This is a genomic window from Azospirillum sp. TSO35-2, assembly GCF_003116095.1.
Lineage (GTDB): Bacteria > Pseudomonadota > Alphaproteobacteria > Azospirillales > Azospirillaceae > Azospirillum.
Map to the genome: position 1 here is coordinate 2760688 of NZ_LGRA01000021.1, position 55723 is coordinate 2816410.

56 protein-coding genes (2 of these 56 running past the window's edge) are annotated in these 55723 nt (G+C 69.6%); 31 read left to right on the forward strand and 25 right to left on the reverse strand.

The features are described 5' to 3' along the window. Window positions 1-88, forward strand: partial view of an AAA family ATPase gene (locus TSO352_RS28485; RefSeq protein WP_158284638.1) — the 3' portion only. The gene continues 1079 nt to the left of window position 1, outside the view; the window shows 88 of its 1167 coding nt (coding positions 1080-1167); the start codon falls outside the window, past its left edge; its stop codon occupies window positions 86-88. Window positions 89-150: 62 nt separating this feature from the next. Here TSO352_RS28485 and TSO352_RS28490 read toward each other — a convergent pair whose 3' ends face one another. Next, window positions 151-1344 (reverse strand): phosphoglycerate kinase, encoded by a 1194-nt coding sequence (locus TSO352_RS28490; RefSeq protein WP_109110423.1) that lies wholly within the window; start codon window positions 1342-1344, stop codon window positions 151-153. A gap of 321 nt (window positions 1345-1665) precedes the next feature. On the opposite strand from TSO352_RS28490, the gene TSO352_RS28495 reads away from it, so the two are divergent. Beyond that, entirely contained in the window at window positions 1666-3270 is a 1605-nt protein-coding gene (locus TSO352_RS28495) for a CYTH and CHAD domain-containing protein (RefSeq protein WP_109110924.1), read from the forward strand. 10 nt (window positions 3271-3280) lie between these two features. Beyond that, window positions 3281-3904, forward strand: a complete 624-nt coding sequence (locus TSO352_RS28500) for a ParA family protein (protein WP_109110424.1) — start codon at window positions 3281-3283, stop codon at window positions 3902-3904. A 25-nt stretch (window positions 3905-3929) separates the two neighbouring features. On the opposite strand, the gene TSO352_RS28505 is transcribed toward TSO352_RS28500, so the two are convergent. From TSO352_RS28505 to TSO352_RS28525, 5 genes are all read right to left on the reverse strand, one after another. Then, the gene (locus TSO352_RS28505; RefSeq protein ID WP_109110425.1) at window positions 3930-4196 is read right to left on the reverse strand and encodes a Txe/YoeB family addiction module toxin; all 267 of its coding nucleotides are present in this window, start codon (window positions 4194-4196) and stop codon (window positions 3930-3932) included. Continuing rightward, on the reverse strand, window positions 4177-4443 hold the full coding sequence (locus TSO352_RS28510) for a type II toxin-antitoxin system prevent-host-death family antitoxin (protein WP_109110426.1): 267 nt from the start codon (window positions 4441-4443) through the stop codon (window positions 4177-4179). Before TSO352_RS28510 ends, TSO352_RS28505 begins: the two co-directional genes overlap by 20 nt. Before the next feature lie 91 nt (window positions 4444-4534). Next, window positions 4535-5308 (reverse strand): methyltransferase domain-containing protein, encoded by a 774-nt coding sequence (locus TSO352_RS28515; RefSeq protein ID WP_109110427.1) that lies wholly within the window; start codon window positions 5306-5308, stop codon window positions 4535-4537. A gap of 134 nt (window positions 5309-5442) precedes the next feature. Further along, the gene (locus tag TSO352_RS28520; RefSeq protein ID WP_109110428.1) at window positions 5443-5631 is read right to left on the reverse strand and encodes a hypothetical protein; all 189 of its coding nucleotides are present in this window, start codon (window positions 5629-5631) and stop codon (window positions 5443-5445) included. A 135-nt stretch (window positions 5632-5766) separates the two neighbouring features. Beyond that, on the reverse strand, window positions 5767-7245 hold the full coding sequence (locus TSO352_RS28525; RefSeq protein ID WP_109110429.1) for a HAMP domain-containing sensor histidine kinase: 1479 nt from the start codon (window positions 7243-7245) through the stop codon (window positions 5767-5769). A gap of 127 nt (window positions 7246-7372) precedes the next feature. Between TSO352_RS28525 and rfaE1 the strand changes: the two genes are divergently transcribed. Then, complete coding sequence (gene rfaE1 / locus TSO352_RS28530; protein ID WP_109110430.1) at window positions 7373-8824, forward strand: D-glycero-beta-D-manno-heptose-7-phosphate kinase; 1452 nt, start codon at window positions 7373-7375, stop codon at window positions 8822-8824. A 56-nt stretch (window positions 8825-8880) separates the two neighbouring features. On the opposite strand, the gene TSO352_RS28535 is transcribed toward rfaE1, so the two are convergent. Beyond that, window positions 8881-9039 (reverse strand): entericidin A/B family lipoprotein, encoded by a 159-nt coding sequence (locus tag TSO352_RS28535; RefSeq protein WP_109110431.1) that lies wholly within the window; start codon window positions 9037-9039, stop codon window positions 8881-8883. Between the two features lie 321 nt (window positions 9040-9360). On the opposite strand from TSO352_RS28535, the gene lpdA reads away from it, so the two are divergent. Next, a complete protein-coding gene (gene lpdA, locus TSO352_RS28540) occupies window positions 9361-10758 on the forward strand; it encodes a dihydrolipoyl dehydrogenase (protein WP_109110432.1) in 1398 nt (465 codons plus the stop codon). An 82-nt stretch (window positions 10759-10840) separates the two neighbouring features. Here lpdA and TSO352_RS28545 read toward each other — a convergent pair whose 3' ends face one another. The 4 genes from TSO352_RS28545 to fsa form a co-directional block, all read right to left on the reverse strand. Beyond that, a complete protein-coding gene (locus TSO352_RS28545; RefSeq protein ID WP_109110433.1) occupies window positions 10841-13021 on the reverse strand; it encodes a methyl-accepting chemotaxis protein in 2181 nt (726 codons plus the stop codon). A 314-nt stretch (window positions 13022-13335) separates the two neighbouring features. Next, a complete protein-coding gene (locus TSO352_RS28550) occupies window positions 13336-14316 on the reverse strand; it encodes a tyrosine recombinase XerC (RefSeq protein WP_247872483.1) in 981 nt (326 codons plus the stop codon). Then, on the reverse strand, window positions 14313-15026 hold the full coding sequence (locus tag TSO352_RS28555; RefSeq protein ID WP_109110434.1) for a DUF484 family protein: 714 nt from the start codon (window positions 15024-15026) through the stop codon (window positions 14313-14315). Before TSO352_RS28555 ends, TSO352_RS28550 begins: the two co-directional genes overlap by 4 nt. Window positions 15027-15044: 18 nt before the next feature. Continuing rightward, on the reverse strand, window positions 15045-15701 hold the full coding sequence (gene fsa / locus TSO352_RS28560) for a fructose-6-phosphate aldolase (protein WP_109110435.1): 657 nt from the start codon (window positions 15699-15701) through the stop codon (window positions 15045-15047). 106 nt (window positions 15702-15807) lie between these two features. On the opposite strand from fsa, the gene TSO352_RS28565 reads away from it, so the two are divergent. Beyond that, complete coding sequence (locus tag TSO352_RS28565; protein ID WP_247872484.1) at window positions 15808-18135, forward strand: primosomal protein N'; 2328 nt, start codon at window positions 15808-15810, stop codon at window positions 18133-18135. Between the two features lie 235 nt (window positions 18136-18370). Next, window positions 18371-18874, forward strand: coding sequence for a cache domain-containing protein (locus TSO352_RS28570; RefSeq protein ID WP_247872485.1), 504 nt, complete (start codon window positions 18371-18373; stop codon window positions 18872-18874). A gap of 156 nt (window positions 18875-19030) precedes the next feature. Here the strand turns inward: TSO352_RS28570 and TSO352_RS28575 are convergent, their stop codons facing one another. Next, window positions 19031-19417 (reverse strand): hypothetical protein, encoded by a 387-nt coding sequence (locus TSO352_RS28575; RefSeq protein ID WP_109110438.1) that lies wholly within the window; start codon window positions 19415-19417, stop codon window positions 19031-19033. 423 nt (window positions 19418-19840) lie between these two features. Between TSO352_RS28575 and TSO352_RS28580 the strand changes: the two genes are divergently transcribed. The 7 genes from TSO352_RS28580 (at window position 19841) to gstA (ending at window position 26802) form a co-directional block, all read left to right on the forward strand. Next, complete coding sequence (locus tag TSO352_RS28580; RefSeq protein WP_109110439.1) at window positions 19841-20410, forward strand: F0F1 ATP synthase subunit delta; 570 nt, start codon at window positions 19841-19843, stop codon at window positions 20408-20410. Further along, on the forward strand, window positions 20410-21939 hold the full coding sequence (gene atpA, locus TSO352_RS28585; protein WP_109110440.1) for a F0F1 ATP synthase subunit alpha: 1530 nt from the start codon (window positions 20410-20412) through the stop codon (window positions 21937-21939). The genes TSO352_RS28580 and atpA overlap by 1 nt, the downstream gene beginning before the upstream one ends. An 85-nt stretch (window positions 21940-22024) precedes the next feature. Beyond that, complete coding sequence (locus tag TSO352_RS28590) at window positions 22025-22912, forward strand: F0F1 ATP synthase subunit gamma (protein ID WP_109110441.1); 888 nt, start codon at window positions 22025-22027, stop codon at window positions 22910-22912. A gap of 85 nt (window positions 22913-22997) precedes the next feature. Next, on the forward strand, window positions 22998-24419 hold the full coding sequence (atpD, locus tag TSO352_RS28595) for a F0F1 ATP synthase subunit beta (RefSeq protein ID WP_109110442.1): 1422 nt from the start codon (window positions 22998-23000) through the stop codon (window positions 24417-24419). 144 nt (window positions 24420-24563) lie between these two features. Next, complete coding sequence (locus TSO352_RS28600) at window positions 24564-24980, forward strand: F0F1 ATP synthase subunit epsilon (protein ID WP_109110443.1); 417 nt, start codon at window positions 24564-24566, stop codon at window positions 24978-24980. Between the two features lie 271 nt (window positions 24981-25251). Continuing rightward, complete coding sequence (locus TSO352_RS28605; protein ID WP_109110444.1) at window positions 25252-26076, forward strand: acyl-ACP desaturase; 825 nt, start codon at window positions 25252-25254, stop codon at window positions 26074-26076. A 111-nt stretch (window positions 26077-26187) separates the two neighbouring features. Beyond that, window positions 26188-26802 carry a glutathione transferase GstA gene (gstA, locus tag TSO352_RS28610; protein ID WP_109110926.1) on the forward strand — a complete coding sequence of 205 codons (615 nt, stop codon included), beginning with the start codon at window positions 26188-26190 and terminating at the stop codon, window positions 26800-26802. A gap of 77 nt (window positions 26803-26879) precedes the next feature. On the opposite strand, the gene TSO352_RS28615 is transcribed toward gstA, so the two are convergent. Both TSO352_RS28615 and TSO352_RS28620 read right to left on the reverse strand, forming a co-directional pair. After that, window positions 26880-28388 (reverse strand): DEAD/DEAH box helicase, encoded by a 1509-nt coding sequence (locus tag TSO352_RS28615; protein ID WP_199231740.1) that lies wholly within the window; start codon window positions 28386-28388, stop codon window positions 26880-26882. A gap of 310 nt (window positions 28389-28698) precedes the next feature. Next, complete coding sequence (locus TSO352_RS28620) at window positions 28699-29259, reverse strand: superoxide dismutase family protein (RefSeq protein ID WP_109110445.1); 561 nt, start codon at window positions 29257-29259, stop codon at window positions 28699-28701. A 124-nt stretch (window positions 29260-29383) separates the two neighbouring features. On the opposite strand from TSO352_RS28620, the gene TSO352_RS28625 reads away from it, so the two are divergent. The 10 genes from TSO352_RS28625 to TSO352_RS28670 all read left to right on the forward strand — a co-directional run bounded on the left by TSO352_RS28625 (window position 29384) and on the right by TSO352_RS28670 (window position 38827). After that, a complete protein-coding gene (locus tag TSO352_RS28625) occupies window positions 29384-29806 on the forward strand; it encodes a Fur family transcriptional regulator (RefSeq protein ID WP_109110446.1) in 423 nt (140 codons plus the stop codon). Further along, a complete protein-coding gene (locus tag TSO352_RS28630) occupies window positions 29803-30027 on the forward strand; it encodes a hypothetical protein (protein WP_109110447.1) in 225 nt (74 codons plus the stop codon). Before TSO352_RS28625 ends, TSO352_RS28630 begins: the two co-directional genes overlap by 4 nt. A gap of 322 nt (window positions 30028-30349) precedes the next feature. Next, the gene (locus TSO352_RS28635; RefSeq protein ID WP_109110448.1) at window positions 30350-31168 is read left to right on the forward strand and encodes a phage capsid protein; all 819 of its coding nucleotides are present in this window, start codon (window positions 30350-30352) and stop codon (window positions 31166-31168) included. Between the two features lie 84 nt (window positions 31169-31252). Beyond that, window positions 31253-31525, forward strand: a complete 273-nt coding sequence (locus TSO352_RS28640) for a hypothetical protein (RefSeq protein WP_109110449.1) — start codon at window positions 31253-31255, stop codon at window positions 31523-31525. 79 nt (window positions 31526-31604) lie between these two features. After that, window positions 31605-32186, forward strand: a complete 582-nt coding sequence (locus TSO352_RS28645; RefSeq protein WP_109110450.1) for a hypothetical protein — start codon at window positions 31605-31607, stop codon at window positions 32184-32186. Then, on the forward strand, window positions 32186-34081 hold the full coding sequence (locus TSO352_RS28650; RefSeq protein WP_109110927.1) for a hypothetical protein: 1896 nt from the start codon (window positions 32186-32188) through the stop codon (window positions 34079-34081). Before TSO352_RS28645 ends, TSO352_RS28650 begins: the two co-directional genes overlap by 1 nt. Beyond that, window positions 34081-34905 carry a hypothetical protein gene (locus TSO352_RS28655; protein WP_146210804.1) on the forward strand — a complete coding sequence of 275 codons (825 nt, stop codon included), beginning with the start codon at window positions 34081-34083 and terminating at the stop codon, window positions 34903-34905. Before TSO352_RS28650 ends, TSO352_RS28655 begins: the two co-directional genes overlap by 1 nt. 28 nt (window positions 34906-34933) lie before the next feature. Then, the gene (locus TSO352_RS28660; RefSeq protein WP_109110452.1) at window positions 34934-36964 is read left to right on the forward strand and encodes a glycosyl hydrolase family 28-related protein; all 2031 of its coding nucleotides are present in this window, start codon (window positions 34934-34936) and stop codon (window positions 36962-36964) included. Then, on the forward strand, window positions 36961-38487 hold the full coding sequence (gene terL, locus TSO352_RS28665; RefSeq protein ID WP_109110453.1) for a phage terminase large subunit: 1527 nt from the start codon (window positions 36961-36963) through the stop codon (window positions 38485-38487). The genes TSO352_RS28660 and terL overlap by 4 nt, the downstream gene beginning before the upstream one ends. Before the next feature lie 49 nt (window positions 38488-38536). After that, a complete protein-coding gene (locus TSO352_RS28670) occupies window positions 38537-38827 on the forward strand; it encodes a hypothetical protein (RefSeq protein ID WP_109110454.1) in 291 nt (96 codons plus the stop codon). Between the two features lie 16 nt (window positions 38828-38843). Here TSO352_RS28670 and TSO352_RS28675 read toward each other — a convergent pair whose 3' ends face one another. Next, entirely contained in the window at window positions 38844-39062 is a 219-nt protein-coding gene (locus TSO352_RS28675) for a hypothetical protein (RefSeq protein WP_146210805.1), read from the reverse strand. A 340-nt stretch (window positions 39063-39402) separates the two neighbouring features. Between TSO352_RS28675 and TSO352_RS28680 the strand changes: the two genes are divergently transcribed. From TSO352_RS28680 to infC, 5 genes are all read left to right on the forward strand, one after another. Next, entirely contained in the window at window positions 39403-39777 is a 375-nt protein-coding gene (locus TSO352_RS28680) for a DUF952 domain-containing protein (RefSeq protein WP_109110456.1), read from the forward strand. Further along, window positions 39774-40847, forward strand: a complete 1074-nt coding sequence (locus tag TSO352_RS28685) for a quinone-dependent dihydroorotate dehydrogenase (RefSeq protein WP_109110457.1) — start codon at window positions 39774-39776, stop codon at window positions 40845-40847. The genes TSO352_RS28680 and TSO352_RS28685 overlap by 4 nt, the downstream gene beginning before the upstream one ends. Before the next feature lie 238 nt (window positions 40848-41085). Continuing rightward, the gene (locus tag TSO352_RS28690; protein WP_109110458.1) at window positions 41086-42300 is read left to right on the forward strand and encodes an EAL domain-containing protein; all 1215 of its coding nucleotides are present in this window, start codon (window positions 41086-41088) and stop codon (window positions 42298-42300) included. A gap of 483 nt (window positions 42301-42783) precedes the next feature. Then, a complete protein-coding gene (thrS, locus tag TSO352_RS28695; protein WP_109110459.1) occupies window positions 42784-44748 on the forward strand; it encodes a threonine--tRNA ligase in 1965 nt (654 codons plus the stop codon). Window positions 44749-44821: 73 nt separating this feature from the next. Continuing rightward, the gene (gene infC / locus TSO352_RS28700) at window positions 44822-45358 is read left to right on the forward strand and encodes a translation initiation factor IF-3 (RefSeq protein ID WP_109110460.1); all 537 of its coding nucleotides are present in this window, start codon (window positions 44822-44824) and stop codon (window positions 45356-45358) included. Window positions 45359-45426: 68 nt separating this feature from the next. On the opposite strand, the gene TSO352_RS28705 is transcribed toward infC, so the two are convergent. The 3 genes from TSO352_RS28705 to TSO352_RS28715 all read right to left on the reverse strand — a co-directional run bounded on the left by TSO352_RS28705 (window position 45427) and on the right by TSO352_RS28715 (window position 48822). After that, complete coding sequence (locus tag TSO352_RS28705; protein ID WP_109110461.1) at window positions 45427-46821, reverse strand: CocE/NonD family hydrolase; 1395 nt, start codon at window positions 46819-46821, stop codon at window positions 45427-45429. A 107-nt stretch (window positions 46822-46928) separates the two neighbouring features. After that, complete coding sequence (locus TSO352_RS28710) at window positions 46929-47126, reverse strand: DUF2783 domain-containing protein (RefSeq protein WP_109110462.1); 198 nt, start codon at window positions 47124-47126, stop codon at window positions 46929-46931. A 25-nt stretch (window positions 47127-47151) separates the two neighbouring features. Beyond that, window positions 47152-48822, reverse strand: a complete 1671-nt coding sequence (locus TSO352_RS28715; protein WP_109110463.1) for an FAD-dependent oxidoreductase — start codon at window positions 48820-48822, stop codon at window positions 47152-47154. Window positions 48823-49075: 253 nt separating this feature from the next. On the opposite strand from TSO352_RS28715, the gene TSO352_RS28720 reads away from it, so the two are divergent. Next, window positions 49076-49711, forward strand: coding sequence for a transferase hexapeptide repeat family protein (locus TSO352_RS28720; RefSeq protein ID WP_109110464.1), 636 nt, complete (start codon window positions 49076-49078; stop codon window positions 49709-49711). A 13-nt stretch (window positions 49712-49724) separates the two neighbouring features. On the opposite strand, the gene TSO352_RS28725 is transcribed toward TSO352_RS28720, so the two are convergent. Then, a complete protein-coding gene (locus tag TSO352_RS28725; RefSeq protein ID WP_247872486.1) occupies window positions 49725-50297 on the reverse strand; it encodes a MarR family winged helix-turn-helix transcriptional regulator in 573 nt (190 codons plus the stop codon). Between the two features lie 131 nt (window positions 50298-50428). Here TSO352_RS28725 and TSO352_RS28730 point away from each other — a divergent pair, with 131 nt between their 5' ends. Continuing rightward, entirely contained in the window at window positions 50429-51445 is a 1017-nt protein-coding gene (locus TSO352_RS28730; protein ID WP_109110466.1) for a fumarylacetoacetate hydrolase family protein, read from the forward strand. Window positions 51446-51447: 2 nt separating this feature from the next. On the opposite strand, the gene TSO352_RS28735 is transcribed toward TSO352_RS28730, so the two are convergent. The 6 genes from TSO352_RS28735 to paaX form a co-directional block, all read right to left on the reverse strand. After that, entirely contained in the window at window positions 51448-51843 is a 396-nt protein-coding gene (locus TSO352_RS28735; protein ID WP_109110467.1) for an XRE family transcriptional regulator, read from the reverse strand. 2 nt (window positions 51844-51845) lie between these two features. Further along, entirely contained in the window at window positions 51846-52142 is a 297-nt protein-coding gene (locus TSO352_RS28740; protein WP_109110468.1) for a type II toxin-antitoxin system HigB family toxin, read from the reverse strand. Between the two features lie 102 nt (window positions 52143-52244). Continuing rightward, a complete protein-coding gene (locus TSO352_RS28745; RefSeq protein WP_109110469.1) occupies window positions 52245-53303 on the reverse strand; it encodes a 2Fe-2S iron-sulfur cluster-binding protein in 1059 nt (352 codons plus the stop codon). 168 nt (window positions 53304-53471) lie between these two features. Then, complete coding sequence (locus TSO352_RS28750; RefSeq protein ID WP_109110470.1) at window positions 53472-54500, reverse strand: hypothetical protein; 1029 nt, start codon at window positions 54498-54500, stop codon at window positions 53472-53474. Between the two features lie 241 nt (window positions 54501-54741). Then, the gene (locus TSO352_RS28755) at window positions 54742-55227 is read right to left on the reverse strand and encodes a BLUF domain-containing protein (RefSeq protein ID WP_109110471.1); all 486 of its coding nucleotides are present in this window, start codon (window positions 55225-55227) and stop codon (window positions 54742-54744) included. 126 nt (window positions 55228-55353) lie between these two features. Further along, window positions 55354-55723, reverse strand: the 3' portion of a protein-coding gene (gene paaX / locus TSO352_RS28760; protein ID WP_109110472.1) for a phenylacetic acid degradation operon negative regulatory protein PaaX. The gene runs 575 nt beyond the window's last position; 370 of the gene's 945 nt are visible here — the last part of the coding sequence; its start codon lies beyond the right edge, outside the window — the gene reads right to left on this strand; it ends in the stop codon at window positions 55354-55356.

Below are 55723 nucleotides of genomic sequence, written 5' to 3' on the forward strand. Positions count from 1 at the left end.
GCGGTCGGCGCGCGGACAATACGCGCTCGACGACCAGGGGATGGCGGAGTGGCTGAAGGCACGGGGAGACAGAACCGGGCGGGAGTGACCATGCAAAAAGGCCCCGGGCGTGAGCCCGGAGCCTTTCGCAGTGCGACGATTTGGAGCCGCTTACTTCTTCAGCGCCGCGACGCCCGGCAGTTCCTTGCCTTCCAGCCATTCCAGGAAGGCGCCGCCGGCGGCGGACACGTAGGTGAACTTGTCCTCGACCCCGGCGTGGGCCATCGCGGCGACGGTGTCGCCGCCGCCGGCGACCGACAGCAGGCCGCCGGCCTCGGTGCGGGCGGCGACCAGGCCGGCGACGGCGTTGGTGCCGGCGTCGAAGGGCTGGATCTCGAAGGCGCCGAGCGGGCCGTTCCACACCACGGTCTTGGCGCCCTGCAGCTTCACGCCGAGGAACTCGACGGTCGCCGGGCCGACGTCCAGCGCCATCTCGTCCGAACCGATGGCGTCGAAGGCGACGACGCGGTTGGCGGCGCCGGCCTTGAACTCCTTGGCGACGACGAAGTCCTTCGGCAGCAGGATCTCGCAGTTCGATTCCTTGGCGGTCGCCATGATGGCGCGGGCTTGGTCGGCCATGTCCTTCTCGCACAGCGAGGCGCCGACGTCGGTGCCCTGGGCGAACAGGAAGGTGTTGGCCATGCCGCCGCCCAGCACCAGCAGGTCCACCTTGCGGACCATGTTGCCCAGCAGTTCCAGCTTGGTGGAGATCTTGGCGCCGCCGACGACGGCGGCGACCGGGCGCTCCGGCTTCTCCAGCGCCAGCGTCAGCGCCTTCAGCTCGGCCTCCATCAGGCGGCCGGCGGCGTTCGGCAGCAGGCGGGCGACGCCCTCGGTCGAGGCGTGGGCGCGGTGCGCGGCGGAGAAGGCGTCGTTGACGTAGAGGTCACCCAGCGCCGCCATCTGCTTGGCGAAGGCCTGGTCGTTCTTCTCTTCCTCGGCGTGGAAGCGGGTGTTCTCCAGCAGGACGATGGCACCCGCGTGGACCTTGTCGATGGCCTCCTTGGCCTTGGGACCGACGCAATCCTCACCGAAGGCGACCTTCTGGCCGACGGCGGCGCTGAGCGCGTCCAGCACGTTGCGCAGCGAGTTCTTGGCGTCCGGGCCGTTCTTCGGCCGGCCGAAATGCGACAGGACCACGACCTTGGCGCCCTTGGCGGACAGCTCCTTCAGGGTGGGAGCGAGGCGGTCGATGCGGGTGGTGTCGGACACCTTGCCGTCCTGCATCGGAACGTTCAGGTCGGCGCGGACCAGCACCGTCTTGCCGTTCACATCAAGGTCGTCAATCGTGTTGAACTCGGTCATCGTCGCGCATCCCATTCATCAATGGCCCACCGTTGGCGAGCCGTGGCGGTTTTGCCGAACCCAAGCACAGCCCCGCATGCTTTGCAACGCCTCAGGGGTGGGGAGAAAAGGGGCATTTTGCCCCGCCAGCCCCCAAATCGGCCGCAAGCCGCCCCCCTTCCGCCGCAAACCGGAGCTTGGCCGGAGGGCGGATGCGACCCGCTGCCGCAGCGCGGCCGGCGATCGCTGTCATTTTTCCGTAACTTGACCCTATCCGTGGCCTGTGCAAACACCCAATTGTAGGCCCATCGGGCCGCGGAACGGGGGTTGAAGGCGCAGGCGATGGCTGAGGCGGACATCAACCGCGAGACGGAACTGAAGCTGGCCGCGCGGCCGGAAGATTTGGAAACGCTGCGCGCCGCTCCCGCCATCGCCGACCGGGCCCTGGGGCCGGCGGCGACGCGCACGCTGGAAAGCACCTATTTCGACACCGACGACCGGCGGCTGGCTGGACGGAAGGTGACGTTGCGGGTGCGCAAGACCGGCGACGGCTTCGTCCAGACCGTGAAGTCGGCGCCGGAGGCCGACGGGCTGGGGCGCGGCGAATGGGAATGCACGGTGCCCTCGGCGGCGCCCGACCTGACGCTGATCACCGACGGTGAGGCGCTGGACCTGCTCGGTCCGCTCAGCGAATCGGAGCTGCAGCCGGTCTTCACCTCGGTCGTCGAACGGACCGCGCTGGACGTGACGGTCGGCGACGGCGAGGACGCCGCCCGCGTCGAGGTCGCCTTCGACCGCGGCGAGATCGTCCTGCCCAACGGCACCGCGACGCCGCTGTGCGAGGTGGAGCTGGAGCTGAAGGACGGCCCGCCCGCCGCGCTCTACGATCTGGCCCATGAGCTGATCAAGGTCGCGCCGCTGCGGCTGGAGGTGCGGACCAAGGCGGAACGCGGCCACGCGCTGGCCGTCGGCGCCACCGACAAGGCGCTGAAGGCGGAAAAGCTGCTGCTCGACGCCGACACCACGGTGGAGGGGGCGGTCGCCCGCATCGTCCGCGCCTGCCTCGCCCACATGGTCGCGAACGAGGCGGTGACGCTGGCCGGCGACGATCCGGAGGGCGTGCACCAGATGCGGGTGGCGTTGCGCCGCCTGCGCTCGGCCACCGCGCTGTTCCGGCCCTTCATCCCGAGCGGGCAGTATCTCTGGCTGGTCGGCGAGATCAAATGGCTGGCCGGCAGCCTGGGGCCGGCGCGCGACTGGGACGTCTTCGGCGCCGAGCTGCTGGCGCCGGTGCGCGACGCCTTCCACCGCGCCGACGGCCATGGCCGCTCCGCGGTGGAGGATCTCGACGCGCTGGCCGCCGCCGCCGAATCGCGGCGCCTGCGGGCCTATGAGGGCGTGCGCGAGGCCATCCGCTCCGACCGCTACACCGCCTTCCTGCTGGGGGTGGGCAGCTGGGTGGAGAAGCGCGGCTGGCGCGACCAGCCGGTCAACGAGGATTCGGTGCGGCTGTTCCAGCCGGTGATCGGGCTGGCCGACCATCTGCTGAACAAGCGCCACAAGAAGGCCAAGCGGGCCGGCCACGGCTTCGCCCATCTGCCGGTGGCGCAGCGCCACCAGCTGCGCATCGCCTTGAAGAAACTGCGCTACGCCGTGGAGTTCTTCCGCAGCCTGTACGACGACAAGCCGGTGCGCCGCTACATCCAGCAGCTCGCCGCCTTCCAGGACGCGCTGGGCCACCTGAACGACGTGGCGACGGCGACGCGGCTGCTGCACGAGCTGCACGACGACGGCAGCCGCTCCGCCCCCGGCGAACCGCGGGCCGCCGGCATCGTCATCGGCTGGCACGCGCGCGGCGTCGCCGACACCGAGGCGGCGCTGGTCGCCCTGTGGCATGATTTCCTGGATGCCAAGCATTTCTGGTCGAAGCCGGACGGTACGGTGTAGATTCCGGCCCATGCTCACGATCCTGGTCGCCAACATCAAGGGCGGTTGCGGCAAGACGACCGTCGCCACCCACCTCGCCGCCGCGTCCGCCGCCGCGGGCCTACCCACCGCCCTGGCCGACCTGGACCGCCAGCGCTCGTCGCTGGGCTGGCTCGACCGCCGGCCGGAGAAGGCGCCGGTGCTGGTCGGGCTCGATTGGGCCAAGGAGCTGTCCGACGCGCCGCGCGGCACCAGGCGGCTGGTGATCGACGCCCCGGCGGCGCTGAAGACCAAGCAGATCGAGGAGCTGGTGAAGATGGCCGACGTCGTCGTGCTGCCGGTGCTGCCCGGCGCCTTCGACGAGCAGGCGACCCAGCGCTTCCTCGGCAAGCTGGAGGAGCTGAAGACGATTGCCAAGCGCAAGACCGCGGTGGCGGTGGTCGGCAACCGCATGCGCGCCCGCACCAAGGCGGCCGACCGGCTCGACCGCTTCCTGGGCGGCATCGGCCACCAGGTGGTGACCCGCCTGCGCGACAGCCAGATTTACGCCGACGCGGCGGAAAGCGGCCTCAGCCTGTTCGACATGCCGGGCAAGCGTGCCGCCGAACACCGCGGCGACTGGCAGCCGCTGCTGACCTACATCGACGGGGTGTGAGGGCGCAGCGTTCGAGGCCGCGGCGTCAGTAGCGATAGCGGCAGGAGGCGATTTCCAGCGCCTGCGCGTCGCCGCTGCCGACGACCCGGTAGACCAGCCGATGTTCGCCGCTGATCCGGCGGGACCACCATCCCGACAGCTGTTCCTTCAGCGGCTCGGGCTTGCCGATGCCGGAGAAGGGATGCCGGTCGGCGTCGCGGATCAACTCGTTGACCTTGCGGAGCATGGCCTTGTCGTTCTGCTGCCAGAACAGGTAGTCGTCCCAGGCCGCGTCACTCCACACCTTCTTCATCGACGAGTCCCCGTTCGACGCCCTTGCCGGCATCCAGTTGGGCGACGCCGGCCATCACCGGCTCCGCGTTCCGGGGGCTGCGCAGGAGATGCAGCGTCTCCATGATCCCCTCATACTCCTCTTCCGAGATCATGACGACGGATCGGCCCTTCTGACGGGTGACGACCAGGGGCGCGTGGCTGTCACAGACCTCGTCCATGAAGCTGGCGAGGTTGTTGCGGAGATCGGTGTAGCTGACGTGCCCCATCGGGAGTGCCCTTCGTCGTTGCGGACCGGGTCGGCGTCGGACGTTTCTGTACAGAAATATGGACAGAGCCTGGGGCCTCGTCAAGCCTCCCTCACCCCTTCACCCGCGCCATGATGAACAGCGACTTGGTCGGGATCAGGGTGTTGCCGCTGGGGTGCTCGGGGTAGGCGGCTTCCAGCCGGCGGCGGTAGGCGGCGAGGAAGCGGTCGAGCTGCGCGCCGTCCAGCCGGTCCATGATCGGGGACATCGCCGCCAGATGCAGCCATTGCAACAGCGGCACGCCGCCGCCCAACACATGGAAATACTCGGTCTCCCACAGCTCGACCGACACCGCCAGCGGGCTGAGCCAGTCGTAGTAGTCCTGCGCCGGGTGCTGCGGCATCGGGCGCCAGACCCCCTCAAGCCGATGGGTCCAGGGGCCGTCGGCGGCAGTTTCCAGCAGCAGCCGGTGGGCGGTCTGTTCCTGCGGGCGGGGCAGGGCGACCGCCAGGACGCCGTTAGGGGCAAGGGATTGCAGCAGCTCCGGGAACAGCCGCTCATGCTCGTCGACACGGTGCAGGCCACCGGCCGAGATCAGCAGGTCGACCGGCCAGTGCGGCCGCCAGTCCGCCAGATCGGCGTTGAGATAGCGCACGCGCGACGGCGTGCCGTTGGCCCAGCGCAGCATCGCCGCGGAGCTGTCGATCCCCAGGACATCGGCCTGCGGCCAATGGGCCGCCAGCAACCGGGCGAGCGGTCCGGCGCCGCAGCCGAGATCGACGATCGAATGGGGGGCCAGGGAGGGGGGAAGGGCCGTCGTCAGGTCGATGACGGGACGGCGGCGCAGGACGTCGAACGTCGCGAAGGCGTTGGGGTCCCATGTCATGGGGCATGTCATGCGGTACCCGCTTTCTTCACCCCCGTCTGCCGATCTTTCTTCGGGAATTGGGGGCGTGACACGCCGGAGAAATCGTCACCCGGCAACCGGGCCGCGCGCGTGGTGGCGCGCGGCCCCGATCGTCAGTGGGCGGTGTCCAGACGGTCGTAGTGACGGCCGATGGTCCAGAAGATGTAGGCCACGCAGCCAATGAAGACGAGCAGTCCGCCGACCGCGAAGGCGTCATCCGCCGCGCGCGAGGAGGCGAGCAGTCCGACGAACGCCATGATGCCGGCGATGATGGGGTTGATCCAAGAAGAGAGCGCTTTCACGTCCCGAAGTCCTTTCCCAGGGCGAGGGTCCAAGAGGGGCGAAGCGCCCGGCCCGGGTCCCCTCGGTTCAGGTCCTTGGGGGACGACACGAACGCTTCTGCATTGAAGGAATTGTGCGGGACGGCGCCCGCGGAATCAATGCGACACAAAAGACCTGTGCAATGCAACAGGCGCATCGCCGGGGCGTATGATTTTTTCCGGCAGGTCGAGCGCGAAGACGGTTCCGCTGCCGGCGCTGCCGACCAGCCGCAGCTCGCCGCCATGGGCGCGCAGCACCTCGCGCGCGATGGCGAGGCCCAGCCCGACGCCGCCGGCCCGCGCCGACCCGGCGAAGGGCTGGAACAGGTTCTCCCGCGCCCGCGGCGCCAGGCCGGGGCCGTTGTCGGCGATGGTCAGGGTCAGCGGTCCGCCGGCGCTCGCGGTTCCGTCGCCGTCGACGTCGGCGGCGATCCGCACGCGGTCGGCGCCGGCCTGCACCGCGTTGCGGCCGAGGTTGACCAGCGCGCGGCCGAACTGGGCGGCGTCCACCAGGGCGATGGTGCCGGCGGCGATGTCGTTGACCCAGGCGGCTTCGACCCGGCTGCCGTCGGGCCGCACGGTGGCGAGCACCTCGGCCCCCGCCTCGTCGGCCAGGGCGCGCAGGTCGGTCGGGGCGGGGGACAGCGGCAGCGCGCCGTCGCGGGTGAAGGACAGGGTCTGGCCGCACAGCTCCACCGCGCGGTCCAGCGCGGCGAGCAGCCGCGGCGTCACCCGCCGCACCTCCGGATCGGCGCTCTCGCTCAGCCGCTCGGACAGCAGCGAGGCGGTGGACAGGATGCCGCGCAGGTCGTGGTTGATCTTGGCCACCGCGGTGCCCAGCGTCGCCAGCCGTTCGCGCTGGCGCAGGGCGGCGCGCACCGTGCCCTGCATCGCCGCCAGCTCGCGCTCCGCCACGCCGATCTCGTCGCGGCGGAAGGCGTCGGGACGGCCTCCGGCTTCGGCCGGCTGGACGCCGTCGGGATCGCGGCGGAAGGCGACGACACCGGCGGTCAGCCGCCGCATCGGCCGCACCAGCAGGGCGTGCAGCGTGACGTAGACCAGCCCGGCGGCGATCAGCGAGATGGCGACCGACACCGCCAGGATCCGCTGCGAGAATTCCAGCATCGCGTCGATCATCGGCCGCTCGTCCATCGTCACCTCGACGCGCTGGGCGGCGTCCTTGGGCGAGCGGTCGATCACCCGGATCACCCGGTCGCGCGGCTCGGTCAGGGCGCGCGCCGCGTCGACGATCTGCATCCAGACGCCGGTGTTGCGCAGGTCGTAGACGGCGTCGGCCTCCGGCGGCATCGGCCGCGACAGCATGTAGACCCGGGCGCCGGGCTGGATCACGTCGATGACATGGGCGCCGGTGTAGGCCAGCAGCTTGGCCTGCAGCTCCTTCGTCACCATGAAGTCGGGGGCTGCCTCCACCGACAGGGCGGCGATGTGGGCGGCGGCCAGCCGCTCCTCCAGGTAGCTCATGCGGAAGCGGGCGATGGAGGGCGTGTAGATCAGCACCTCCGCCAGCAGCACGAACAGGATGGTGAGCACCAGCAGCTTGGCCGACAGGCTGTTCGCGACGGTGGGAATGGGCATGGGTGGCCGGGACCTGCGTCGTCAGTGTTGCCGGACGGCCATCCTACGACGGAGACAAACATGCGTCACCCGCGCAAGCCCCCCGATCCACTGGCGTTGCCTCGTCCGGGTTGGTAAGAGACAGGCCATGAGCGACCTTGCCCGTCACATCGACACCCTGTCCCGCGCCAACGTGCTGTGCCTTGGCGACGTGATGCTCGACCGTTTCGTCTATGGTTCGGTGGACCGGGTGTCGCCCGAGGCGCCAATCCCCGTCCTGCGCATCGAGCGCGAGTTGCCGAAGCTGGGCGGCGCCGGCAACGTCGCGGCCAATCTGGTGGCGCTGGACGCCGCCTGCCGCTTCGTCTCGGTGGTCGGCAAGGACACGGTCGGCGGCGATCTGCTGGCGCTGTTGCGGCGCGAGGGGGTCGACGGCGCCGCCATCGTGGTGGAGGACGGGCGCCAGACCACGGTCAAGACCCGCTTCATCGCCGGCCAGCAGCAGTTGCTGCGCACCGACATCGAGACGGTCGTGCCGATCACCGTAGCCGGCCATGTGCTGGAGCGCGTGCGCGCCGCCCTGCCCGAGGTCGGCGGCGTCATCCTGTCCGACTACGGCAAGGGCGTCCTGACCGACGAGCTGGTGGTGGCGGTGATCGCCGCGGCGCGGGATTCCGGCCGCACCGTGGTGGTCGATCCCAAGGGCCGCGACTACCGCCGCTATCGTGGCGCCGACATCGTCACGCCCAACCGCAAGGAGCTGATGGAGGCCACCGGCCTGCCGGCCCGCACCGACGCGGAGGTGGTCGCCGCGGCGCGTCACCTGATCGCGACCTGCGGTGTCGGCGCCGTCGTCGCCACCCGCAGCGAACAGGGCATGTCGGTGGTCACCGCCGCGGACGCGGTCCATCTGCCGGCGGAAGCGCGCGAGGTGTTCGACGTGTCGGGCGCCGGCGACACCGTGGTGGCGACGCTGGCGGCGGCGCTGTCGGTGGGGATCGATCTGGTCGACGCCGCCCGGCTGGCCAATCTGGCAGCCGGCATCGTGGTCGGCAAGGTCGGCACCGCGGTGGTGCGGTCGGACGAGATGCTGGCGGCGCTGCACGAGCAGGAATGGCGCCACGGCGAGGAGAAGGTGGCGACCCGCGACGCCGCGGCCGAACGGACGGAGCGCTGGCGGCTGCGCGGCAAGCGGGTCGGCTTCACCAACGGCTGCTTCGACCTGCTGCATCCCGGCCACATCGCCCTGCTGAAACAGGCGCGGGCGGCCTGCGACGTGCTGGTGGTCGGGCTGAACAGCGACGCCTCGGTGAAGCGCCTGAAGGGCGACAGCCGCCCGGTGCAGAACGAGACGGCGCGCGCCACGGTGCTGGCGTCGCTGGGCTGCGTCGATCTGGTGGTGATCTTCGGCGAGGACACGCCGGAGGAGCTGATCCACGCCCTGCGCCCCGACGTGCTGGTCAAGGGGGCGGACTACACCATCGCGACGGTGGTGGGGGCGGAGTTCGTCCAGAGCTATGGCGGCAAGGTGGTGCTGGCCGATCTGGTCCAGGGCCAGAGCACGACCAACACCATCAGGCGGATGACGGCGGGCGGCTGACGGCAGGCGGATAAAGGGGCAGGGGGCAACGCGCCCCCGCACCCGTTCTCCGGACCTTACATCTTCTTCTGGACGTTGTCGGCGCCGCGTTCGATCGCGCGGCCGCCGGCCTGCACGTCCTGGCCGGCGCCTTCGAAGGTGTTGCAGGCGGCCAGCGTGGTGCCGAGCAGCGAACCCAGGATGGCGAGCAGGGCGAACTTCTTGATGGTCGTCATGGTGGTCTCCGGTAGCGGTGGCGATGCAATCGCTCCCTAGAACGCAAGCGGGGCCGCAAAGGTTTCCCGACTCCTTCGGGCAGGGGGCTTGCGCAAAAGGGGTGCCCTTCGTTCCGGTCGCTCCCACCGGCCAGATCCGCCGATCTGGATTCTCGCCGATCTGGGTTTTCGATGCCGGCCTTCCCACACAGAGACGAAGTGTCTCGTTGCCAGCCGGCGTGAGCGCGGGCATAAATCGGCCCGCGGCACTCCCCGCTTGCCCTCCCCGCTGGATGGGACGGCTTTTGGCAACGAGCAAGAATGGCGAAAGGAAAGCCTCTCATGGCTGAAAGCACATTTGACGTCGTCGTGGTCGGCGGTGGTCCCGGCGGGTATGTCTGCGCGATCCGCGCGGCGCAGCTCGGCTTCAAGGTCGCCTGCGTGGAAAAGCGCGGCACCCTGGGCGGCACCTGCCTGAACGTGGGCTGCATCCCGTCCAAGGCTCTGCTGGCGGCGTCGGAGAAGTTCGAGGAGGCGGCGCACGGCCTCGCCAAGTTCGGCATCAAGGTCGGCGGCGTGGAACTCGACCTGCCGGGCATGCTGTCCCACAAGGACAAGGTCGTTAAGGACAACGTCGGCGGCATCGAGTTCCTGTTCAAGAAGAACAAGGTCACCTGGCTGAAGGGCGCCGGCACGATCACCGCCGGCAACACGGTCGAGGTCGAGGGCGTCGGCACGGTCACCGCCAGCAAGGCGATCGTCATCGCCACCGGTTCGGAAGTGACCCCGCTGCCGGGCATCGCCATCGACGAGAAGCGCGTCGTGTCGTCCACCGGCGCCCTGGCGCTGTCGGAGGTGCCGAAGCATCTGGTCGTCATCGGCGGCGGCGTGATCGGGCTGGAACTGGGCTCGGTCTGGGGCCGTCTCGGCGCCAAGGTGACGGTGGTCGAGTATCTCGACCGCGTGCTGCCGACGATGGACGGCGAGCTGTCGAAGCAGGCCCAGCGCCTCTTCGCCAAGCAGGGCATGGACTTCAAGCTGAGCACCAAGGTGACCGGCGCGTCGGTGACCGCAACCGGCGTGACCCTGACGGTCGAGCCCGCCGCCGGCGGCGCGGCCCAGACCATCGACGCCGACACCGTGCTGGTCGCCATCGGCCGCCGCCCCTACACCGAGGGCCTGGGCCTTGAGGCGGTGGGCGTGGAGATGGAGCGCGGCCGCGTCAAGATCGACGGCCATTTCCAGACCAACGTCCCCGGCATCTACGCCATCGGCGACGTGGTCGAAGGCCCGATGCTGGCCCACAAGGCCGAGGAAGAGGGCGTCGCGCTGGCCGAGCAGCTCGCCGGCCAGAAGAGCCACGTCAACCACAACCTCGTCCCCGGCGTCGTCTACACCTGGCCGGAAGTGGCCGCGGTGGGCAAGACGGAAGAGCAGCTGAAGGCCGCGGGCGTCGCCTACAAGACCGGCAAGTTCCCGTTCACCGCCAACGGCCGCGCGCGCGCCGGCGGCAACACCGACGGCTTCGTCAAGATCCTGTCGGACGCCACCACCGACCAGGTGCTGGGCGTCCACATGATCGGCCCGAACGTGTCGGAGATGATCGGCGAGCTGGTGCTGGGCATGGAGTTCAGCGCGTCGGCCGAAGACATCGCCCGCACCTGCCACGCCCACCCGACCCTGTCGGAAGCGGTCAAGGAAGCGGCGCTGGCGGTGGACGGGCGTCCGCTGCACATCTGATCCTCACCGGCCTGAAACAGAACCAAAAAGGCTCCCCCGCCGACCGGCGGGGGAGCCTTTCTGTTTGGAAAGGCGGTGACGGTCAGGCCGCGCGGATGGTGGACAGGAAGCCGTTCACCACGTTGCGCAGGCGGCCGGCGTCGGTGGCGAGCTGGCCGGAGACCGACAGGACGTTCTCGGCCGAGTGACCGGCCTCGACCGCGGCGCTGCGGACGTCGGCGATGGTGTTGGTCACCTCCAGCGTGCCGGTCGCGGCCTGCTGGACGTTGCGGGCGATTTCCGCGGTCGCGGCGCCCTGCTCCTCGACGGCGGCGGCGATGGCGGTCGAGATCTCGTCGATCTGGGCGATGATGCCGCCGATCTGCTTGATCGCGGTGGCCGTCTCGTCGGTGACGCGCTGCATGCCGGTGACGTGGCCGGCGATGTCCTCGGTCGCGCGGGCGGTCTGGTTGGCGAGGCTCTTGACCTCCTGCGCCACCACGGCGAAGCCCTTGCCGGCCTCGCCGGCGCGGGCGGCCTCGATGGTCGCGTTCAGCGCCAGCAGGTTGGTCTGGCTGGCGATGTCCTGGATGAGCTGGACCACCGTGCCGATCTTCACCGCCGCCTCGGTCAGGCTGAGCACCTGGCCGTTCGCGTCCTGGGCGGCCGACACCGCGTTGCGGGCGATCTGGGCGGAGCGGTTGACGCGCTCGCCGATCTCCTGGATCGAGGCGGACAGCTCCTCGGTGGCGGCGGCGACGGTCTGCACGTTGCTGTTGGCGTCCTGCGAGGCGTTGGCCACCACGCCGGCCTGCTGGCTGGTCTGCGTCGCCGTGGCGGTCATCGCCTGGGCCGTGCCGTTCATCGTCTTGGCGGCGCCGTCGACGCCCTCGACGACGTTCATCACCTGCGCCTCCAGATCGTCGGCGAGTTGCAGCATCGACCGGCGGCGTTCGGCGTCGGCCTTCGCCTGGTCCTCGGCGCGCTGGTCGATCATGCGCTTGAGGTCGGCCAGCATCTTGCGAAGCGCGTCGGCGAGCGCGCCGACCTCGTCGACCTGCCGGACGTCCAGCGTCTGGTCGAAGCGGCCGGCGGCGATGCCCTCCGCGAAGCCGACGCTGGCGCGGATCGGGCGGGCGATGCCGCCGGCGACCACCCACATCGCGGCGACCGCGCCGAAGGCGACCAGGACGCCGACCCCGACCAGCCAGAGAATGCTGGAGTTCGCCCGCGAACCCAGCGCGGCGTCGAGGGCGATGCCGTCGGCCAGAACGATGTCCTTCGGCACCTGGACCAGCACCGCCCACGGCTTTTCGGTGTTGCCCATGGTGATCGGGGCGAAGCTGCGCAGCATGTTGGTGGCGGCCTCGACATCGACATGGGGCTTGCCGGACTGGACGGTCGCCAGATCCTGCTGCCACGAGCTGTCGAAGGTCGAGATCGACTGGCCGATCAGGTCGGGGCGCGCGCTGTGGGCGACGATCAGGCCCATGTTGCTGACGATGACGACCTGGCTGCGGCCGTTGAACACCGCGGCGCTGACCTTGGTCGACAGTTGCTGCACGAAGTCGAGGTTGAAGTCGGCACCGGCGACGCCGTGGAACTTGCCGCCGATGACGACGGGGACCGACAGGGTCGCCAGGAAGACCTGCTTGCCCTGCACGACGTAGGGCAGGGGATCGAGCACGCTCTCCCGGCCGTTCTCCTGCGGACCGATGTACCAGCCGCCCTTCATCACTCCGTTGGGATGACGCTCGCGGCTGTCATACTCGACCAGCGGCTGCATGGCGATGCGGCCGTTCTGGTCGCGGTTCCAGTAGGGGATGAAGCGGCCGGTGGCGTCGGTGCCGGTCTCGCGGCGGTTGCGGAACTCCGCGTCGCGCTTGTCCAGCCCGTTGGGCTCCCACGCCGAATAGGTGCCGTTGAACAGCGGGTTGCGCTTCAGGACCGACAGCAGGATGCCGTTGAAGGCCTCGCGCCGCCGCTCCACCGGGGTGTTGCCGGCCGCCTCGTCGTCGGCGAGGCTGGCGAAGCTGCTGGCCATCGTCCGGGCGGCGTTCAGCGCGGTGTCGAACTCCGACCGCAGCAGGCCGGCCTGGGTGGCCGCAAGGTTCTGCAGGGATTCGGTGGTCTTGCTTTCCAGGATCTGCGCGACGTTTTCCGTCACGAAGTCATTGTTGGATCGTGTGGACACGACCGCAAACCCGACAAGCACCGCAACCGTACCCGCCAGGCAGAGACCCGACAGGACGGAAATCTTTGTTTGGATGGATTTTATCTGCATGAGCGGATCCCCCGACGCGAGCGCACGTTCGGCGGTCACTGTCGGAGAACCAGGTTAAGGACGAAGTAAGGAGTTCATCAGGGTTTCCCGCAGCCCTATTGTTCTTTGGTACTAATCGCCACGGCGATGATCGAAGACTTAAATGTTTGAGGTGGTGAATATAGCGTGTGTGTCAACTTGGTCTTTGTGGCAATGATCGGCAAGCGGAAAGCTCGCGATCTTCTTCGGCTGGGGAAAGGCTCCTGAAAAGACTTGGGCCGAGGAGCGAGTCATCGTCAAGACCAGGTCATCCCGGCGGAAGAGTTGCCGGCCAGTCAGCTCTTTCGCGCCCGCGGGTGTGCCGAGCGGTAGACATTCATCAACTGCTCGTTCTCCACATCGGTGTAGCGCTGGGTCGTCGACAGCGAGGCGTGGCCGAGCAGGTCCTGGATGGCGCGCAGGTCGCCGCCATCCGCCAAAAGATGGGTTGCGAAACTGTGACGCAGGGCGTGCGGCGTGGCGCTGTCGGGCATGCCCATCAGGGCGCGCAGCTTCTGCATCTGGTGCTGGGCGATGCTGGCGTTCAGCCGGCCGCCGCGGGTGCCGACGAACAGCGGGCCGTCGGCGGCCAGGGCGAAGGGGCAACTGTCGATGTAGGCGCGCACCGCGTCGGTCACCGCCGGCAGGACGGGGATCACCCGCTCCTTGCGGCCCTTGCCGGTGACGCGCAGGCTCTCGCCCAGCGGCGCGTCCTTGCGCGCCAGCCCCAGCGCCTCGGAGATGCGCAGGCCGCAGCCGTAGAGCAGGGTGAACAGGGCGCGGTCGCGCTTGCCGATCCAGGGTTCCTCGCGGTCGCGCTCGGCCTCCTCCAGCAGGCGGTCGGCGTCGATCTCGGTCAGCGGGCGCGGGGCGGGGCGCTTGACCTTCGGCGTCGCCAGGGTGGCGGCGGCGGGGTTGTGCAGGCGGCCGCTGCGGTCCATCCAGCGGAACAGGTTGCGCACCGCCGCCAGCTTGCGCGCCCGGCTGGCCCCGATCAGCCCGTCCATCGCCAGCCGCGACATCCAGGCGCGGAAGTCCGCCGCCTTCAGGTCGCCCAGGTCGTTCAGCGAGGGCGGCGACCCGCCGCGGAACTCGGTGAGGAAGCGCAGGAACTCGCCCACGTCGGCGGTGTAGGCCGACAGGGTGTGTTTCGACGCCGCCTTCTCGCTCTCCATCCAGCGCCGCCAGTGGGCCAGCGCATCCTGGACGTCGGGCTTGGCGGAGAAGCCAAGGACCGGTTCGGCCGCACCCGGTTCCGTCACGCCCGGATTGGTCAAGCGGGCAGCTCCAGCCAGCCGCGGATCACCCGTTCGACGACGCGGGCGAGGAAGCCGACCAGCTCGGTGCCCTGGCCGCTGTGGAAGGTGTCGGGCTCGCGGCTGCCGAAGGCGAGCAGCCCCTCCGGCGTTTCGCTCGACACCTGGATGCGGATCAGCGCCTCGGAGCGGACGAGGCCGGCGCCGGGGCCGTAGATCTCCGGGTCGCCCTCGATGTCGGTGTTCAGCACCACGTCGGCGCGGCCCATCCGGTCGGCGATGGCGCCGGGTTCCACCACCCGCACGCCGGAGCGGTGGACGTGGGGCGTGTCGCTGCCGTTCGATTCGATGACCAGACAGGCGACGTCGAGGTCGAGCAGCACGGCCAGATCGGTGGTGATGGTCTGGATCAACTGTTCGAAGCTCTGGGCGTCGAGCAGGAAGAGAACCGCGGCGTGGATGCGGTTCTGGCTGTTCAGGTTGGCGCGGCTGGTGCCGATCAGCTCACGCTGCTGGTCCTTGAGCGTGCGGACCTCGCTGCGCAGCCGTTCCACCATGAAAGCCTGGAGGTCCACCACCCCGCGCCCGCGGTCGAGCGACGGCGGGGTCAGGTGGTGGACCAGATCGGCGTTCTGGGCCAGGAAGTCCGGGTGGTTCCGCAGGTAGGCGCGCACATCCTCCGAAGAGAGCGTCGGCGTCGGGCGGTGGGTCGGTCCCGGTTCGCGGCCCATGATCGCTGTGGCCTGCCGTTACAGGATCGACTGACCGGTCTTCTTCCAGTCCTCGACGAACTGGGTGAGACCCTTGTCGGTCAGCGGGTGGTTGAACAGCTGCTTCAGCACCGACGCCGGCGCGGTCACGACATGGGCGCCCAGGCGGGCGGCCTTGACGATGTGCATCGGGTTGCGGATCGAGGCGACCAGCACCTCGGTCTTGAAGGCGTCGTAATTCTTATAGATCTCACAGATGTCGGTGATGATGCCCATGCCGTCCTGGCCGATGTCGTCCAGCCGGCCGACGAAGGGCGACACGAAGCTGGCGCCGGCCTTGGCCGCCAGGATCGCCTGGGCGGGGGAGAAGCACAGCGTGACGTTGACCATCGTCCCTTCCGACGACAGGATCTTGCAGACCTTGAGCCCGGCCGGGGTCAGCGGCACTTTCACCGCGACACGGTGGGAGATCTTGGCGATCTTGTGGGCTTCGGCGAGCATGGTGTCGAAGTCGGTGGACGCCACCTCGGCGCTGACCGGGCCGTTGACGACCTCGCAGATCTCGGCCACGAGGTCGAGGAACTTGCGGCCGGACTTGGCGATCAGGGTCGGGTTGGTGGTAACACCGTCCAACAGACCGCTGTCGGCCAGATCGCGGATCTCGGTGATGTCGGCGGTGTCGACGAAGAACTTCATGACGAAGGGTCCATGCTTTGCTGATGAAGACCGGGGCCGGCCGTACCGGACGTTCGACCGATGCGCCGCCCCGCCCGGCGTCCGGGACTTGAGGCCACTCTAGCCGATGCGCGAGACTTCCGCCAGTTCCGCCCCGGGTTCGCAAGGGGATCTTCTTGGGCTCGAGGCCGATTCGGAGCACTCCGAACGTCGGCCCGCGGCCAAGGCCACCGCCAAGCCTGGGTCGGGGGACGCCGCCCCGCCGCCGCCGGTGCGGCGCGTCGCCGTGCTGCTGCCGCTGCCGCTGCGCGAGGCCTACGACTACCGCGTGCCCGACGGGCTGGACCTCGTGCCCGGCGATTACGTCGAGGTGCCGCTGGGGCCGCGCCGCGTCATCGGCGTGGTCTGGGGGCCGGCGGCCGGGACGGTCGAGTCCGGGCGGCTGAAGGCGGTGGTGCGCAAGTTCGACGCCCCGCCGATGACCGAGGTCGGCCGCCGCTTCGTCGAATGGGTCGCCGCCTACACCATGACGCTGCCGGGCTTCGTCCTGCGCATGGCGGTCAGCGTGCCGGCGGCGCTGGAGCCGCCCAAGCCGATGCTGGCCTACGCCCGCCGGCCGGACGCCGGGCCGCCGCCGGGCTTCAAGATGACCGACGCGCGCCGGCGCGTGCTGGCCCTGCTGGACGACACGCTGGCCGGCGGCCCGCCGCGCACCCCGGCGGAGCTGGCGGAGGAGGCCGGCTGCGGCGTCACCGTGGTGCGCGGGCTGGCCGAGGCCGGCCTGCTGGAGCCGGTGATGCTGAACCCGGCGACCGGGCTGGGACGGCCGGACTGGCAGCGGCCCGGCCCCACCCTGTCGGCCGACCAGCGGGCGGCGGCCGACGATCTGCGCGGGCGGGTCACGGCGGGGCGCTATTCCACCGTGCTGCTCGACGGCGTCACCGGGTCGGGCAAGACCGAGGTCTATTACGAGGCGATCTCCGCCGCGCTGGAACAGGGCCGCCAAGCGCTGGTGCTGCTGCCGGAGATCGCGCTGTCGGCGCAGTGGCTCGATCGCTTCGCCCGCCGCTTCGGCGCGCCGCCGGCCGAATGGCATTCGGAGCTGACCGGGGCGCAGCGCCGCGACACCTGGCGCGCGGTGGCGAAGGGCGAGGTGCCGGTGGTGGTCGGCGCGCGCTCCGCCCTGTTCCTGCCCTACCCCGACCTGGGCGTCATCATCGTCGACGAGGAGCATGACTCCGCCTACAAGCAGGAGGAGGGGGCGATCTACCACGCCCGCGACATGGCGGTGGCGCGGGCGCATCTGGGCGGCCTGCCGATCGTGCTGGTGTCGGCCACCCCGTCGCTGGAAACCAAGGTCAACGCCGACAGCCACCGCTACGCCCGCATCGCGCTGCCGGCCCGCCACGGCGGCGCCGTGCTGCCGGAGGTCGAGCTGGTCGACCTGCGGCGCGACCGCCCGCCCGCCCGCCACTGGCTGGCGCCCAGCCTGCGCAAGGCGCTGACCGACACGCTGGCCGGCGGCGAGCAGGCGATGCTGTTCCTGAACCGCCGGGGCTACGCGCCGCTGACGCTCTGCCGGGCCTGCGGCCACCGCATGCAGTGCCCGAACTGCACGGCGTGGCTGGTCGAGCACCGGCTCGCCCGCAAGCTGCAATGCCACCATTGCGGCCTGCAGCAGCCGCTGCCGCACGCCTGCCCGGAGTGCGGCGAGGAGGGCACCATGGCCGCCTGCGGTCCCGGCGTGGAGCGCATCGCCGAGGAGGTGGCGGAGCTGTTCCCCGACGCCCGCGCCGCCATCATGGCGTCCGACACCCTGTTCGGCCCGCGCGCCATCCAGGAGATGGTCCGCAGCATCGGCGACCACGAGCTGGACATCATCATCGGCACCCAGGTGATGGCGAAGGGCCACCATTTCCCGATGCTGACCCTGGTCGGGGTGGTCGACGCCGACCTCGGCCTGAACGGCGGCGACCTGCGCGCGGCGGAGCGGACCTACCAGCTGCTGCACCAGGTGGCCGGCCGCGCCGGGCGCGGCGAGCGGCCGGGGCGGGTGATGCTGCAGACCTTCATGCCGGAACACCCGGTGATGCAGGCGCTGGCCGCCGGCGACCGCGACGGCTTCTACCAGCTCGAGGCCGAGATGCGGCTGGAGGCCGGCATGCCGCCCTTCGGCCGGCTGGCCGCGCTGATCGTGTCGGGCGAGGACCCGACGCTGGTCGAACGGGTGGCGATGGCGCTGGGCCGCGCCGCGCCGCGCAGCGAGACGGTCCATGTCCTGGGCCCGGCCCCGGCGCCGCTGGCGCTGCTGCGCGGCCGCCACCGCCGCCGCCTGCTGCTGAAGGCGCCGCGCAGCACCCCGGTGCAGCCGCTGATCGCGGAATGGCTGGACCGGGTGGAGATCCCGCCGGCAATCCGGGTGCAGATCGACGTCGACCCCTACAGCTTCCTGTAGGGCGGAGTGGGGTGGCGCGGCGGTGGCGCGGGGCAGCGACGGTGTCGGCCGTCGCCCCCTGCGGCGAATTGCCCCGGTCCCCCATTTGGCCGGGTTCGGAATGGCACCTGTGACGTTTGGTCCATTGCGCGGCTCAAGGCATGGTATTACCACGATCGGGATGGTTCCGAATCCAAACATCCCCATGCCCCACACTCATCTTGCCACCGTCAGGTCCAGGCTCATGTGCAGCGTGATGTCGAAGCTCCGCCTCCACGTTCAGCGTCACACGCTGCTGACCGTGCTGCCGGTCCTGCTGCTGCTGCTGGTGATCGCCTTCGCCGCCGGCGCCCCGGCCCGCAGCCGCGGCACCGACGCCGAGGCCCTGACGATGATCGACCGCGCCCAGCACGAACTGGAGCGGATCGGCGCGGACGCGGCGCCGGAAGTCTTTGCCACCCATGATAGCGCTTTCATCGACCGCGACCTCTACCCGATGCTGCTGGATGACCAAGGGGTGATGGTCGCCCATGGCTGGACCGCGACGCTGAACGGCTCCAACCTGCACGAGCTGCGCGACGTCGACGGCAAGCCCTTCATCCGCGAGGCGCTGGACGGTGTGCAGCGCAAGGGCAGCGCCGACGTCACCTATCAATGGATCGACCCGCTGACCGGTCAGGTCGCGCGCAAGACCATCCACGCCCGCCGCCTGGTGCTGAACGGCAAGCCCTACATGCTGGCGGTCGGCGTCTACCGCTGACGGTCGCGGGCCGCCGAGGAGCATCGGGCCGAGGGGCGTTGGCCGAAGAGCTTTGGCCGACGAGCGTTGGTGGGGTGCGGCGGGATGCCGCACGCCACTTTTTCGCAGGGTGGAATTTTCCAAGGAGACCAGGGACGACCTGCCATCAGCGGCCCATCAGCACCCGGACGGGGCCCGGCGCCGCGGTCGCCAGATCGACAGGCACTCGGCGGCGCTGTCGCCGGCGCCGATGCCGTACCAGCCCGACCGGTCGTGGAACGACAGGGTGTAGCGCCCCTTGCCGTCGCGTTCGAAGCGGAACACCGGGCGGTCGACCTCGGGCAGCAGCACCAGCAGACGGTCGTGGTCACGGCCCGACTCGCGCAGCACACCGATCCAATGGCCGTCGCGCAGCTTGGGTTCGGCGACCTCGGCGAAGGCGGTCAGGTCCTCCGGCGTGAAGCGGGCGCGGCAGAACGGAACGATGTTCGACGCACCATCCTTTGCAGGGTCGTCGCCACGCGGGGCGGTCGGAAGGGTGTCGGTCGTCGGCAGGATGGTCATGGGGCGGCCCTTGGTCTCGTTGACCGGAACGGTGGGACGAACCGAAGAAGCGGCTCTCGAAGGCAGGCCGCGCGGACGGCGAAGTGACGGAAGACTCTGGACGAGTGCACCCGGTGCCGCGCGGCGTGGTCCGACCCTGGATGAGATTGGTTAACCGTGAATTAAGCCGGAGTCGGGGCCACCACGAAGTCACAGCCGGTATGACCAGTCGAGCCGGTCCAGAGTGCTTGGCGAACGCAGTTGCGACCGATGATTCCGCAGTTGCTCAAAACGCCGCAGTCAAATTGTCCGGTCCCCGTTGCGTGGGGGCGATTCCTGTGATATTGGACCGCTCGCTTTCGCGGCCGGGGTGTTTGTGCCTCGGGTTGACACCCTATAAGGCCGCCGAATTCACCGTCTACCGAACTCAATTCGAGGGATCAGGTGGCATCCGAAGGAACAGGCGTATCCGAACTCGCCGCGCGTTACTCCATCGCGCTGTTCGAGCTTGCGGACGAAAACCAGGCGTTGGACACGGTCGCGAGCGATCTGTCCACGCTGAAGCAGATCCTGGCCGAGAGCGCTGACCTGCGTCGCCTCGTCCGCAGCCCCGTCATCAGCCGCGCCGATCAGGGCAAGGCCATGGCCGCTGTCCTGGACAGCGCCGGCGTGTCCGATCTGACCAAGCGCTTCATCGGGCTCGTGGCGGCCAACCGCCGGCTGTTCTCGATCGACGGCATGATCGACGGGTTCCTGGCCGAACTGGCCCGGCGCCGCGGCGAGGTCACGGCGCAGGTCACGACGGCCCAGCCGCTGAACGACACGCAGCGCAACGCCGTCATCGACGCGCTGAAGGCGTCCATCGGTTCCAAGGTGCTGGTGAACACCTCCGTCGATCCGGAGCTGATCGGCGGCATGATCGTTAAGTTCGGCTCGCGCATGGTCGATACCTCGGTGCGCACGAAGCTGAACAAATTGCAACTCGCCATGAAGGCCTCAGGGGGATCAGTCTGATGGATATCCGCGCCGCAGAAATCTCTGCGATCCTCAAGCAGCAGATCGCGAATTTCGGGACCGAGGCGGATGTCGCCGAAGTCGGTCAGGTCCTGTCGGTGGGTGACGGCGTCGCCCGCGTGCACGGCCTGGACAACGTGCGCGCCGGCGAAATGGTCGAGTTCCCGGGTGGCCTGCAGGGCATGGCGCTGAACCTCGAGACCGACAACGTCGGCATCGTGATCTTCGGCGACGACCGCGGCATCAAGGAAGGCGACACCGTCAAGCGCACCGGCACCATCGTGGACGTTCCGGTGGGCCGCGGCCTGCTGGGCCGCGTGGTCGACGGCCTCGGCAACCCGATCGACGGCAAGGGTCCGCTGATCAACGTCGAGCGCAAGCGCGTCGAGGTGAAGGCCCCCGGCATCATCCCGCGCAAGTCGGTGCACGAGCCGATGCAGACCGGCCTGAAGGCCGTCGACAGCCTGGTTCCGATCGGGCGCGGCCAGCGCGAGCTGATCATCGGTGATCGCCAGACCGGCAAGACCGCCGTCGTCATCGACACCTTCCTGAACCAGAAGCCGATCAACCAGGGCGACGACGAGAGCAAGAAGCTCTACTGCATCTACGTCGCCGTCGGCCAGAAGCGCTCCACGGTCGCCCAGATCGTCAAGACCCTGGAAGACGCCGGCGCCATGGAATACTCCATCGTCGTCGCCGCCACCGCGTCGGAGCCGGCTCCGCTGCAGTTCCTGGCGCCGTACACCGGCTGCACGATGGGCGAGTATTTCCGCGACAACGGCATGCACGCCCTGATCGTGTACGACGATCTGTCCAAGCAGGCCGTCGCCTACCGCCAGATGTCGCTGCTGCTCCGCCGTCCGCCGGGCCGTGAAGCCTACCCGGGCGACGTGTTCTACCTCCACAGCCGCCTGCTGGAGCGCGCCGCCAAGATGGGCGACGCCCATGGCAACGGCTCGCTGACCGCCCTGCCGGTCATCGAGACGCAGGCCGGCGACGTGTCGGCCTACATCCCGACCAACGTGATTTCGATCACCGACGGCCAGATCTTCCTGGAAACCGGCCTGTTCTACCGCGGCATCCGCCCGGCCATCAACGTCGGCCTGTCGGTGAGCCGCGTCGGCTCCGCCGCCCAGATCAAGGCGATGAAGCAGGTCGCCGGCACCATCAAGATGGAACTCGCGCAGTACCGCGAGATGGCCGCCTTCGCCCAGTTCGCCTCGGACCTCGACGCCTCGACCCAGCGCCTGCTGGCCCGCGGCGCCCGTCTGACCGAGCTGCTGAAGCAGGGCCAGTTCCAGCCGCTGCCGGTCGAGGAGCAGGTCGTGTCGATCTTCTCCGGCGTGAAGGGCTATCTCGACGCCATCCGCGTCGAGGACGTGAACCGCTTCGAGGCGAAGTTCCTGTCGGAGATCCGCGCCAAGGGCGCCGACATCCTGGCGGCGATCCGCACCGACAAGCAGATCACCCCGGCGACCGAAGAGAAGCTGAAGGCGTTCCTCGACGGCTTCGCCAAGGTCTTCGCCTGACCGACCGCGCGGGGGCGGGAAACCGCCCCCCACCGTCGCGGGACGACGGGCACGGAACGACCTCGAGCGGAATTGAAGGGCCGGCATGCCTAACCTCAAGGACCTAAAGAACCGGATCGCGAGCGTCCAGTCGACGCGCAAGATCACCTCGGCCATGAAGATGGTCGCGGCCTCCAAGCTGCGCCGCGCCCAGGAGCAGGCGGAAGCCAGCGGTCCCTACGCGGAGCGCATGGGCCGCATGCTGGCGTCGCTGGCCTCCAACGTGCAGGACAACGGCAACGGGCCGAAGCTGATGACCGGGACGGGCGCCGACAAGGTGCACCTGCTGGTCGTCATCAGCTCCGATCGCGGTCTGTGCGGCGCCTTCAACGGCTCCATCGTCCGCGAGGCCAAGCGCCAGATCGCGCGCCTGCAAGGCGAAGGCAAGACCGTGAAGCTGCTGACCGTGGGCCGCAAGGGCCGCGACCAGCTGCGCCGCGAGTTCTCCTCGCTGATCGTCGAGAGCTACGAGGACGTCGGCCGTCGCCGCCTCGGCTTCGCCGACGCCGACATGGTGGCGACGAAGGTGCTGGCGCTGTTCGACGCCGGCGAGTTCGACGTCTGCTCGATCATCTTCAACAAGTTCAAGTCGGCGATCTCGCAGATCGTCACGGTTCAGCAGCTCATCCCCTTCGCGCCTCCGGCGTCGGCCGAGGCCGCCGCTTCGGACGAGGCCAAGGCGATGTACGAGTTCGAACCGGACGAGGAGCAGATCCTCGCCGAACTGCTGCCGCGCAACCTGTCGATCCAGGTCTACCGCGCCCTCCTGGAGAGCGCCGCGTCCGAACAGGGCGCCCGGATGACCGCGATGGACAACGCGACGCGCAACGCCGGCGACATGATCAACAAGCTGACGATCACCTACAACCGGACGCGCCAGGCCTACATCACCAAGGAGCTGATCGAGATCATCTCCGGTGCCGAGGCTCTGTAACGGCGGCATCCGCAAGTAGGGTCCAGTCCAATTGCGCCGGCGACGGCACACCGACACTTACCGAGTTCCTAGGGAGCTTTACTCCATGGCCACCACCAATTCTGTCGGCAAGATCACGCAGGTCACGGGCGCCGTCGTCGACGTGCAGTTCGACGGCGAACTGCCGTCGATCCTGAACGCGCTGCACACCCAGAACGACGGCAAGACGCTCGTCCTGGAAGTGGCGCAGCATCTGGGCGAGAGCACGGTCCGCACCATCGCCATGGACAGCACCGACGGTCTGGTGCGTGGTTCGGAGGTCGTGGACACCGGTGCGCCGATCGCCGTGCCGGTCGGTCCGGAGACGCTGGGCCGCATCATCAACGTCATCGGCGAGCCGATCGACGAGCGCGGCGCGGTCAACGCCACCCGCACCCTGCCGATCCACCGTCAGGCCCCGGACTTCGTCGACCAGTCGACGGACGCCGAAGTGCTGATCACCGGCATCAAGGTCATCGACCTGCTGGCCCCCTACGCCAAGGGCGGCAAGATCGGCCTGTTCGGCGGCGCCGGCGTCGGCAAGACCGTGACCATCATGGAGCTGATCAACAACGTCGCCAAGGCGCACGGTGGTGTGTCGGTGTTCGCCGGCGTCGGCGAGCGCACCCGTGAGGGCAACGATCTCTACCACGAGATGATCGAGTCGGGCGTCATCAAGCTCGACGGTCCGGGCTCCAAGGTGGCGCTGGTGTACGGCCAGATGAACGAGCCGCCGGGCGCCCGTGCCCGCGTCGCGCTGAGCGGCCTGACCCTCGCGGAATACTTCCGCGACGAGGAAGGCCAGGACGTGCTGTTCTTCGTGGACAACATCTTCCGCTTCACCCAGGCCGGTTCGGAAGTGTCGGCTCTGCTGGGCCGCATCCCGTCGGCGGTGGGTTACCAGCCGACGCTGGGCACCGACATGGGCGCCCTGCAGGAGCGCATCACCTCGACCAAGAAGGGCTCGATCACCTCGGTGCAGGCCATTTACGTGCCCGCCGACGATCTGACCGACCCGGCCCCGGCCGCCTCCTTCGCCCACCTCGACGCCACCACGGTGCTGTCGCGCTCGATCGCCGAAATGGCCATCTTCCCGGCCGTGGACCCGCTCGACTCGACCAGCCGCATCCTCGACCCGCGCGTCGTCGGTGAGGAGCACTACCAGGTCGCCCGCTCGGTCCAGAAGGTTCTGCAGACCTACAAGTCGCTGCAGGACATCATCGCCATCCTGGGCATGGACGAGCTGTCGGAAGAGGACAAGCTGGTCGTCGCCCGCGCCCGCAAGATCCAGCGCTTCCTGTCGCAGCCCTTCCACGTCGCCGAGGTGTTCACCGGCACCCCGGGCGTGCTGGTCAGCCTGGAAGACACCATCAAGGGCTTCAAGGGCATCGTGAACGGCGACTACGATCACCTGCCGGAGGCCGCCTTCTACATGGTCGGCACCATCGACGAGGCGATCGCCAAGGCCAAGAAGCTGGCCGCCGCCTGATCCCCTCCCGGGATCGACGGCGTCCCGGTCCGGTCCCCCGTCGCGGGGCCGGCCGGGTTGGGGCGCCGGGTGGGAATGGACATCTGCACACCCCCTTTCCTCCCGCGGGGAAGGGGGTTCCTATGAAGAGGCACCAGGAAACCCATGGCCGATAAAGTCGAATTCGAGCTGGTCTCGCCGGAAAAGCTGCTGAAGTCGCAGCCCGTGGACATGGTCGTGGTGCCGGGTTCGGAAGGCGACTTCGGCGTCCTGGCCGGTCATTCGCCGATGATCTCGACCGTGCGTCCGGGCGTCATCGACGTCTATGAGGGCGACCGTGTCGTCGATCGCGTCTTCGTCGCCGGCGGCTTCGCCGAAGTGACGGAGACCCGCTGCACCGTCCTCGCCGAGGAAGCGGTGGCGCTGGCCGACCTGAACCGCGGCGCGATCGAAAAGACGATCAAGGATCTCTCCGAGGACAGCGACGACTCCAAGTCGGAGGCCGAGCGGGCCGCCGTCGAGGCCAAGCTGGCCGTCGCGCGCGCCAAGCTGGACGCCCTGGGGCAGTCCGCCGCCCACTGAGGGGCGTGAGGGTGCCTGGAACGCTGTTCCGGACGCCGTCAATGGGGTTTCGCCGCGACAACGGCATACATCTCTTCGGTCGAACGGGCGGCTTGGGCTTCCAAGCCGCCCGTTGCCGTTGCATCGCGGGAAAGAGCGATTACATTCGAACCCCGGTGCCGCAGGCTTGGCCCTCGCCTTGCCGGCGGGTGCCGCGGACCGGTCGATTTTCAGACCTTTCAGACGACGACGGGCAAGAAGGCCGCCGCGACGGCCGTAGAAGAGGCGAAACATGGCGCGTGCGCACTGGCGGATCGACGAGCTTCCCTGGGACCAACTCGATGCCAAACGGATCGATCCCGATCTGATCCCGCTGATCAAGGCGGCGGCGCTGGTCGAGTTCAATGCCGACGACTATACGGCCTACCTCTGCAACGTGTTCAAGGACGACGACGAGTTCCAGGCCGCCGCCCATGCCTGGTCGGTGGAGGAGGTGCAGCACGGCGAGGCGCTCGGCCGCTGGGCCGAACGGGTCGACCCGAGCTTCGACTTCCGCGCCGCGGTTGCGCGGTTCCGCGCCGGCTACCGCGTGCCGATCGACCTCGACGCCTCGGTCCGCGGCTCGCGCACCGGCGAGATGATCGCCCGCTGCATGGTCGAAACCGGCACCAGCTCCTACTACGCGGCCATCGGCGATTCGACCGACGAGCCGGTGCTGAAGGAGATCTGCCGCCACATCGCCGCCGACGAACTGCGCCACTACAAGATCTTCTACACCTACGCCAAGAAGTACCTGGACCGCGAGGGGCTGACCAAGTTCCAGCGCCTGAAGGTCGCCCTGTCGCGCATCGGCGAGTCCGAGGACGACGAGCTGGCCTACGCCTATTACGCCGCCAACGCCCCGGCCGACGCCGTCTATGACCACAAGCGCTACAACGCCGCCTACAAGCGCCGCGCCTTCGGCCGCTACCGCCGCAAGCACGTCGACCGCGCCATCGCCATGCTGTTCAAGGCCTGCGGCCTGAAACCGCACACGCGGCTGTGCAACGTCGCCTCGCGCGGGGCCTGGTGGTTCATCGACCGTCAGGCCAAGCGGCTGGCGGCGCAGGCGGTCTGAACCGACGGGCGGGCTCTGGAAGGGGATGGCGGTGGGGGCGGGGTTGCGGTAACGGTTGGGCCGTCACCACCCAACACCACCCAATCAACACCCGACAAGGGGTCTAGAGACATGAAGCTCTATTACAAGCCGGGCGCCTGCTCGCTGTCGCCGCACATCGTCCTGCGCGAGGCCGGGCTGCCCTTCGATCTGGTCAAGGTCGATCTGGTCACCAAGACGCTGGCCGACGGCGGTGACTTCCTGGCGGTGAACCCGAAGGGGCAGGTGCCGACCCTGGGGCTCGACGAGGGCGGCATCCTGACCGAGGGGCCGGTCATCGTCCAGTACATCGCCGACAAGGCGCCGGACAGCGGTCTGGTCCCGCCCGCCGGCAGCGTCGAGCGCTACCGCGTCCAGGAACTGCTGAACTTCATCGGGACGGAGCTGCACAAGGGCATCTTCCCGCTGTTCCCGATGCTGAAGGACGTGGTGTCGGACACCCATCGGCAGTTCGCGGCAAAGCGGTTGTCCGACAAGCTGGCGGTGCTGGACCAGCAGTTGGACGGCAAGAGCTATCTGACCGGTGACCGCTTCACCGTCGCCGACGCCTACGCCTTCGTCGTGCTGAGCTGGGCGCCGCGCATCGGGTTCGACCTGTCGCCCTGGCCGAACCTCGTCGCCTTTGCCGAGCGTGTCGCCGCCCGTCCGGCGGTGCAGGCGGCGATCGCCGCGGAAGCCCAGGGCTGACGCCTCTCCCGGAGGTCCGGGCATGAAAAAGGCCCCGTCTCGGTCGAGACGGGGCCTTTTTCGTGGTCTGTCGAGCGTCAGGCGGCGGTGGTCTTCCGGCGCATCGGCGTGTTGCCGCCGGGCGTGCCGGTGCCGCGCGGATTCGGGTTGCCGCCACCGTGGGACACCGCGTGCGGCGCCGGGCGGCGGTCGTGCCGGTTCTGCTCGCTGCGGGCCGGCCCGTTGGCCGGCTTGGCCGTGTTGGGCTTGGTCGCGGCGGGCTTCGGGGCGTTCGGCTTGGCCGCAGATCTTGGCTGTCCCTGGGACTGTTGCCCCTGGGGCTGGCTCTGGGGCTGGCCGGCCGGCTTCGCCCGCGACGGCTGCTGGTTGCGGTTCTGCTGGTTGCGGTTGCTGCCCGGCGCCTTGGGACGGGGCGGCGGCTTGCTGGAGGCGTGGATCTGCGCCACGTCGGCCGCGTGGTAGGCGTGATCGACGTCGGCCGGGATCGGCTGGCGGATCGTCTTCTCGATGTCCTTCAGATAGCCGACCTCTTCATGGTCGCAGAAGGACACGGCGCTGCCGTCGGTGCCGGCGCGCGCGGTGCGGCCGATGCGGTGAACGTAGCTTTCCGGCTCGTTCGGCAGGTCGAAGTTGATGACGTGGCTGATGCCGTCGATGTCGATGCCACGCGCGGCGATGTCGGTCGCCACCAGCGCCCGCAGCTCGCCGGCGCGGAAGCTTTCCAGCGCGCGGACGCGGGCCGACTGCGACTTGTCGCCGTGGATGGCGTCGGCGGCGATGCCGGCCTTCTTCAGATGCTCGGCGATGCGGTCGGCGCCGTGCTTGGTGCGGGAGAAGACGATGGTGCGGGCCATCGCGCTGTCTTCCAGCAGGTCGGCCAGCAGGCGGCGCTTGTCGCTGCGCTCGACGAACAGGACGCGCTGGTTGATGCGCTCCACCGTCGTCGACTGCGGCGTCACCTCGATGCGCTGGGCGTCGGTCAGGATGCTGTTGGCCAGTTCCACCACCGCGTCGGGCATGGTGGCGGAGAACAGCAGGGTCTGCCGGTCCTTCGGCAGCACCGCGACCACCTTCCGCACATCGCGGATGAAGCCCATGTCGAGCATGCGGTCGGCCTCGTCGAGGACGAACACCTCGATGGCGCCGAGGTTGACGTGGTTCTGCGCCATCAGGTCGAGCAGGCGGCCGGGGGTGGCGATCAGCACCTCGACGCCGCGGGCGATGGCGGCGACCTGCGGGCTCTGCCCGACGCCGCCGTGGATCACGGTGCGGCGGATCGGCAGGTGCCGGCCGTAGGTGGTGAAGCTGTCGCCGATCTGGAGCGCCAGTTCGCGCGTCGGCGTCAGGATCAGCACGCGGGGCGACTTGGCCGCCACGCGCTTCTTGTTCTGGAACAGCCGCTGCAGGATCGGCAGCGTGAAGGCGGCGGTCTTGCCGGTGCCGGTCTGGGCGAGGCCGAGCACGTCGCGCCCTTCCAGCAGAACGGGGATGGCGCCGGCCTGGATCGGCGTGGCCGTGGAGTATCCCTCCTCCGCGACGGCGCGCAGAAGAGGCTCGATCAGGCCGAGGCCGGAGAATTCGGTCATGGAAGGAATGGTCCTGGTCACCAGAATGGGGGCCGCGCCAGGAGGGAGCGGCCGGGCTTGCGCGCTCCGCGGCGGGTTGGCGCGGAGCCATCGGGGCGACGGGCGCGCCAGGGTGCGCGGGGCCGATCGCCATTCGACTCCGGACACATAGGGCGGGCGGCTTGATTTGGCAAGAAAACTCGGCGCGCGGCAGACGTGCGCATGCCGGAATCGGGGGCGGACCGGGGGCGGGATGCTCTCGCCGGGTTGCGGCATATCGTCGCCTTGCCGCGTCCTGCCGTGGGCCCGCCCCCGGTCCGGGATGGCGACCTTACGACTTCTTGACGACGCCGCAGGCGATGCGGTCGCCCGAATTGCCGGCGGGCTGGCTCTGGTAGTCGTCGGGCTGGGCGTGGACGACGACGGAGGTGCCGCCCGCCTTGAACAGGCCGTCGGCGCCGTCGGTCAGGCTGACCATGTGGGTGATCGCCTCGAACCCGGCCTTGCCGGTGGCGTCGGCCCAGATGTTGGGAAGCTCGCCGAAATGCATGTGGTCGGCGTCGAGCCCGTGCTTGGAGCCCTGGGCGCCGAAATGGCCGCCGGCGGCCTTGAAATCGGGGGTGCAGGCGCCGTTCTCGTGGATGTGGAAACCGTGCCAGCCCGGCGACAGCCCTTCCAGTTGGCCATGGACCAGGATGCCGTGCGGGAACTTGGTGAAGGTGACGGTGCCCAGCGGCTTGCCCTGCGCGTCGGCGACGGCGGCCTGGGCGGCGGGGGCCGGGGCGGGGGCGCTCTGCTGCGCCAGGGCCGGGCCGGTCAACGCGGCGAACAGCAGGGCGGATGCGAGCAGCATGGAATTCGGCAAGGTGGACTTGGGCTGGGCACGGGTCATTCTGGTGCGTCCTCCTTCAGGGGGTGGGCGGGTTCGCGACATCGCGTCGCGTCAACACCGCTCTGGGATTGCGAACGATTTTCAGTATGATGGTGTCTCGGCTAGCAGAGACCAGGGTAGGGCGATGACATCGCGGTTGGAAGCGTTGTGCTTGGAAAAGGGGCTGAAGATGACCGGACAGCGCCGGGTCATCTCGCAGGTGTTGTCGGAAGCCGACGACCACCCCGACGTCGAGGAGGTGCATCGCCGGGCCGTGCGCATCGACCCGCGCATCTCCATCGCCACCGTCTACCGCACCATGCGGCTGCTGGAAGACGCCCAGGTGATCGAGCGCGTCGACCTGGGCGACGGCCGCGCCCGGTACGAGGAGGCGACCGCCGACCACCACCATCACCTGATCGACACCCGGACCGGCCGGATCATCGAATTCGCCAGCCCGGAGCTGGAGTCGATGAAGGAACGCATCGCCCGCGAACTCGGCTACAAGATCGTCGGCCACCGGCTGGAGATTTACGGCGTGCCGTTGGATGAGGATGAGCGTCCATGACCGACCCCCGATTCTTCGAGACCGATCCGCCGCCGGCCGACGCCATCGCCTGCCGCGACGCGGTCCAGCGCTGCTACGCCGGCCTGTGCCGCTGCGGCCAGCCGGAACGCTACGCGCTGGAGGCGGCGGTCACCGTCTACCGCTACCATCATCCGGAAATCCCGCCGGCCCAGGCGGAGACCATCGTCAGCCATTGGGTGGCGGGGCCGGTCCGTCACTGACGGAACCAGCCGGTGTTGTGAAAATAGTCCTTGACTGTGAAGGCGTAAAATCCTAAAACCAGAGCTGTCAAGGCGATGGGTCCACCCCCTCCGGACCCTTCGCCCGACGGCACCAAAGCTCTCCCCTCGCTTCGGTCCCGCAAAGGGCCGGCCGGTCAACCGCAAGGTCCGGCCGGCCCTTTTCGTTTTCGCGTTCCGCCCGCGGCCGGGGTTGTGCCGCCGCACAGCCTCGACAACCGGGAGGCGGAACGATCGTCCCGCATGGCCCCCCGCCAGGGGCTTGCCCACGGGATCCGCAGGAACGCGAAAGGAACAAATCCCCATGTCGACCACGATCGCCCAGGCGTTCGTCAAGCAGTTCGAGCGCGAGGTCCACGAGGCCTACCAGCGCATGGGCTCCAAGCTGCGCAACACCGTGCGCACCAAGAACAACGTGCAGGGCGCCGCCACCGTCTTCCAGAAGGTGGGCAAGGGCGCCGCCTCCACCAAATCGCGCCACGGCGCCGTCCCGGTGATGAACCTGGACCACACGCCGGTCGACTGCGCGCTCTACGACTTCTACGCCGGCGACTGGGTCGACCGGCTGGACGAGCTGAAGACCAACATCGACGAGCGGCAGATCATCGCCAACGCCGGCGCCTACGCGCTCGGCCGCAAGACCGACGAGCTGCTGCTGGCCGAGCTGAACAAGTCGACCAACTACGCCGGCGGCGCCACCGACGGGCTGACCAAGGCCAAGGTGCTGCAGGCCTTCGAGATGCTGGGCGAGGCCGACATCCCCGACGACGGCCAGCGCTACGCCGTGGTCGGTTGGAAGCAGTGGAGCCAGCTTCTCGGCATCGAGGAGTTCGCCAGCGTCGACTATGTCGGCTCCGACGAACTGCCCTGGCGCGGCACCCAGGCCAAGCGCTGGCTCGGCACGCTGTGGCTGCCGCACTCCGGCCTGGCCGCCAATGGCGGCGTCCGGCTGTGCCACTGGTACCACAAGACGGCGGTCGGCCACGCGTCGGGCGCCGACGTGAAGACCGACATCACCTGGCACGGCGACCGCGCGGCGCATTTCGTCAACAACATGATGAGCCAGGGCGCCGCGCTGATCGACGCCACCGGCGTGGTGACGCTGCGCTGCCTGGAGAGCTGAGCGCGGCGTGAGGTGACGCTCCCTCTCCCGTCCCGGGAGAGGGCTGCTTATGCATCCCCCCGACAAAATCCGGAGACTTCATCCATGGCCTATGCGTCCAAGGATTTGAGCGTGCTCGCCTACGCCAACGGCTTCACGCTGTGGCACTACACCACCCACGACGGGGCGACCGACGTCGACACCGCCGGCTATTTCAACGGCGCGGCCGACCTGCTGCGGGTCGGCGACATGCTGCTGGCCAATTGCGCGGTCGGCAGCGCGGCGCCGGCCACCGGCGTGCTGGTGGTCGCGGCCAGCGCCGGCGGCGGCGTCGACGTCGCCAACCTGACGCCGTTCGGCACCGCCAACAGCGACTGATCCGCCCGGCCGCCGGGGAGCGGCGGTCCGCCGGCGCTCCCCCTCCACCCTTCCGAACCCGCAACCGGAGAACCCGCCCATGGCCCTGACCGCCATTGGACTGTGCGGCCGTGCGCTGATCAAGCTCGGCGCCACCGCCATCGCCTCCTTCGACGACGGCTCGGCCGAGGCGGAGGTGGCGGGGGCGCTCTATGGGCCGACGCGCGACGCGCTGCTGTCCGCCAACGCCTGGAGCTTCGCCACCGTGCAGGCCACCCTGCCGCGGCTGGCCGACGCCCCGGTCGCCGACTATGCCTGCGCCTTCCAGCTGCCGGCCGATTTCCTGCGGGCGCTGGGGGCCGGCGGCGACGGGCGGGGGCGCGGCCTGTCCTACCGCATCGTCGGGCGCAGCCTGCTGTGCGACGCCGCCGCCGTCACCCTGTCCTATGTCGGCCGCCCGGCGGAGGAGGATTTCCCCGCCTTCTTCGACCAGGCGCTGATCGCCCGGCTGGCCGCCGAGTTCTGCATCCCGCTGACCGAAAGCTCGACGCGGGCGGAACTGCTGGCCCAACTGGCCGAAAGCGAGTTCCGCCGCGCCCGCCAGATCGACGCCCAGCAGGACAGCCAACCCGGCTTCGAGGACTTCACCCTGATCGACGCGCGAAGCGGGTGGGGGAGCTGATGGGGCGGCTGCATCTGGTCAAGACCAACTTCACCGCCGGCGAGATCGGCCGCCGGCTGCTGGGGCGCGGCGATCTCAAGGCCTACGACAACGGCGCGCTGGCGCTGCGCAACCTGTTCATCGACCCGACCGGCGGGGTGACCCGGCGCTCCGGCCTCGCCTTCACCGGTCTGGCGCGCGGCGACGGGCGGCTGGTGGCGTTCGAGCGGAACACCGAGCAGACCTATCTGCTGGTCTTCACCGCCGGCTGGATCGACGTCCTGCAAGGGGGCGCGCGGCTGGCGTCGGTCGCCGCACCCTGGACGCTGGACCAGCTGGCGCAGATCACCTGGACGCAGAGCGCCGACACGCTGCTGGTCTGCCACCCCGACGTAAGCCCACGCAAGCTGACCCGCGGCGCCGACGGCGGCTGGACCCTGGCGGAGTGGGCCTACACGGTCGAGAACGAGGCGCTGCGGCTGCCCTTCCACCGCTTCGGCGATCCGGCTGTCACGGTGACGCCGTCGGACACCAGCGGGGCGATCACCGTCACCGCGTCGGCCGCCGTCTTCGACCCGCGCCACGACGGCACCCGCATCCGCATCAAGGACAGGCAACTGCTGGTGACCGGCGTCGTCTCGGCGACGCAGATCAACGCCACGGTGAAGGAGACGCTGGCCGACACCCAGGCCACCACCGACTGGGAGGAGCAGGCCTTCTCAAGCCTGCGCGGTTGGCCGGTGTCGGCGGCCTTCCACCAGGACCGGCTGGTCATCGGCGGCTCGCGCGACCTGCCCAACCGGCTGTGGCTGTCGCGCTCCGCCCGGATCTGGAACTTCGACCTGGGCCAGGGGCTGGACGACGAGGCGATCGAGTTCGGCATCCTGTCCGATCAGGTCAACGCGGTGCGCGCCGTCTTCTCCGGCCGGCATCTCCAGGTCTTCACCTCGGGCGCCGAGTATATGGTGACCGGCGACCCGCTGACGCCGCAGAGCATGCAGGTCAACCGGCAGACGCGGATCGGCTCGCCGCTCGACCGCTCCATCCCGCCGCGCGACGTCGAGGGCGCCACCCTGTTCGTGCCGCGCAACCGCCGGGAAATCCGCGAGTTCCTCTACACCGACACCGAGGCGGCTTATCAATCCAACGATCTGGCGCTGCTGGCCCGCCATCTGGTGGTCAACCCGCGCGACCAGGATTACGACCAGAACCGCCGGCTGCTGTTCGTGGCGATGGAGGACGGCGCGCTCGGCGCGCTGACCGCCTACCGGGCGGAGGACGTCACCGCCTGGACCCGGCTGGAGACGGACGGGGCGGTGCGCTCGGTCGCGGCGGTCGGCGACGACGTCTACACGCTGGTCGACCGCGCCGGTGTCTGGACCATCGAGCGCTTCGACGACGCCCTGAACCTCGACGCCGCGATCACCGCCGCGCGGGCGGAGCCGGCGGCGGTGTGGGGCGGGCTGGCCCATCTGGAAGGGCGCCGCGTCGCGGTCATCGCCGACGGGGTCGTCCGCAACCCCGCCACCGTCCAGGCCGGCACCATCACGCTGGCCCCGCCGGCCGCCAGGGTCGAGATCGGCCTGCCCTACACCCACCGGGTCGAACCGCTGCCGGCCAACCTGCTGGGGCAGGCGACCGGGGCCGATCTGGTGCGGCTGGTCGCCGTGACCTTCCGGCTGGAGGAAACGGCGGCGCTGCGCGTCGATCTGGGGCGCGGGCTTCAGGATTTACCGCTGCACCGGCTGGGGCCGCAACCCGCCGGCGGCGTGCCGCCGCCCGTGTCGGGCGACCGCCGGCTGCGGGCGCTCGGCTGGCGGTACGACATCGACGTGCCGCTGTGGCGCATCGAGCAGGACGCGCCGCTGCCTTTCACACTGCTGTCCGTAACCATGGAATTGAAGGTGAACGACTGATGGGTGGAATCACTCCCCTCGTGACGACGGCGCTGCCGCTGGCGAACTCGGTGATCGGCACCGTGCGCAGCGCCAGCAGCAGCGGCCAAGCCAGCGCCGTGGCGCAACAGGCCGCCGCCCAGCAGGCTGCTGCACAACAGGCTGCGGCCGAGCTGGAGTACAAGCGCCAGCAGGACGCCGCCGCCGCGACGGCCCAGCAGGCGGCGCTGGAGCAGAAATACCGCGAGGAGCAGGCCGCCGCCGAACGCGCCGCCGCCGCCGATGCCGCCGCCCGCCAGCAGCAGGCCCAGTTGGCGGCCGAGGCGCAGGCCCGCGCCTGGGCGCGCGAGGACGCCCAGCGCCAGCAGGACCAGGAACTTCAGCGCCAGAAGGACGAGGCGGCGGCTGCTGCGGCGGCGGCGGCGCGGGCCAAGGAGATGGACGACTACCGCGCCGCCCAGGACCAGACGCTGGCGCAACTGCGCGCCGCCCAGGACCAGACCTACCGCGGCCAGGAGGGCGACGCCCAGACCCAGCTCGCCCAGCTGACCGCCGCCGCCGACGCGGCGGAACAGCGCCGGCTGGCGGCGCTGCGCCAGACGGTCGCCAAGACCCGCGCCGGGCTGGGCGCCCGCGGCGTCACCGCGCAGGACGGCTCCGGCGAGGCGATCCTGCTCGGCCTGACCAACGCCAGCGACACCGAGCGCAAGGACGCCCAGGCCACCGACCAGCTAAAACGCGCCGCCATCCAGCAGAACCTGGAGGAGGTGAAGCGCCGCAACCTGCTGGAACAGTCGCAGCTCGCCGACCGCCAGCGGCTGGACTACCTCAGCAAGTTCTTCTGATGAGCGTGTCCTGCGCCGGAGACTCCCGATGTCCACGCCGCTTCTCATCCCGCGCGGCACGCCGCGCGTGCAGTATCTCGCCGACGGCGCGCAGCGGGTCTTCACCTACCCGTTCCCGATCTTCGAGGCCGGCGACCTCCAGGTCTTCCTGGGCGCCGCCTTGCAGAGCACCGGCTACGCCGTCGGCGGCGCCGGGGCCAGCGCCGGCGGGGCGGTCACCTTCGCCGACGCTCCCGCCGACGGCACGCTGGTGCTGCTGCGCCGGCGGCTGCCGATCGAGCGGACCAGCGATTTCGGTGACAGCGGGCCGCTGCCGGCCGCCGCCCTGAACGGCGAGCTGGACCGGCTGACCGCCGCCCTGCAGCAGGTGGCCGGCGACCAGGAGCTGATGCTGCGCTACGCCGACACCGACCGGCCGGCCTCGCCCCTGCTGCCCGACCGCGATCTTCGGCAGGGCAAGCTGCTGGCCTTCGACGGCGCCGGCAACCCGACCGTCCGCCCGCCGGTGGACGAGGAGGCGCTGGCGACCTACATCCCGCCCGGTGCCGGCGCCACCGCCCGCCCGGTGCGCGACAAGCTGTCGGACCTGGCGTCGGTCAAGGATTTCGGCGCGGTCGGCGACGGGCTGGCCGACGACACGCTGGCGATCCAGGCGGCGCTGACCTCGGCCAAGGCGGTGTTCGTGCCGCCGGGGACCTACCGCATCGCCAACACCCTGACGCTCGGCTATGGCCGGACGCTGTACGGCGCCGGGCAGAGTTCGATCCTGCGCGGCGCCTCCAACGGCTTCGACCTGATCCACCTGCCGGACGGCTACGCCAGCCTGTCCGGCCTGCGGCTGGAGCGGGGCAAGGTCGGGGTGCGGCTGTTCGGCCGCGACGGCCCCTGCGTGCAGAACGCGCTGGCCGACCTGACGCTGTGGGAGCCGGAGGTCGGGTTGCTGCTGGACGGCCACACCGACCCCAACTTCCCCTGCTACTGGAACAGCGTCGTCCGCGTGCTTGTGGCGCGGCCCGCCAAGCACGGGGTGTGGCTGACCCGCACAGGCGCCGGCGACACGCCGAACGCCAACCGCTTCCACGCCGTGCGGGTCTATTCGCTGTCGGCGCCGATCACCGGCTGCGGCTTCTTCGTCGAGCAGGGCAAGTACAACAACGCCTTCCTCGACTGCGAGGCCAACCTGTCGGCGGATGCGGAGGCCTGCTTCCGCGTCGGCGCCGTCACCGACAAGACGCTGATCGTCAATTTCTACGCCGAGTCGCTGGGCGCGGTGCCGAACCTGCAGCTCGACGCCGGGTCGGTCGAGACGGCGGTGACCAACCTGTTCTCCGCCGCCGCCGGGCCGGCGATCCTCGACCGCTCCGGCGGGCAGTACACCGCGCTGAATGCCGGCTATCCGGAGAAGAACCGGCTGCAGCGCAGCCGCATCACCGAACTGGTGGTGGAGGCGCTGCGCTACGACACCGAGTATGTCGAGCCGCCGGCCGGCGGGGTGGTGGCGCTCGACCTGACCAGCTCGGTCTATCTGGTCAGCGCCTATGGCGGGCCGGTGGAGCTGCGGCTGCCCAAGGCCGAGGCCGCCAACGGCCATGCGGTGACGATCAAGCGCACCGACGCCGCAATCCATCCGCTGATGGTGACGGAGGTCGGCGGGCCGGGACCGGACGGGCGCAGCGTGGCGCTCGGCAACCGCTACGACCTCGTCACGCTGGTGTCGAACGGGGCCGGCTGGTGGATTGTCGCCGGCAACAGCCTGCCCGGCAACGCGCATTACCATGAGGGAAGCGGGCTGTTCGAGCCGGACCTGAACCAGCAGCTCTATCTGGTCAGCGCCTGGACCGGCGCGGTCGAGGTGCTGTTGCCCGACCCGGCGGCGGCGCACGCGGTCGGCCGCACCGTCACCGTCAAGAAGGCCGACACCAGCGGCAACCGCGTCACCGTCACCGCCGCTGTCGGCGGCGGGCCCGACCGCGAGGCGATCGCCCTGACCGGCCAGGGTCACGCCGTCACCGCCATGTCGAACGGCGCCGGCTGGCACATCCTGGGGCGCAACCCATGACGGGAGACGGAGACGAGAGTTTTCACGCCTTCGTCCAGGACTGGAACGCGATGGTCGAGCTGAAGACCCCCGGCCACCACGCGCGGATGGCGCGCTGGCTGGAGGCGAATGTCGGCGGATCCAACCGGCGCATGCTGCTGATGGCCTTCCGCGGCTCCGGCAAGTCGACGCTGGTCGGGCTGTTCGCGGCGTGGCTGCTGCGGCGCGACCCCAACCGCCGGCTGCTGGTGCTGGCCGCCGACATGAAGCTGGCCAAGAAGATGGTGCGCAACGTCAAGCGCATCCTGGAACGCCACCCCGACACCCGGCACCTGAAGCCGCCGGCCAAGGACCGCGACCAGTGGGCGGCCGACCAGTTCACCGTCGTCCGCCCGATGGAGCTGCGCGACCCGTCGGTGGCGGCGGCCGGCATCGGCGGCAACATCACCGGCAGCCGCGCCGACGTGGTGATCTGCGACGACGTCGAGGTGCCGCGCAACGCCGACACCGCGACCAAGCGCGCCGCCCTGCGCGAGCGGCTGTCGGAGCTGGAGTATGTGTTGGTGCCGGGCGGGGCGCAGCTTTATGTCGGCACGCCGCACAGTCACGACAGCCTGTACGCCGAGGACACCGACGACGGCGGCCCGCCCTTCCTGGACGGCTTCGACCGTCTGGTCCTGCCGGTCTACAGCGAGGACGCCGACGGCCGGCGCCGCTACGCCTGGAAGGAGCGCTTCGGCGAGGCCCACGTCGCCCGCATCTGCAAGACCACCGGCCCCAACAAGTTCACCAGCCAGATGCTGCTGCGCCCGGTGAATGCGGCGGAGGGGGTGCTGGACGTCGACAAGCTCGGCCGCTACGACGCCGAGTTGGACTATCGCGAGGCGCTGGGCCGCGCGGTGCTGACGCTGGACGGCGTGCGGCTGGTGTCGGCGACCTGCTGGTGGGACCCGGCCTTCGCCCGGCCGGCGGGGGAAGGCGAGGGGAAGAGCCGGGGCGGCGACGGCAGCGTGGTGGCGGCGCTGTTCGCCGGGGCCGACGGCCGCTACTACCTGCACCGGGTGCTGTATCTGGCGGTCGATCCCAAGGACGCGGCGACGGAGGCCGACCAGCAATGCCGGCAGGTCGCCCGCTTCCTGGCCGACCATCACCTGCCGGCGCTCCATCTGGAGATCAACGGCATCGGCCGTTTCCTGCCCGGCCTGCTGCGCGAGCGGCTGCGGCGCGACCGCTTGGCCGCCGCGGTGGTCGAGCAGTCGAGCCACACCCCCAAGGCCCGCCGCATCCTGGAGGCGTTCGACGCGCTGCTGGCCGACCGCCGCCTGCTGGCCCACCGGCTGGTGTGGGAGACGCCGCTGATCCGGGAGATGCGGGAGTGGCGGCCCGATGGCCGTTACCGCGGGCCGGACGACGGGCTGGACGCCGTCGCCGGCTGCCTGACCGCCGAGCCTCACCGCTTCGACCGCAGCACCCCGTCGCCCGAACGCCGCGCCGACTGGCGCGGTGCCGGCGCGCTGGTGGCGCCGGCGGAGTGGGAGCTGTGAAGCCCCATCACCTCACAGAATCATCACCTCATGAAAACGGGAGACCCCGATGCACGACACGCTGAACGCAAGCCTGGACCTCGCCTGGTGGATCACCGCGGTCGAACTGCCGGTGATGGGCGGGCTGTTCTGGCTGATCGCCCGCACGCGCAAGGACGCCGACAGCGGGCTCGACGATCTGCGCGACAGTCTGGCCGCCTACAAGCTGGAAGTCGCGAAGACCTACGTCTCCTTCGCGACGCTCAAGGATGTGGAGCAGCGGCTGACCGATCATCTGCTGCGGATCGAGAACAAGCTCGATTCCGGATTCACGCCCTATGCCGACGGCGTCCGGCGGTGACGGGACGCCGACGGGCTCAGTCGACGTGGTGGATCATCGCCTGGTAGATCTTCCAGGCGACCTCGACCGACACGCCGCCGGCCCGCGCGCCGGCGGCCAGCATCGTGGCGCTCGGCTTCAACGGCACCGCGGTCTGGCCCGGCTCGCACAGCGCACCCATCGCGGACACCGACGCACCCAGGGACGTGTCGCCCGATTGGGAGTTCTTCAGCAGGGTCATGGCTACGGCGTTCATGGCGGGTCCTCCGATGGCTTTCCTCCCCTACAGCAAAAGCGGTGCCAAGTTGCGGCGGGCGGGTCAAACCCTGGAAAGCCAAGGGTTGTAGGGTGGGGCGCCGCCAAAACCGCGGTATTCGCCCTCGCGGAAACTCAAAAATACCCGCAAAATGCCGTTTAATTTCGGGGGTGCTTTGCAAAATGCAACGCGCGACGCGGGGTTGGTTGCAATCGGGGAGTCGATCCCGCACTGCAACCGGAGGGGCGCGAAAGCCAAGCTCACGCTTGTGCTGCGGCCGATGCTGCGGCGGCGAAGCGTCTGGCCGGTTGCGCCGGGTTGGGATAGTGTCCGCCGCATCATGACCGACCGCATCATCCACCACATGTGTCGCGCGGACGAGTGGGACGCCGCCCGCGCGGCCGGTTCCTACCCCGGCTCGTCGCAGGACGCCGAGGACGGCTTCATCCACTTCTCCACCGCCGGACAGGTGGTGGAGAGCGCCGCCAAGCACCGCGCCGGCCAGGACGGGCTGGTGCTGCTGACGGTGGACGCCGACCGGCTGGGCGCCGCGCTCCGCTGGGAGCCGTCGCGCGGCGGGCAGCTGTTCCCCCACCTCTACGGCGCGCTGCCGGCCGCCGCGGTGCTGCGCGCCGACCCGCTGCCGCTGGGGCCGGATGGCCGCCACGTCTTCCCCGCCGGATTCCCCTTCACCCTTCAGGACCTCGTGCCGTGATCGACCTGTTTCCGCTTGCCGGGCCGCTGCTGTTCCGTTTCGATCCGGAGGTCGCGCACGGCCTGACCATCCGGGCGCTGAAGGCCGGGGTGATCCCGGCCGGCCGCGGCGTCGACGACCCGGTCCTGCACACCCGCGTCTGGGGGCTAGACTTCACCAACCCGGTCGGGCTCGCTGCCGGCTTCGACAAGAACGCCGAGGTGGTGGACGCCACGCTGAAGCTCGGCTTCGGCTTCGTCGAGCCGGGCAGCGTCACCCCGCGGCCGCAGCCCGGCAACCCGCGTCCCCGCCTGTTCCGGCTGGTCGAGCAGCGCGCGGTCATCAACCGCATGGGCTTCAACAACGAGGGGCTGGAGGCGTTCGCCCAGCGGCTGGAACGCCGTCGCGACGCCGCCCGCCGGGCGCCCGGCGTCGTCGGCGCCAATTTGGGTAAGAACAAGGACACGGTCGACGCCGCCGACGACTATGTCATCGGCGTGCGACGGCTGGCGCCGCTGGTCGATTATCTGGCGGTCAACGTGTCGTCGCCCAACACGCCGGGCCTGCGCGCGCTGCAGGGGCGCGAGCCGCTGCGCGCCCTGCTGGACCGGGTGCTGGAGGCGCGGGCGGCCTGCGGCCTGTCGCGCAATCCGCCGGTGCTGCTGAAGATCGCCCCCGACCTGACGGTGGAGGACAAGAGCGACATCGCCGCGGTGGCGCTGGAGTCCGGCATCGACGGCCTGATCGTCTCCAACACCACCATCGCCCGCCCGGACGAGATCCCGCAGGCGTTGCGCGGCGAGGCCGGCGGCCTGTCCGGCCGGCCGCTGTTCGCCCCGTCAACCTCGGTGCTGCGGGAGATCTACGCGCTGACGAACGGCAAGCTGCCGATCATCGGGGTCGGCGGCATCAGCTCGGGCGCCGACGCCTACGCCAAGATCCGGGCCGGCGCCTCGCTGGTCCAGTTCTACTCGGCGATGGTCTATGCCGGCCCGGCGCTGATCCACCGCATGCGCCGCGACTTGGCCGAGCTGCTGCGCCGCGACGGGTTCAAGAGCGTGGGCGAGGCGGTCGGCGCGGATCATCGCTGAGTCGCGGGCGCCGACCGGGCTGCGTTGAACAGCCTGCGGTGAACGGTCGCAGGAACCGGCCGGCGGGGGCGTAGCATTAACGGATCGTCAAGCGGGCGGCCCCGACAGTGGGGGGACGCCCGCGCGGGATCCGTGCCACGGTCCACCCCTGCGCGAAGGCTCCGCACCCGTGAAGGTCCTGCTTGCCGATTTCCGCCCCGGATATGATCGCCCCGCTCCCGTCCACCCGCGGTCCGCGATGACCCTGCTGACGCACGCCGTCTACGCGCTCGCCTATCTGGTCGCCGGCCTGTCGGTCGGCGCCGCGCTGTGGGCGGCGCGCCCCGAGGCCGACCCGCTGGTGGCGTGGCTGACCGGCGGGCTGGTGGTGCTGGCCGGGGCGCTGGTCCACGACGTCGTGACCCGGCTGGAGCGCGAGCGGCAGGCCGCCCGCCGCATCAACCGCCTGCACGACCGGGTGGAGGAGCTGGCCCGGCTGCTGGAGCAGCGGCTTGGCGCCGATGGCGGCGATACCCAGCCGGACGGCGGTTCCCGCTACGACGCGGTGATGCAGGAGGTGAAGCTGCTGCAGTCGCTGGTCGCCCGCCTGACCGAGCGCCGCGCCCCGCGCCCGCCGGCCCCCGCCGCCGACCGCAAGCCCGCCGGCGGCGGTGCCACGGTGCCGGTTCCGCCGACCGCGGAGCCGCCGACCCCGGCGGGACCGATGGCCGGGCCGATGGACGAGGCCGCGGTGCTGGAGGCGGTGCGCGACGCGCTGAAGGCCGACCGCATCGACATCTACCTCCAGCCGATCGTCAGCCTGCCCCAGCGCAAGCACCGCTTCTACGAGGTGTTCTCGCGGGTGCGGGCGGCCGACGGCCACCAGATCATGCCCGACCGCTACCTGGACATCGCCCAGCGCAAGGGACTGATCGCCACCATCGACAACCTGCTGCTGGTCCGCTGCGTCCAGCTGATCCGCGAGACGGAGCGGCGCCAGCACGCCATCGGCTTCTTCTCCAACATCTCCGCCGCGACGCTGGCCGACGCCGACTTCATGCGGCAGTTCCTGAACATGATGGCGCAGAACCAGGCGCTGGTGCCGAAGCTGGTGTTCGAGCTGAGCCAGCACGACCTGCAGGCCGGCGGCGCGGTCACCATGGGCATCCTGTCGCAGTTGGCGCGGCTGGGCTTCCGCTTCTCGATGGACCAGGTGACCGACCTCGCCATCGACCTCGACCGGCTGCTGCGCCACGAGTTCCGCTGCATCAAGCTCGACCGCGCCCTGGTGCTCGACCCCGCCAACGCCGACCGCATCAAGGATCTGCGCCGCCGCTGCGCCGCCGAGGGCATCGACCTGATCATCGAGAAGATCGAGACCGAGAGCCAACTGGTCGAGGTGCTCGACACCGGCTTCGACTTCGGCCAGGGCTACCTGTTCGGCGAACCGCGGCTGAGCCGGAAGCCGGGGTGATCGTCGACCCGCTCGCGTCCCATGTCGGGTCCCCAGTCGAAGACGCTACGGAACTGATCGGGCGTGACGCCTTTCAGAAGATCGGCCAGGATGTAACGGCCCGCTGGAGACCTCTTGCCGTCCGGTGATGGATTGTCCATGGCTGCACACGCGCGGATTGGTGGATCGTCAGACATGCTCGCCGCGGTTCGTCACCGTCGGGTCTTGCCCCCACCCTAACCCTCCCCCGCTCTCAGCGGAACTACGGTCCGCCTGCCGCGTCAGCACAAAGCGGAGCTTTGTGCGAGAGCTTCGCAGGGGAGGGAACTTTTGCCGCCGCTTCGAGCGGAGGGCCGCTGCCGCGTTGTGGCGGTATTGCTGCGTTGGCCTGTCCACACCCTTGATTTCCGCCACTGCGCTTGACATCCCCCCACCTCGCATTGGAAATTTCGCGTTCCCGGATAAGTCCGGGTGCCCGATCCGGGTGTAACGCAACACGATTCAATGGTGACTTCGGTGACGTCCAACATCGCCATCACGCTGCCCGACGGCAGCGTGCGGGAGTTCGACCGGCCGGTGACGGGGCTTGAGATTGCCGCGTCCATCGGTCCGCGCCTCGCAAAAGATGCTCTTGCCGTCAAGCTCGACGGCGAGGTGAAGGACCTCACCACCACCGTCACCACCAACACCAAGGTCGAGATCGTCACGCGCAGCCATCCCGACGCGCTTGAGGTCATCCGCCACGACGCCGCCCATGTGCTGGCCGACGCGGTGCAGAAGCTGTATCCCGGCACGCAGGTCACGATCGGCCCGTCGATCGCCACCGGCTTCTACTACGACTTCGCCCGCGCCGAGCCGTTCACGCCGGAGGATCTGGAGAAGATCGAGGCGAAGATGCGCGAGATCGTCGGGGCCGACATCCCGATCGTGCGCGAGGTGTGGGACCGTGACGAGGCGGTCGCCTACTTCAAGAATCTCGGCGAGCATTACAAGGCCGAGCTGATCGCCGCGATCCCGCAGGGCGAGCCGGTGTCGATCTACCGCCAGGGCGACTGGCTGGATCTGTGCCGCGGGCCCCACGCCATGACGACCGGCAAGGTCGGACAGGGCTTCAAGCTGATGAAGGTGGCCGGCGCCTATTGGCGCGGCGACAGCCGCAACCCGATGCTGCAGCGCATCTACGGCACGGCGTGGCGCGACGAGAAGGAGCTGAAGGCCTACCTGCACCAGATCGAGGAGGCGGAGAAGCGCGACCACCGCAAGCTGGGCAAGGAACTCGACCTGTTCCACGTCCAGGAAGAGGCGGTCGGTTCGGTGTTCTGGCATCCGAAGGGCTGGACGCTCTACCGGACGCTGGAGAACTACATCCGCACCAAGCTGAAGGCGGCCGATTACGTCGAGGTGAAGACGCCGCAGCTGATCGACAGCTCGCTGTTCAAGGCGTCGGGCCACTGGGACATGTATGGCGACAACATGTTCAAGGTGGAGGCCGACGGCGGCGAGAAGATGCTGGGCATCAAGCCGATGAACTGCCCCGGCCACGTCCAGATCTTCAAGCACGGCCTGCGCTCCTACCGCGACCTGCCGATCCGCATGGCGGAGTTCGGCGCCTGCCACCGCAACGAGCCGTCGGGCGCGCTGCACGGCATCATGCGCGTCCGCGCCTTCACCCAGGACGACGCCCACATCTTCTGCACCGAGGACCAGGTGCCGAGCGAGGCGGCGGAGTATTTCAAGCTCCAGCTCGGCGTCTACAAGGATCTGGGCTTCGAGAAGATCTCGGTGAAGCTGGCGCTGCGTCCGGACGTCCGCACCGGCTCCGATGAGCTGTGGGACCGGGCGGAGCAGGGGCTGGCCCAGGCGCTGCGCGACGCCGGGCTGGAGTATGAGGAGCTGCCGGGCGAGGGCGCCTTCTACGGCCCCAAGGTGGAGTTCCACCTGACCGACGCCATCGGCCGCACCTGGCAGTGCGGTACCCTGCAGTACGACCCCAACCTGCCGGAGCGGCTGGACGCCAGCTACATCGGCGAGGATGGCGCCCGCCACCGGCCGATCATGCTGCACCGGGCGATCCTGGGGTCGATGGAACGCTTCATCGGCATGCTGATCGAGCATTACGCCGGCAAGTTCCCGCTGTGGCTGTCGCCGGTGCAGGTCGCCGTCGCCACCATCACCAGCGAGGCCGACGATTATGCCGCCGAGGTCGCGGCGCTGTTGAGGCGCAAGGGGCTGCGCGTCGAACTCGACACCCGCAACGAGAAGATCAACCTGAAGGTTCGCGAGCACAGCCTGCGGAAGGTCCCGTTGATGCTGGTGGTCGGCAAGCGCGAGGCGGACGAGCGGACGGTCGCGCTGCGCGTGCTGGGCGGCAAGGATCAGGAAATTCTTGCCCTCGACGCCGCCGTGGCTAAACTGGTCGAGGAAGCGCGGTCGCCCGCCGGCGACAGCGTGAACGACTCGCCGTTTTAACCGACCGCCCTGCGGGCCGGCCCTCCTCTGGTGGGTCGGCTTCCGCGCGGTCTGCAACCATGGAGAAGCGTCCATAGCCAGGCTACCGTCCGAAGCCGCCCCGACCCGCGATGGACCGCGGGTGAACCGGGAGATCTCGGCTCGTTCCGTCCGTCTCGTTGGTGCCGACGGCGAGATGATCGGCGTTGTGTCGTTGCGCGATGCCTTGCTGGCCGCCGAGGATGCCGGCCTCGACCTGGTCGAGATCGCTCCCCAGGCGGAACCGCCTGTCTGCAAAATCCTCGACTATGGCAAGTTCAAGTACGAGGCGCAGAAGAAGGCCAACGAGGCCCGCAAGAAGCAGAAGATCATCGAGGTCAAGGAGATCAAGCTCCGGCCGAACATCGATGACAACGACTACGACGTGAAGATGCGCTCGGCGCGCCGTTTCCTGGAAGAGGGCGACAAGGTCAAGGTGACCCTGCGTTTCCGCGGCCGTGAAATGGCGCACCAGGATTTGGGCATGAATGTCCTGGTCCGCGTGCGCGACGAGTTGGACGAGTTGGCGAAGGTCGAGCAGATGCCGAAGCTCGAAGGCCGCCAGATGGTCATGGTGCTGTCTCCGCGCTGAGGCGCCTCCGGTGCCTGCAATAAAAAGGCCCGCCCGGTTCGCCGGACGGGCCTTTTTGCTTGGAGAGCCTAGGGCAGCATGCGGTCGTTGATGATCACGACGCGGCAGCCCTGGCTCGCGTACTTGTTGCAGTTGTCGAGCGCGCCGCGCTGGGCATCCTGGGTGCTGGCCATCCCCGATTTCCAGCCGAAGGCGCCGTCGGGCGCCACCGCGAAGGCCTTGTTGCCGGGGGCGTCGACATAGGCGCCGAACTTGGCCCGGTTGGCGGCGGACAGTTGCGCCGGCGGCTCCAGCCGGCGCGGGACGGTGCTGGAGGCGCTGGTCACCGAACCGGCAGGCGGGCTCGGCACGGCGCTGCCGACGGCGCCGTTCACCGGCCGGTCGTTGACGATCGCCACATGGCAGGGCCGGGTGGTGTGGGTGGCGCAGGCCTCGACCGCCTGCTGCTGCGCCATGTCCAGGCTGCGCAGGCCGGACTTCCAGGCATAGGCGCCGTCGGAGGCCACCGCGAAGGCCTTGTTGTCGGGCGCCTCGGCGTAGGCGGCGAACTTGGCGCGGCCGGAGGCCGACAACTCGGCCGGCGGTTCCAGCGCCGACACCGGCAGCGCGATCGGCGTCGAGCGGACGGTCAGGCCGTTCTGCGCCAGGAAGCGGTCGACCAGCGGCGTCCATTGCGGGATGGCGGCGCCGAAGAAGCCATGGCCGTCCTTGCCGCTGGGCGGCTCCATCACCAACTCCGCCCGGCCGCCGTTCCGGGTGAAGGCCTGGTGGAAGCGGCGGGCGAGGTCGGGGCCGAAGAACAGATCGTTCTCCGCGTAGATCCACAGCTGCGGCACGCGCGAGGTCCGGCCGAAGGTGCCGAAGGCGGCGACCAGACGATCCTCCTGGCAGACATCGTTCTCGGCCTGCGAGCCGCGCCCGCCGGCGAAGCTGATCACCGCCTGAAGGCCCGGCGGCGGATTGGCGCTGAGCGCGACGCTGGCATAGCCGCCGGCCGACACCCCGACGGCGATGATGCGGCTGGGGTCGGCGAAGCGCTGGCCGGCCATGTAGGCGACGGCCTGCCGCACGTCCTCGGCGCTGATGTGGCCGGATTTCAGGTAGTCGCGGTTGTCGCAGGGTCCGCTGTGCTCGGAGAATGGGCCGCTCGACCCGGCATAGCCGCGCCGCATCACGATCAGCGTCGCCCAGCCGCGCCGGGCGAACTCGCGCGCCTCCGGCACATGGCGCAACGGGGTCATGTTGGCCCGCTCGGCCGCGTCGCGCGGCGTGCCGTGGCTGAGGATCGCGACCGGGAACGGGCCGGGTCCGCTCGGCCGCAGCAGCAGCGCCTCCAGCGAGGCGTGGCTGCCATCGGGGAAGCTGGCCGGGATGGTCAGTGGCGTCTGCACCAGCGCGTCGGCCAGCGCCGGACCGGCGCCAAGCAGGAGGAACGCCAGGACGAGAAGGCGACGCAGAGGCATGGGGGGCGCATCCTCGGAAGGGGTAGGCGATGCGCCCTTTCTACGCGATTCCGTGTCCGCCGTCAGCGGGGCAGGGAGGGGCCCGACGCCCCTCCCCCTCCTGCCCCTTACACGACGCCCTTGCGGGCGAGGTCGAGCGCCTCGGTCAGCACCTCGGCGTCGCCGATGTGGTTGGCGAGCAGCAGGATCAGCTTGGCGTTCAGGCGGGCGCTCTGGTCGGCGGTCAGGTCGCGGTGGGCGTCGATCAGCGTCTGGTAGACGTCGTCCGGGCTGGCGAAGCGGGACTCGGTGGCGAGTTTGGCCATGTGATGGGCTCCTTGAAGATCGGGGTCAGCGGCCGACCGCGCGGTCCAGCGCCGCGGCCAGGGCCGCCGCGTCGAACCGGCGCCAGCGGGCGGCGATGTGCTGGTCGGGGCGGATCAGGTAGACGCTGCCGGGAGTCAGGTCGTAGCGCTCGCGCAGGCGGCCGGCGCTGTCGACCAGCTCGCCGGCGATGCCGCGGCGGCGATCGGTCACCGCGTGCCAGACCAGCGGCAGCGGGCCGCGGGCCAACCCGTCCAGCGCCGCCGCGACCTCCGCCGGGACCGAGGCGTCTCCGCTGGCCCCGTCGCCGGCGGCGTACAGCACGACGAAACGGCCGTCGAGCGCGTCCATCAGCCAGCCCTGCTGGCCGTCCCGCTCCACCGGCGCATCGGTGGCCGGCGCCCCCGGCACCATCCTGCCGGCGAAGGCATCGGTGTCCGGCGTGTTGAGCGGGCTGCCGGTGTAGGTGGTCGGGGTGGACAGCCGGCCGGAATTCACCAGCGAGCGGGCGAAGGGCATCTCCACCGCCAGTTCCAGCACCGCGTCGCGGAAGGTCCGGCTCATGTCGCTCTTCGGCGTGATGAAGTCGGTGGAGCGGGTGGAGTTCAGGATGTTCTCCTTCGCCGCCGCCACCCGCTCGTCGTCGTAGCTGTCGAGCAGCGTGTCGGGGGCCAGCCCCTTCATCACCAGCGCCAGCTTCCACGCCAGATTGTCGGCGTCGGGCACGCCGCTGTTGGCACCGCGGGCGCCGAAGGGCGAGACCTGATGCGCCGAATCGCCGGCGAAGAAGATGCGGCCATGGCGGAACCGCTCCAGCCGGCGGCACTGGAAGGTGTAGACCGACACCCATTCCAGCTCGAACGGGGTGTCGGCGCCCAGCATCGCCTGGACGCGGGGGATGACGCGCTCCGGCTTCTTCTCCTCCTCGGGGTCGGCGTCCCAGCCCAGTTGGAAGTCGAGCCGCCAGACATTGTCCGGCTGCATGTGCAGCAGCGCCGACTGCCGGCGGTGGAAGGGCGGGTCGAACCAGAACCAGCGCTCGGCCGGAAAGTCCGCCTTCATCACCACGTCGGCGATCAGGAAGCGGTCCTTGAACACCTCGCCCTGGAACTCCAGCCCCAGCATCTTGCGCACCGACGACTTGGCGCCGTCGCAGGCGACCACCCACTCCGCCTCCACCGCGTGGACGCCGTCGGGGGTTTCCACCTGCAACACGACATGGTCGTCCTCCGCACGGGCGGAGATGACGCGGGAGAGCCAGCGCAGGTCGATCAGGTCATGCTTGCGCGCCTCGGCGACCAGGAAATCCTCCAGGTAATATTGCTGGAGGTTGATGAAGGCCGGGATCTTGTGGTCCGGCTCCGGCAGCAGGTCGAACTGGTAGACTTGGCGGTCGCCGTTGAACACCTTGCCGATCTTCCAGACCACGCCCTTGTCGATCATGCGCTGGCCGACGCCCAGCCGGTCCCACACCTCCAGCGCGCGCTTGGCGTAGCAGACGGCGCGGCTGCCGACGCTGACGGTGTCCTCGGCGTCGAGCACCACCACCGGCACACCCCGGCGGGCGAAATCGAGCGCGGCGGTCAGCCCGACCGGGCCGGCGCCGATCACCACGACCGGATGGCGCTTCACCGTGCCGGTGCGCTGCTCCTCCGACGGGGTGAAGCTGTATTTCGGGTAGCTGTAGGTCGCGTGCATTGGGTGTTTCCTCCCCCGGAAACCGGATGTTTGGCGCGTTGGCGGAGTGCGTGGCGGATTGTTATTGTTGCCAACGATACATTTTCATTTGATATCAATCAAGCCGGCTTTTCGCGGGCAGGCGGGCCGGCGGACCAGCCTGTCAACGCGATACAGATATGACCAGCATGGCGGAACATCAGTATCGCGTACAGTGCCGCCGCGGTGTAGCGTGCCGGGAAAGACCGAACACCGATCCGAGGAACGCCGACCCATGACGCCGTCCGCAACCCCGACCCTGCCGCGCCCGACCGTCTACGCCATCGACGGCGTGATCCCGGTGATCGACCCGACCGCCTTCGTCCACCCGTCGGCGGTGCTGATTGGTGACGTGGTGGTCGGTCCGGGCTGCTACGTCGGCCCTTGCGCCAGCCTGCGCGGCGATTTCGGCCGCATCGTCCTGCAGCAGGGCAGCAACGTGCAGGACAACTGCACGCTCCACGCCTTCCCCGGCCACGACGCCATCGTCGAGGTCGACGGCCATGTCGGCCACGGCGCGGTGCTGCACGGCTGCATCGTCCGCCGCAACGCGCTGGTCGGCATGAATGTGGTGGTGATGGACGGGGCGGAGATCGGCGAGGAGTCGATCGTCGCCGCGATGGCCTTCATCAAGGCCGGCTTCGTCGTGCCGCCGCGCACGCTGGTCGCCGGCCTGCCGGCCAAGGTGGTGCGCGAGCTGCGCCCCGACGAGATCGCCTGGAAGGGCGAGGGCACGGAGGAGTACCAGCGCCTCGCCCGCCGCTCGCTCGCCACCATGGTCGCCTGCCCAGCCCTGACGGCGGAGGAGCCCGGCCGCGGCCGCGTCGATGCCGGGACCGGCCAGCCGCTGCACAAGGTGAAGGGCGGCTGACCCGCCGGTGGAGTCAGCCGTCCGCCCCCACCTCGGCCGGCGCCGGGCGGGTGGCGAGCTGGTCGGCGCGGGCCTGCAGCTTGTCCAGCAGTTGGTCGAGCTGCGTCCGCTCGTCGATCGACAGCGCGTCCGTCACCTCCGCCTGATAGGACAGCGCCAGCGGCACGATCTCGGCGTAGATGTCCAGCGCCTTGGGCGTCAGCGTCAGCAGCGCCTTGCGCCGGTCGGTGTCGCCCGATTCGCGCAGGATCAGCGCCGAGTCCAGCATGCGGCTGATGGCGCGGCTGACCTGCACCTTGTCCATCGCGGTGCGCTGGGCGATCTCCCCGGCGCTCATCGTCTCGCCGCCGCCCAGCACGGCGATGATCCGCCATTCCGGGATGGTGATGCCGAACCGCTTGTCGTACAGCTTGGCCAGCGTGTGGCTGACCGTGTTGGCCAGCACCGACAGCCGGTAGGGCAGGAAGCGGGTCAGATGCAGCACCGGCAGCTCCGCCGGGGCGGATGCGGTCTTCGACAGGGCGGCACGGGGGCGTCGGGCGGGCGGCATCGGCGGGGCAGTCGTCTGGTGGGAGGCGGGCGCCACCCATCCTGCTCCGGAATTTTTGGCTTGCAACAGTTTCAATCGAAACTATCATCCGGACACACAGGATGAGCGGTCGTGGACACCGCCGGACCACCAAGGCGGGACAGGGCCAAGGATAGGGAAGAGAGCGAATGAAGCTGGCAAGTTTGAAGGCGGGCGGGCGCGACGGCACCCTGGTCGTGGTGTCGCGCGACCTGACCCGCGCCATCCCGGTGCCCGCCGTGGCGAAGACGCTCCAGGCCGCGCTGGACGACTGGGCGGCGGTGGCGCCGCAACTGGAGGACGCCTACCGTGCGCTGAACGCCGACCCGGCGGCGGGCCAGCCCTTCGACCCGGCCGCCGCGGCCTCGCCGCTGCCGCGCGCCTACCAGTGGGCCGACGGCTCCGCCTACGTCAACCATGTGGAGCTGGTGCGCAAGGCGCGCGGGGCGGAGATGCCGCCCAGCTTCTGGACCGACCCGCTGATGTATCAGGGCTGTTCCGATGGCTTCCTGGCGCCGATGGACCCGATCCCGGCGGCGACCGAGGCGTGGGGCGTCGATTTCGAGGCGGAGATCGCCGTGGTCACCGACGACGTGCCGATGGGCGTCTCGGCGGCGGCGGCGCGCGGCCACATCCGGCTGCTGATGCTGGTCAACGACGTGTCGTTGCGCAACCTGATCCCGGCGGAGCTGGGCAAGGGCTTCGGCTTCTTCCAGTCCAAGCCGGCCTCCAGCTTCTCCCCCGTCGCGGTGACGCCGGACGAGCTGGGCGGGGCCTGGGACGGCGGCAAGCTGCACCGGCCGCTGGTGACGACGCTGAACGGCCAGCCCTTCGGCACGCCCGACGCCGGCACCGACATGACCTTCGACTTCCCGACGCTGGTGGCGCACGCCGCCAAGACCCGCCATCTGGCGGCTGGCAGCATCATCGGGTCCGGCACCGTGTCGAACAAGCTGGACGGCGGTCCGGGCAAGCCGGTGGCCGCCGGCGGCGTCGGCTATTCCTGCCTGGCGGAGCTGCGGATGATCGAGACCATCGACCAGGGCGCGCCGCAGACCCCCTTCCTGCGCTTCGGCGACCGCGTCCGGATCGAGCTGTTCGACGAGGTCGGCGCCAGCGTCTTCGGCGCCATCGACCAGGAGGTGGTGCGCTACGACGGGCCGTGAGGTCAGGCGGCCGGCGTATCCGGCCGGCGGCGGAGCGGATAGGGGCGGATCAAGGCTTCGGCCGGGATCCGCCACTCCCGGTGCAGCTTCCAGGCCTGCTCCAGGGTCAGATGCCGGGTCCGGTTCATCACCTCGGACGCGCGCGCCTTGGAGCCGAGCAGTTCGGCCAGATCCTTCTGCCGCTTTCCCGTCTGTTCCATACGGGCGCGCAACGCATCCGGGGCCTCCGGCGGGTCGATCGGCCAGTGCTCGTCCTCGTACCGCTCGATGACCAGGGCGAGCAGGTCGAAGCGGTCGGCTTCGGCGGTCCCCGGTTCGGGTTCCTGCTCGAAATAGGGCTCGATCTCGCGCAAGGCCCAGTCATAGTCGGCTTCGGTTTTCAGCGGGCGGATGTCCATGGTCAGACGGTCTCCGGGTCGATGCGGTCGTAGTCGTTGTGCGTGCCGACGAACTTCACCAGGACGCGCTTGAAGCGGTAGGCGACATGCACGATCAGCCGGTATTTGTTGCCGCCGCTGTCGAAGATCACCCGGTTGTCGGCGATGAAATCGACCGTGGTCCCGAACTCGCGTTTGATGTCCGCCGGTGATTGCCAGGACGCGCTTTTCACCTGCGCGTACCACGCTTCCAACGGCGCTTCCGCTTGGGGGTGACGGTCCCAGAACTCCTTCAGCGTCCGCCGGGCGATGATCTGCATGGCGTCAGGCTAGCAGGTTCCACATTTGGGAACAATGGAACGCAAACGCCCGGATCGAGCCGATCCGGGCGTTCATGCCTTGCCATGCCGTGCCGATCCGTCTTACCCCAACGCCCCCGCCAACAGGCGTTCCGGCGGCGGGGCTTCCGGGATGTGCTGGGAGACGTAGCCTTCGCTGTGGATCTGGTCGTCCCTGGCGCCCAGCGCGCGGGCCGCGGCGACGCAGGCCTCGACGAAGGCGGGGCTGCCGGCGGTGAAGATGGCGTGGCCGGACAGGTCGGGGAACAGCTCGGGCAGGATGGTCGGGATGCGGCCGGTCAGATGCTCCGGCCGGTCCTCGCGGGTCAGGGTCACCTTGACCTTGAAGTTGCGGTATTTGGCCTGCCAATAGCTCAGCAGCCCCAGCTCATAGACGTCGGCCTGGGTGCAGGCGGAGAACAGCAGCGTCACCGGCGGGCGGTAGCCGCGGCGCAGCGCCGCGTCGGTCAGCGCCAGGATGGGGGCGAGGCCGGAGCCGGCGGCCATGCACAGCACCGGGCTGTCGACCGAGGGGTCGCCGATGAAGGTGCCGTAGGGGCCGGACAGCTTGACCATGCTGCCGACCGTCAGGGTGTCGTGGATCCAGCCGCTGGTCGGGCCGCCGTCGACGCGGGTGACCTGCAGCACGATCTCGCCGTCGGGGCGCGGCGCGTTGGCGATGGAGTAGCAGCGCGGCGGCGCGCCGGCCGACGCATCGCCCAGCATCACATACTGCCCCGGCCAATAGCGCAGCGGCTGGCCGAGCGGGCGCAGGCGCAGTTCGACGATCCGGGGGGTGCGCGGGATGCGGTCGGTGACGATGAACAGCACATTCTCGCGCGGCGGGAACAGCTTGGGCTGGGCGTCGGCGGTGCCGTATTCGATCACCAGCTCGTCGGAGATCGGCTTGGCCATGCACATCAGGCCGTAGCCGTCCTTCCGCTCGGCCTGGGACAGCGCCATGTCCAGCACCATGCCCTGGTCGAACTGGCCGGCGATCACCTTGACCTTGCATTCGCCGCAGGCACCGGCGCGGCAGTTGTTGGGCAGGGCGTAGCCGGCCTGTTCCAGCGCCGACAGGACGGTTTCACCGTCGCGGCACTCGACCGTGCGGCCCGATGGGTGGAGGCGGATGCGGCTCACCGGGGGGATCCTTGGCGGAGTGGGTAAGGTATGGCGACGTGATGCCCCCTCCCTAACCCTCCCCCGCTTCGCGGGAGAGGGGACTGCCGCAATCCTTACCCTCCACCGCCAAAGGCGGGGGAGGGAGGGACCCGCGAAGCGGGAGGGAGGGGGCCGCGGGGACGGACCTCAGAACACCGGGATGATTTCATCCATGTCGATGTCCCGGACTTCCTCGCCGGTGATGTCGACCTCGGGGATCGCCGGGAAGGGGATGCCGTAGCGGTCGAGAACGCCCTTCAGGTTCAGCATGGCGTTGCGCCAGTTGTCCTTCTTCGCCTCGTAGGTCGGGATGTGGAAGCCGGCCTTGCGGGCGATCTCCTCGGCCTCGCGCTGGGTGGCGATGAAGTCGTCGGGCAGGTCCCAGAACTGGGGCGGCGGCTCGAACAGGACGGCGGACAGGAACAGGTAGCCGGCGCGGATCTGCTTGGTGATGATCGAGCGGTCCTCGACCGCCAGATGCGGGTAGTCGCGCTCCATCACCGACATGCAGATCGCCATGTGGCGACCCTCGTCGCGGCCGATGTTGCGGAAGGCTTCCTTGAACACCGGTTCGCTGCAGCCGGCCGCCATCTGGTGGAAGATGGTCGCCGCCGCAATCTCGCCCATCAGGAAGGAGCTGAACAGCACGGCCAGCGAGTATTTCGGCACCGCCTTCTTGTAGCCGTCCCAATAGCGCCCGCCGTTGTAGTACAGCCAGTGGGCGTTCTTCTGCAGCCGGCGGCCGAGGTCGGTCTTCGGCTCGTAGGTCAGCGGGCTGCTCGCCTCCAGCAGCTTGGTGATGGCGAGACCGCACATCTGCTCGTGGTTCTGCTCGTCGCGGGTGACGGAGAAGAAGCAGCGGCGGACCGGATCCTCCTCATGGACCTCGTAGGTCTTGATCAGCGCGTGGGCGAAGACCGGCGGGGCGGAGGCGTCGAACACCGACAGGATGGTCCACCAATAGGCGATGGCCTCCCGCTCCTCCCACGAATAGCGCGACACGTCGAAGCTGTCCCACGGCAGCTTGGCCGGGTCCCAGTTCTCGCGCTGGGCGGCGGCGTAGACCTCCTCCAGCTTCTTGGTCTGCGACACCCAGGACAGCGGATAGACGTTCGGCTGCGGCGTGGCGGGGGGGAACTCCATCGTGTTGGCGATGGGGGTGTAGTCCTTGGACATGGGGGCGTTTCCTCCGGGGGGGCTTTTTGCTGGGCGCTCACATTTCCATCGGCGCCTTGTGGTCATTATATGACACAGACTTTTCGGCACATCAATATTTTCTGTATCACGTTTGATGTGGCGGAGCCCCGCCCTAAGTCGCTGATTCCATGAGATAAGCGTCAGAAGGCCCCGAATTGATCCAGATCAATTCGTTCGCTCCACCAGCGGTATCGGGTGTTTCCGTATCGGATCGCGGCGGTCAGGCCGCGGTCAGGCAGGGGATGCTGCCGCGGACCAGCTCGCGGGTCGCCGGGTCGATGTCGGCGACGATGCAGGCGTGCATGTAGGCGCGGGCGAGGACGTCGAGAACGAAGTCGATGTCGCGGGACCGGCGGTGGAACTCCTCGATCCGAACCGGCGAGCCGAACACCGCCTGCCAGAAGGTCGGGGTGTCGAGCGGCCCGAAATTCATCGCCCAGAAACCGAAATTGGGCTGTCCGCTCGACGTCTCGCGCAGCAGCAGCTCGACCCGCTGGTGACGGCGGTCGGCGGCGATGCGGGCGTACAGCTCCTCGACCACCGCCGGCTCTCCCTCCAGCACCTGCAGGAAGACGCCTTCGAACTCGACCAGGAAACCGGTGACGCCCAGGCGCCGGTTGTTGCGGGCGCTTTGCAGGCAGATGTCGACCATCGCCGTGTAGGGCAGTCGCGCCACGGCCTCGCTGCGGTAAACGATGGTCAGCATCGGCGGCCTCCCCGGGGCGTCGGTCGAACAACGATGCTCAGTTTATCCCGGTCTCCGGGCGCCGTGCATCGGCTTTTCCGGCCCTCGGCCATTGGTCGCAGGCGGAGAAGGGCCGGGGGGAGCGGGCTATGCCGCCGCCACGCTCTCCAGCCCGCCGAAGCGTGTGTTGAAGGACGGCTGGGCGTCGGGCAGCGGGCCGTTGGCGGTGGTGGCGGCGCCCATCAGGAACGCCTCCGACGGGGCGGCCAGCCGGCGGTAGAGGTTGCGCGTCAGCATCCGCGATTCCTGCCCTGGCCAGTCGGCCGGCAGCAGGTCGGGCGGCAGCATCGGGTCGCGCAGCAGGATGCGGCGGAAATCGTGGATCATCAGCGTCCGCAGCGCGAAGCACACCGCCGGGTCCAGCGTGTCGGCGGCGTCCACCGCCGCCCACACCGGGCGGAAGTGATCCAGGAAGGTGGCGTAATCACGCTCCAGCTGATCAATGTCCCAACAGCCG

Coding starts and splice junctions, on each gene's coding strand:
- TSO352_RS28620 (WP_109110445.1), bottom strand. CDS start 29,259: ATGACCCGTGCCCAGCCCAAGTCCACCTTGCCGAATTCCATGCTGCTC.
- TSO352_RS28660 (WP_109110452.1), top strand. CDS start 34,934: ATGTCCACGCCGCTTCTCATCCCGCGCGGCACGCCGCGCGTGCAGTAT.
- TSO352_RS28575 (WP_109110438.1), bottom strand. CDS start 19,417: ATGACCATCCTGCCGACGACCGACACCCTTCCGACCGCCCCGCGTGGC.
- TSO352_RS28505 (WP_109110425.1), bottom strand. CDS start 4,196: ATGAAGAAGGTGTGGAGTGACGCGGCCTGGGACGACTACCTGTTCTGG.
- TSO352_RS28735 (WP_109110467.1), bottom strand. CDS start 51,843: ATGGACATCCGCCCGCTGAAAACCGAAGCCGACTATGACTGGGCCTTG.
- TSO352_RS28720 (WP_109110464.1), top strand. CDS start 49,076: ATGACGCCGTCCGCAACCCCGACCCTGCCGCGCCCGACCGTCTACGCC.
- TSO352_RS28605 (WP_109110444.1), top strand. CDS start 25,252: ATGGCGCGTGCGCACTGGCGGATCGACGAGCTTCCCTGGGACCAACTC.
- TSO352_RS28490 (WP_109110423.1), bottom strand. CDS start 1,344: ATGACCGAGTTCAACACGATTGACGACCTTGATGTGAACGGCAAGACG.
- TSO352_RS28710 (WP_109110462.1), bottom strand. CDS start 47,126: ATGGCCAAACTCGCCACCGAGTCCCGCTTCGCCAGCCCGGACGACGTC.
- TSO352_RS28640 (WP_109110449.1), top strand. CDS start 31,253: ATGGCCTATGCGTCCAAGGATTTGAGCGTGCTCGCCTACGCCAACGGC.
- TSO352_RS28730 (WP_109110466.1), top strand. CDS start 50,429: ATGAAGCTGGCAAGTTTGAAGGCGGGCGGGCGCGACGGCACCCTGGTC.
- TSO352_RS28495 (WP_109110924.1), top strand. CDS start 1,666: ATGGCTGAGGCGGACATCAACCGCGAGACGGAACTGAAGCTGGCCGCG.
- TSO352_RS28670 (WP_109110454.1), top strand. CDS start 38,537: ATGCACGACACGCTGAACGCAAGCCTGGACCTCGCCTGGTGGATCACC.
- TSO352_RS28570 (WP_247872485.1), top strand. CDS start 18,371: ATGTCGAAGCTCCGCCTCCACGTTCAGCGTCACACGCTGCTGACCGTG.
- TSO352_RS28630 (WP_109110447.1), top strand. CDS start 29,803: ATGACCGACCCCCGATTCTTCGAGACCGATCCGCCGCCGGCCGACGCC.
- TSO352_RS28500 (WP_109110424.1), top strand. CDS start 3,281: ATGCTCACGATCCTGGTCGCCAACATCAAGGGCGGTTGCGGCAAGACG.
- gstA (WP_109110926.1), top strand. CDS start 26,188: ATGAAGCTCTATTACAAGCCGGGCGCCTGCTCGCTGTCGCCGCACATC.
- TSO352_RS28510 (WP_109110426.1), bottom strand. CDS start 4,443: ATGGGGCACGTCAGCTACACCGATCTCCGCAACAACCTCGCCAGCTTC.
- fsa (WP_109110435.1), bottom strand. CDS start 15,701: ATGAAGTTCTTCGTCGACACCGCCGACATCACCGAGATCCGCGATCTG.
- TSO352_RS28590 (WP_109110441.1), top strand. CDS start 22,025: ATGCCTAACCTCAAGGACCTAAAGAACCGGATCGCGAGCGTCCAGTCG.
- TSO352_RS28690 (WP_109110458.1), top strand. CDS start 41,086: ATGACCCTGCTGACGCACGCCGTCTACGCGCTCGCCTATCTGGTCGCC.
- rfaE1 (WP_109110430.1), top strand. CDS start 7,373: ATGAGCGACCTTGCCCGTCACATCGACACCCTGTCCCGCGCCAACGTG.
- TSO352_RS28535 (WP_109110431.1), bottom strand. CDS start 9,039: ATGACGACCATCAAGAAGTTCGCCCTGCTCGCCATCCTGGGTTCGCTG.
- TSO352_RS28715 (WP_109110463.1), bottom strand. CDS start 48,822: ATGCACGCGACCTACAGCTACCCGAAATACAGCTTCACCCCGTCGGAG.
- TSO352_RS28600 (WP_109110443.1), top strand. CDS start 24,564: ATGGCCGATAAAGTCGAATTCGAGCTGGTCTCGCCGGAAAAGCTGCTG.
- TSO352_RS28650 (WP_109110927.1), top strand. CDS start 32,186: ATGGGGCGGCTGCATCTGGTCAAGACCAACTTCACCGCCGGCGAGATC.
- TSO352_RS28675 (WP_146210805.1), bottom strand. CDS start 39,062: ATGAACGCCGTAGCCATGACCCTGCTGAAGAACTCCCAATCGGGCGAC.
- TSO352_RS28555 (WP_109110434.1), bottom strand. CDS start 15,026: ATGGGCCGCGAACCGGGACCGACCCACCGCCCGACGCCGACGCTCTCT.
- TSO352_RS28750 (WP_109110470.1), bottom strand. CDS start 54,500: ATGTCCAAGGACTACACCCCCATCGCCAACACGATGGAGTTCCCCCCC.
- atpD (WP_109110442.1), top strand. CDS start 22,998: ATGGCCACCACCAATTCTGTCGGCAAGATCACGCAGGTCACGGGCGCC.
- TSO352_RS28635 (WP_109110448.1), top strand. CDS start 30,350: ATGTCGACCACGATCGCCCAGGCGTTCGTCAAGCAGTTCGAGCGCGAG.
- TSO352_RS28625 (WP_109110446.1), top strand. CDS start 29,384: ATGACATCGCGGTTGGAAGCGTTGTGCTTGGAAAAGGGGCTGAAGATG.
- thrS (WP_109110459.1), top strand. CDS start 42,784: ATGGTGACTTCGGTGACGTCCAACATCGCCATCACGCTGCCCGACGGC.
- TSO352_RS28655 (WP_146210804.1), top strand. CDS start 34,081: ATGGGTGGAATCACTCCCCTCGTGACGACGGCGCTGCCGCTGGCGAAC.
- TSO352_RS28645 (WP_109110450.1), top strand. CDS start 31,605: ATGGCCCTGACCGCCATTGGACTGTGCGGCCGTGCGCTGATCAAGCTC.
- TSO352_RS28565 (WP_247872484.1), top strand. CDS start 15,808: ATGCGCGAGACTTCCGCCAGTTCCGCCCCGGGTTCGCAAGGGGATCTT.
- TSO352_RS28525 (WP_109110429.1), bottom strand. CDS start 7,245: ATGCCCATTCCCACCGTCGCGAACAGCCTGTCGGCCAAGCTGCTGGTG.
- TSO352_RS28705 (WP_109110461.1), bottom strand. CDS start 46,821: ATGCCTCTGCGTCGCCTTCTCGTCCTGGCGTTCCTCCTGCTTGGCGCC.
- TSO352_RS28515 (WP_109110427.1), bottom strand. CDS start 5,308: ATGACATGGGACCCCAACGCCTTCGCGACGTTCGACGTCCTGCGCCGC.
- atpA (WP_109110440.1), top strand. CDS start 20,410: ATGGATATCCGCGCCGCAGAAATCTCTGCGATCCTCAAGCAGCAGATC.
- TSO352_RS28680 (WP_109110456.1), top strand. CDS start 39,403: ATGACCGACCGCATCATCCACCACATGTGTCGCGCGGACGAGTGGGAC.
- TSO352_RS28545 (WP_109110433.1), bottom strand. CDS start 13,021: ATGCAGATAAAATCCATCCAAACAAAGATTTCCGTCCTGTCGGGTCTC.
- TSO352_RS28740 (WP_109110468.1), bottom strand. CDS start 52,142: ATGCAGATCATCGCCCGGCGGACGCTGAAGGAGTTCTGGGACCGTCAC.
- lpdA (WP_109110432.1), top strand. CDS start 9,361: ATGGCTGAAAGCACATTTGACGTCGTCGTGGTCGGCGGTGGTCCCGGC.
- TSO352_RS28755 (WP_109110471.1), bottom strand. CDS start 55,227: ATGCTGACCATCGTTTACCGCAGCGAGGCCGTGGCGCGACTGCCCTAC.
- terL (WP_109110453.1), top strand. CDS start 36,961: ATGACGGGAGACGGAGACGAGAGTTTTCACGCCTTCGTCCAGGACTGG.
- TSO352_RS28615 (WP_199231740.1), bottom strand. CDS start 28,388: ATGACCGAATTCTCCGGCCTCGGCCTGATCGAGCCTCTTCTGCGCGCC.